The sequence below is a fragment of the Pseudomonas sp. PSE1(2024) genome (assembly GCF_050990555.1).
In the GTDB taxonomy this organism is placed as follows: domain Bacteria; phylum Pseudomonadota; class Gammaproteobacteria; order Pseudomonadales; family Pseudomonadaceae; genus Aquipseudomonas; species Aquipseudomonas aphyarum.
The window spans coordinates 6,400,040-6,456,905 of sequence record NZ_CP158967.1 but is presented as its reverse complement, the minus strand read 5'-3'; the positions used below and the strand labels follow the sequence as shown (position 1 = coordinate 6,456,905).

The following is a 56,866-nucleotide window of genomic DNA, read 5'->3' as shown; positions in this document are numbered from 1 at the left end:
ATGGGTGGCGGTTTGCAGATCGGGTTTTTCCACGAAACGCTGCACTTTGGCCGCGCCTCTGGCATCCAGCGGCGCTCCTGTTTCTATGTAGCCGAAGCCGGTTTCCGGGGTAGTCGGCACTACGCCGAAGGTCACCAGATAACCGTCCTTCGCCAGATTGACCGCGTGTTCGACCGCGCTTTTGAGCGCGTCTTCATTGACGATCAAGTGGTCGGCGGGCATCACCACCATGATTGCCGCATCACCGTGCAGGGCTTGCAGCGACAGTGCTGCCGCCGCGATGGCCGGCGCGGTGTTGCGTCCGGTGGGCTCGAGCAGGAAGTGCCCGCGATGCCGGGACAGGCGCGCGGCCTGATAGTGATCCTTGCTCTGGAAGTAGTACTCGCGATTGGTCACCGTGACGATGTCGCCCCAGCCGTCCAGCAGCGCGGCGGCGCGGCGGTAGGTCTTGCCCAGCAGCGACTGGCCGTCGGGCAGGGTCATGAACGGCTTCGGGTGGCCCTCGCGGGACACCGGCCACAAACGGGTGCCGGCACCGCCGGACAGAATCACGGGGATCAGCATGACCTACTCCTTGGCGACGCGTTTCATGTCCGCATCCATCATCATGCGGATCAGGGTGTCGAGGTCGGTCTTGGGTTTCCAGCCGAGCACGCGCTGGGCCTTGGCCGGGTTGCCGAGCAGCACTTCGACTTCAGCCGGGCGGAAGAACGCCGGATCGATCTTCACGTAGTCGCGGTAGTTGAGACCGACATGATCGAAGGCGATGCGGCACATCTCGCGCACGGTGGTGGTGACGCCGGTGGCGACCACGAAATCGTCAGGCTTGTCCTGTTGCAGCATCAGCCACATGGCCTCGACGTAGTCACCAGCGAAACCCCAGTCGCGCTTGGCGTCGATGTTGCCCAGGGCCAGCTCCTGCTGTTTACCCTGCTTGATCCGGGCCGCCGCATCGGTGACCTTGCGGGTCACGAATTCGATGCCGCGCAGTGGCGATTCATGGTTGAACAGAATGCCGCTGCTGGCGTGCAGGTTGAAACTTTCGCGGTAGTTGACGGTGATCCAGTGGCCATAGAGCTTGGCCACGCCGTAAGGGCTGCGCGGGTAGAACGGGGTGTTCTCGTCCTGCTGCTCGGCCTGGATCAGGCCGAACATTTCGCTGGTGGAAGCCTGATAGAAACGCGTGTGCGGGCTGAACTGACGGATCGCTTCGAGCAGGTGAGTCACGCCCAGGCCATCGACGATGCCGGTGGTCACCGGTTGGTCCCAGGAAGCCGCGACGAAGCTTTGGGCCGCCAGGTTATACACCTCGTCCGGTGCCGACTTGATCACCGCGCGCTGCACCGAGCAGGCGTCGGCCATGTCGCCGTCCAGGTAAACGATGTCGGCTTCAACGCCCATCTCGCGCAGACGCCATCGCGAGTCGCTGCTGCGTCGTGCCACCAGGCCGTGAACCTTGTAACCCTTGTCGAGCAACAGTCTGGCCAGATAGGCGCCGTCCTGGCCGGTAATCCCTGTGATCAATGCACTTTTTGTCATTCTTGTCGTACTCGCGTCTCCCAGTCGGACAGGATCGCCCGCAGGGATTGTTGTGTAGTGATTTTCGGCGTCCATCCTGTGGTTCGGGCCAGCCGTTGATGGCTGCCACAAACGCGACGCTGATCTGCGCGGCGCATGCGCGCCGGGTCCTGAACCAGTTGCAGCTCGACCTCGGCCAGGTCGCCCATCTGTTCGATGAGGCTGCGGATGCTTTGCTCACGACCTGAGCAAATGTTGTAGACCTGTCCTGGCGTGCCTTTTTCCAGCAACGCGAAGTAGGCCGAAACCACGTCGCCGACATCTAGGAAATCGCGGGTGACATCGATGTCACCGACTTCCAGTTGCGGCGCTTGCAGGCCTTGTTTGATGCGGTTGATCTGTCGCGCGGCGCTGGCGATGACGAAGCCTTCTTTCTGCCCGGTGCCGATGTGGTTGAACGGGCGCGCCACCAGCACCGGCCAGCCTTCGCTCAACCCCCATTGCAGGCTGAGAAATTCGGCCGACAGTTTGCTCACTGCATAAGGATTGCGCGGGCAGGGTGGTTGTTGTTCGGTGATCGGCAGTGCGGGTTCTTCAACCTGGCCGTAGACGTCGCCCGAGCTGACATACAGGAACGTACCCTTGAAGCCCCGGGCCTTGAGTGCCTGCAACAGGTTCAAGGTGCCATGCAGATTGATATCGAAGGTGCGTGCCGGATCGCGAAAGGCTTCGGGAACGAAGGTCTGGCCAGCCAGGTGAATGACCGCATCGGGCAGCTGAGGCCACAGGTCGATGAGGCTGGCCGGTTTTGTCAGGTCGTAGGGTGAGGCGGCAGGCAGCAGCTCCCACGACGCGTCTTCCCCTTGCAGACGTGACTGGATGTGTTGTCCCACGAATCCACTGAGACCCGTGATGAACAGACTTTTTTTCAAACAGCGACCCCTTGGTCTTTAACTTTCACCACTTCCCACAGGCTTTAAGGGAATGTCTGTCAGACCGAGAGAAAAATCCGGCAGAACGACGGGTGAAGCCGTTGTTGTAGTTGTTTGGTTGCCAATCTGTGCCAATTGCGCAGCAATTTCAACCGGCCAAACCGTGACTGGTCAGTTCTCGTCAGAGTAGTCGGGTTTTTCTCGCCGGGCGGTTCCCGAATCCTCGGCGGATGTGTTTAGAATGCCCCTCGTCGCGATCCCCGGCGGCATTTCGCAAGGATCGTGCGACAGGGTCAAACCGAACATTAAAACAAGAACAGAGACGTGCCCGATGACGCAGGACGAACACCGCTGATACCGGTTCGATCCGACGCCCGGCCGTCATAGCGTGAAGTTGCCGGGATGGCGGTTTCACCGTGGGATGCCATGAATTTCATTCTCTACTCGGACGTCAACGACCGCTCCATCAGCCAGAGTCTCGGGCGTCCCGAATACAGCTACTACTTCGTGCTCAAGGCCTATCGCCCGGTGCTGGAAAGCCTGGGTCGGGTGCATGTGGTATCCAGCCGCGCCGAAGTCGATCCACTCTATCGAGCCCTGCTCGGTGCTGGTGAAAGCAGCGTTTTCCTGTCATTCACGCCGCCGCAAAATACGCCGACCGACCTTGAATGCCCGACGATCTGCGTGATCGCATGGGAGTTCGATTCGATCCCCGACGAGTCGTGGGACGATGATCCGCGCCACGACTGGACGCAGATGCTCGCACGACAGGGACGGGTCATCACGCTCTCGAGCCACACCGCCCGCGCGATTCACCGCGCCATGGGCGAGGACTTTCCGCTACTCGTGCTGCCGACGCCCTTGTGGGAAAACTTCGCCGCCATTCGTGATCAGCACGTCAGTGCGCCGATCAATCCAGGCGCGACCCTGGCGATCAAGGGCTGCATTTTCGACAGCCGAACGCTGGGACTGTCTGCCGACGATTTGCTGCCCAAACCGCTGACCGCCGAACAACTGGCTGAAATCGAGGCACTGCGCCCGCCACCGCTGACGGTCAAACGACGCCTGGTCATTGCCCGCCATTATCTGCGTCTGTGGTTGCTGGGCGCGGGTGAAGAACGGGTGAAATTCCTGCACCACTGGTACTGGGAAGGTGTGCAGGATCTGCTGTCGGACAGCGCACACGCCTGGCTTGAAAAACGTTTCCCAGCCATCGCCGCTCCGCATGCGGTGGCGGTGGTCGAGCCACCCCCGCTGGATCTGCCGGACACCTCTTCTGTGGTCGAGACCGCGGTGGAAGGCGTGATCTACGTCACCGTGTTCAACCCCAAAGACGGGCGCAAGAACTGGCACCACCTGATCACCGCGTTCTGCTGGGCCTTTCGCGAAACGCCTGACGCGACGCTGGTGCTGAAGATTACCCAGAACGATCTGGCGTCCTACTACAGCGAACTGATGACCCTGCTCGCGCAACTGACACCGTTCGCCTGCCGGGTGCTGGTGATGCACGGTTATCTGGACGATGCGCAATACGCGCGGCTCTACCAGGCTGCGAGTTTCTACGTAAACGCCTCACGCTGCGAAGGCCTGTGCCTGCCATTGATGGAGTTCATGTCCAGCGGCAAACCGGTGATCGCCCCGGACCACACGGCCATGGAAGATTACATCGACGACACGGTGGCTTTCGTCGTGCAATCCAGCGAAGAGCTGACGATCTGGCCCCAGGACACCCGCATCCTCTACCGCACCCTGCGCTATCGGCCGGACTGGGCTTCGCTCAAAAGCGCCTATGAGCACAGCTACCGGATGGCCAAGGCACAGCCGCAGGAATACGCGCGCATGTCTGCCGCCGCTGTCGAACGCATGCACGACTACTGCGCGTTCGCTCCGGTGCAGCGGCGCATGGCGGACTTTTTCGGCCTCGTGCCGCTGGCTGCCGATGCCGCCCCCGTGACGGACAACGCCTCATGCTGATCATCATTCATTCGGAAACCAACCAGCACACCATCGCGCAGAACCTGGGGCGTTCGGAGTACAGCTATTACTTCGTGCTCAAGGAGTACCGGCCGGTGCTCGAACGTCTTGGGCGTGTGGTGGAAGTCGTCGATCCGGCGCGCGAAGTCGATGCGTTGTATCTGGAATGCCTGTCCCGTGGCGAGCCCTGCGTGTTCCTGTCGTTCTCGCCGCCGCACCGCACGCCGATCCACCTGGCATGCCCGACGTTGCCGGTGTTCGCCTGGGAATTCAGCACCATCCCCAACGAACCCTTCGACAACGAGCCGCGCAATGACTGGCGCACAGTGCTCCGGGCCTGCGGCGCGGCGATCACCCATTCCACCTACACGGTCAACGCCGTGCGCGAAGCCATGGGCGCCGATTACCCGATTGTCGCGGTGCCCGCGCCGGTGTGGGATCGCTTCGCGGCCCGGGGCGTGCAGCTTCAGGGGCAGCCCTCGACAGGTCCGGTGCGCCTGACGATCAAGGGGCTGGTCGCTGACAGTCGTCAGCTCGATCTCGACGCGTTCGGTCCGAAACACCTGCGCCGTGGCGAGGGCATCGATTTCCAGGCACCGGTGCGCGAGCAGGAGCTGCTGCTGGACGGTGTCGTCTACACATCGGTGTTCAATCCCGGTGACGGGCGCAAGAACTGGGAAGACATGCTCAGCGCTTTCTGCGTGACATTCCGCGACGTCGAAGACGCGACGCTGGTGCTCAAGCTCACGCACCACGATGCCGAAGAAGCGCTCGGCGACATTCTTCATCACCTGTACAAAAACCAGTCCTACCGCTGCCGCATCGTGTTGATTTACGGCTACCTCGCGGACGCGGACTACGAGCGTCTAGTGCAGGCCACCCGTTACGTGGTGAACACTTCCTACGGTGAGGGTCAGTGCCTGCCGCTAATGGAATTCATGTCCTGCGGCAAACCGGCCGTGGCGCCGCGCACCACGGCGATGATCGATTACCTGAACACCGACAACGCGTTCCTGGTCGAGTCCACCGATGAACTCACCGCCTGGCCTCACGATCCGCGCAAGGCGTTCCGCACATTGCGCTACATGACCAACTGGGCGTCGGTCTGTGTGGCTTATCGCGACAGCTATGAGGTGGCGAAGAACGATCCCCAGCGTTATGCGCAGATGTCGGCGCAAGCCGTTGCCAGTCTCCAGGCGTTCTGCAGTCAGGCGGTGGCCGAGCAGCGTTTGCGTGATTTCCTCGCTCAAGTGCAGGAATCTCGCGCTGTCGCTGCAACGGAAGCCACGGGCACATGATCCGCGCATTGCTGAGGCGTTTGCGTCCGGTGGCGCGATCGTTGCCGGTCTCTTTGCCGGTTGCTGCGCCTGAACCGCTGGCTGCCGGCGTGTCGCCGCGGGACGTCGGCCTGCACGACGCCATGCTCGACGGCTGGTTTCACGGCGACAGTGGCGAGTTGCTCAAGGGCTTTGCCATTGACGCGGACGACACCCTGCTCGACGTGGGGTGCGGTGAGGGCGTGGCGACATTGTTCGCCGTGCGCCAAGGGGCCTCGGTGATCTTCACCGACAGCGAACACGACAAGGTGCGCGATCTTGCCCGGCAAGTCGAAGCGCAGAGCCGCAAGGCCAGCCTCGGTCTGGTCAGCAACAGTCTGCCACTGCCGCTGAGCGACGGCTGTGCGAGCAAGGTCGTGTGCATGGAAGTGCTGGAGCACATCGATCAGCCCGAGCCGTTCATGGCCGAGCTGGTGCGCATGGGCCGTCCCGGTGCGCTGTACCTGCTCAGTGTGCCGGCGCCGGTGGGCGAGCATTTGCAGCAGGGCATTGCCCCGGCGGGTTATTACCAGTCACCCAACCATGTGCAGATCTTCACCCCGGAACGCTTCGCGGCACTGGTGGAGGATGCCGGCCTGGTGATCGAGCATCGCCAGGCCACGGGGTTTTTCTGGGTCATGGGCATGATCTTTTTCTGGGCCAGCGAACGGGCTGCCGGACGTGACCTCGGCGGGGCCGTGCGCGACCGGATCCAGGCGCCGTATCCACCATTGATGGAGAGTTGGGCCAGAACCTGGCAGGACTTGCTGGCGCAGCCCGATGGCTTGGCGATCAAACAGATGCTCGACCGTTTCATGCCCAAGAGTCAGGTGATCATCGCCCGCAAACCGCTCGATGCAGGACGTGTGTCATGAGCGGCAAGCGGATCATGGACATCGAAGTCCTGCGCGCTGTCGCGGTACTCGGCGTGCTGTTTCATCACTTGCAGGGCAGCCTGTTCACCGACCCGGTGCCGCTGCTTGAAAGGGTTCATGCCTGGGCGCAGCCGTGGTGGGGCGTCGACCTGTTTTTTGCGATCTCCGGGTTTGTCATCGCCCGCAGCCTGATCCCGGCGCTGCGCGGCTGCAGCAATCGCCAGGAGTACTGGGAGCAGACGCGCAATTTCTGGCTGCGCCGGGCGTTTCGTCTTCTGCCGTCGGCCTGGCTGTGGCTGGCGCTGATGCTGCTGGCGTGCGTGTTTCTGAATCGATCAGGCGCGTTCGGCACGTGGTCCGCCAACGTCCAGGCCACCCTGGCCGGGGTGCTGCAGTACGCCAATTTCCGCTTTGCCGATGCGTTCTTTCATTACGAATACGGCAGTAGCTTCGTCTACTGGAGCCTGGCGCTGGAGGAGCAGTTCTACCTGTTGTTCCCGCTATTGATCATGCTGTGCCGCAAGCATCTGGTGTGGGCATTGCTGGCGCTGGTGGCGGTGCAATTGTTCACCGTGCGCACGCCGCTGCTGATGGTGATTCGTACCGATGCGCTGGCGCTGGGCGTGCTGTTGGCGATGTGGAGCGTGCAGCCCGGTTATCGCCGCTGGGAGCCGGTATTTCTGCGGCGGCCATGGGCCGGAGTGTTCGCGCTGGTCAGCCTCGGAGCGCTGCTGAGTTTCATGGCCACCGACCGTTTCACTTTTGCCGGTTACCGCATCGGGTCTATCGCCGTGCTCAGCGCCGTACTGGTGTGGATTGCTTCGTACGACCGCAATTACCTGCTGCCGGCCGGGGGCCTGCAACGACTGATGGCATGGATCGGCAGCCGCTCCTACGGCATTTACCTGATCCACATCCCGGCCTATCAACTGGTGCGGGAACTGACCTTCCGTTTGCAGGGCGCCGGTCTGCCGAGCCCGGCCGGGCATCCGATCGTGACGCTGCTGATAGCCGGTGGCCTGATCGTGCTGCTCAGCGAACTCAATTACCGCTTGATCGAAATGCCCATGCGCAATCGAGGCGCCACGCTGGTGAAACGCCTCGCCACCTCGCGAACCGTCGTCTCGTCCTCTGGAGCCACCTCATGCTGAGCCTTCTGAAAAAACTCACGGCGGCTCCGGCCCCCGCACAAGCTGTCGCACCGGTCGCCGACAAGGTGGACCCTTACATGCTCGGCCTGCACGACGCGATGCTCAGCGGCTGGTTCAACCAGGAAACCGGTGAGCTGTTCAAAGGCTTCCCGGTGACCGCTGATGACACCTTGCTCGACGTTGGCTGCGGCGACGGTGGCAACGTGCATTTCTGCGGCATGCGCGGGGCGAAGATCATCATTGCCGACATCGACGGCGCCAAGGTCGAAGCGACTCGCCAGCGCTTGAGCGATACGCCGGCGCGTGGCGTCGAATGCCATGTGACCGACTGCAATCCGCTGCCGATCGCCGATGGCACCGCCACTCGCGTGGTGTCCACTGAAGTCATCGAGCACGTCGACGATCCGGCGCAGTTCCTTGCCGAACTGGTGCGTGTCGGCCAGTCGGGCGCGCTGTATTTGCTAAGTGTGCCGCACCCCAGCTCCGAAGACCTGCAAAAGGACATCGCCGCGCCGGAGTATTTCCAGAAGCCCAACCACATTCGCATCATCAGCGAAGAGCAGTTCAAGGCGATGGTCAGCGAGGCGGGACTCGAGATCATCAGCCATAGCCAGTACGGCTTTTACTGGTCGATGTGGATGATGTTGTTCTGGGAAGCCAAGGTCGAATTCAGCAACCCGGATCATCCGCTGCTCAACCATTGGGCCGATACCTGGCAAGCGGTGCTCGACTCGCCGCGCGGCGCGCAGATCAAGCAGGCGCTGGATGCGGTGGTGGCGAAAAGTCAGGTCATCATTGCCCGCAAGCCCTGAGCGCTTTTGTGTAACCTTGCAGCCTGATGTCTCAGGGATCTGCAAGGTATGCGCTTTATCATCGGGTGGTCAGCCCTGGTGGCTGTGTTGTTGCTGTGTGCTTGTGAACGACAGGACGCAGTGCCGCTCGATCAGCAGCTATATGTCTGGCAACGGCAATGGACGCCAGCCCATGTACAGGCCCTGAACGACAGTCGCAACGACTTTTCGACGTTGCGGGTCTTGGCTTTGCAGGCTTTCCCGAATGCCGGATGGAGTCGGGCACGCGTCGATTCTGCGTTGTTGAAACGCGATGCCCGGCCGCTGATCGCGGTAATTCGCCTCGACGGCCAGCTCAAGGCGCTCGACCCGCAAGCGGTCACGGCGCAAATCCTTCAAGTGCTCGATGACTGGCAAGGGCAGGGACTCACCCTGGCCGGGGTCGAGATCGACCATGACGCCGGCAGTGCCCGACTGTCGGGCTATACCGAATTCCTCGCTCATTTGCGCGGCGCATTGCCGGCCAATCTGCCCCTGAGCATCACCGCGCTGCCTGCCTGGCTCGACAGCCCGCAATTGCCGGCGCTGCTGGCGACCGTCGATAGCAGTGTATTGCAGGTGCACGCCGTCAGTGATCCGCGTCGCGGTCTGTTCGATCCCGAGCAGGCGCAGCGCTGGGCCAAGGCCTGGGGGCGGGTGACCGATAAACCGTTTTATCTGGCGCTGCCGGCCTATGGCGTGGCGTTGTTGGCGGATGCCGATGGCGCTCCGGTGGTGGAAAGCGAAGTGCCACTCGAACGGGGTGGCCAGCGACGCGAATTGCTCGCCGATCCACAACAACTGGGCCGGTTGGCCAATGAGTTACGCGAGGATCGCCCGGCGCACCTGGCCGGTCTGATCTGGTTTCGGCTGCCGTTGGCCAACGACCGCAGAGCCTGGAGCCTGAGCACACTGCGTGCGGTCGCCCGAGGCGATGTATTGAGCAGCCAGCTTGGCCTGACGTTTACCGAACAGAACGGCCTGCAAGACATCGCCCTGCGTAACGTCGGCAACCTCGACAGCGCCTGGCCTGCCCGCATCACCCTCAAAGCCCGGGGCTGCGAAGGCGCCGATGCGCTCGCCGGTTATGCGTTGCAACAGACGGCGGATCTGCTTACCTTCACCCGCCTGCGCGACGGCCGATTGCCGGCAGGCGGGCAGCGTGCGATTGGTTGGGCACGCTGCGCAAATATTGATCAAGGAGGTTCGCATGTTGACCCGTAACTGGCCCCGCCATCTGCTTTGCCTGAGCCTCAGCCTGCCGCTGGGCTCGGCGCTGGCCTGCGGCCCGGATTTCCCGATGCGTCTGCTCGACGATCGCGGGCAATCGCTGGCGGAAATGCCGGAGGGCAACTTCAGGTTCGAGATCAGTCGCCTCGGCAAAACCATTGCCGGGCTGAAGAACGTCACCGCCGCCACCCACAATCCGGATGACATCTACGCCGAGGCGCCAGAACCCGCCGAGGTGCGTGACAAGGCCGAGCAGATCGGCCTGACGCCTGAACAGCAAGCGCTGGTCAAACAACTGCGCAGCCTGACCGACGCGCATCAGGTCGACGCGCAGGGCGCGAGCCTGCCGGCGGAACTGCGTCTGTATGTGGCGGGTGCCGTAGCGTTCGGTGCCGGTGACCATCAACTGGCTGTCGAGTATTTCCGTCAGTTGCTGGCGCTGCCGGCCGATCAACGTGCGTTGCGCAGCACCTGGGCCGCTTATTCGCTGGGCCGGGCGTTCTTTGCCATGAGCAGCCAAGCGGGCGATGCACTCGAAGCCTTGGAAAACGCCATCGAAGCCTTCCACCAGACGCGGCAACTGAGCATCGACGGTTTCAGCGATCCGTTGGAACTGGGCGTGGCCAGCCTTGGCGAAGAAGCGCGCGCGCTGCGCACGGCGGGTAGTTGGGACAAGGCCATCGAACTCTACGCCACGCAAAACCTGCATGGCTCGAACGTCGGCTACACCTCGCTGAAGCTGTTGATGAACGATCTGGCCGAAGAGCCCGAGGATCGACTGGAGAAGTTGCTGCGTGGCAAAGCCGTGCAGCAACTGGTGACCGCCTCGTTGATCAGCCGGATCGGCTGGTCGTTCGGCGATGAGCCGCCGAACGAGAAGAAGCTGGTCAAGGCGCTGCAAGCGAGTACGCGCGGCAGCCTCGATAACGCTGATCGTCTGGCGGCGATGAATTACCAACAGGGCGATTACGCCAGCGCCAAGGCGTTCCTCGAACACGCTGGCGACAGCGGTCTGGCGTGGTGGCTGCGGGCGAAACTGGCGGTGCGCGATGGCGACAGGAACGCGGCGGCTGCGGCTTATGCGAAAGCCGCGCAAGCGTTCCCGCAGGACGAGTCCTGGGGCGAGCGGCGCACCGCCGACTGGAATCTCGAAAGCGTGCAGCCCAAATGCCGGGTCGAGGGTGAAAGCGCGATTCTGGCCCTGCAACGTGGCGAGTATCTGCAGGCGTTCGATCAGTTGTATCGCAGCCAAAGCATTTACTGGTTCGACGCTGCGACCGTGGCCGAGCGAGTGCTGACGGTCGAGGAACTGAAAAACTATGTTGATAACAACGTCCCGGCACCGCCCGCGCTGAGCCAGCAGGATCGTGACAATTACGTGCCGCTGCCGGTAGCCGCCAGCCTGCGCAATCTGCTGGGTCGGCGCTTGTTGCGTGAGGGGCACTACGAAGAAGCGGTTGGCTATTTCGACAGCGCGGATCTGCAGAACAAGGCGCGGCTCTATGGTGAGCAACGCCTCAAAGCCGATTCGGCATGGTGGCCGACCAAACGTGCCAGCGCACTGTTCAATGCTGCGTGGACTGCCCGTGAGTGGGGCATGGACATCCTGGGCTACGAAATGGCCCCGGATTACGCGACCTTCGGCGGCAACTACAGCCTGGAAACCACCGAACTGAAAGTTGGGCCTTTGGTGAGCGAGGCTGAAGTGCAGCGCCAGAAGGCCAGTGAAGCGCAGCCGGACGAGCGTTATCACTACCGTTTTGTCGCCACGGCGCTGGCCAGTCGTGCGGCGGATAATCTGCCGCACACCAGTCAGGCGTTCGCTGCGGTGTTGTGCTCGGCAGCCGGTTTCAATAGCAGCCTGCAAGAGCAAAGCGCGCTGTACCAGCGATATGTGAAAGAAGGTCCGTACATGGGCTGGGGCGGCTATTTCGGCCAGCAATGCCCTTATCCGGATTTCGCCAACGCAGACAAACGCTACGTCACCCAGGTTGTCGATGCTGTACGCGGAGTGTTGCGGCCCTACAAGCGTGCAGTGCAGATCGGCACCATTGTCGGGTTGACCGTCATTGCGCTCGTAATCATTACCCGCCGCCAGCGCAAGGCCCGCAAAACCTAAGCCTGCTGGACGAACGTCAGGCGCACGGCAAAGCCGATCAACAGGCTGCCGAACAGCCACTGTTGCACCCGTTGGGCCGTCGGGCTGTGTTTCAGCCAGCGGCCCAGCGCGGCGCCGGTCAGGGCGTAGGCGCTGTCGAACAGCAGGCCTGCGCCCACCAGCATCGCGCCGAGCAGCGCAAACTGCGTCAGCACCGGTGCGCCATCCGTCACGATGAACTGCGGCAGCAACACCGAACAGAACAGCAGGGCTTTCGGGTTGAGCAGATTGGTCAGCAGGCCGCGACGGATGGCTGCGTACCACTGCGCATGACTGTCCGTCACGGTGCCGGCGTCCAGATCCGGCAGCAGCGTGGTGCGCAGGCATTGAATGCCGATCCACAGCAAGTACGCCGCCCCGGCGATGCGCACGCCATCGAACGTCCACGGCGCCGCCTTGAACAGCGCCGCCAACCCCAAAGCGGCTAATGCGACATGACAACCCCGGGCAATCGCAAGACCCACCGCCGTGGCCAGCGCTGCGCCGCGACCCTGGCGGGCGCCGGTTTGCAACAGCAGGATCATGTCCGGACCGGGCAGCAGATAGACCACCGCCAAAGCCAGGAAAAACAGCCAGAGACTCGCCATGTCGCACCCCTTTCGTTGTCGATTCGGTCGCCTCAGTCTAGGGCCGAAGGGCAGGGCAGGTGGTTGCGTAGTCAGCTTCTAAAGGCCGCTGAATTGGCATAATCTGCGCTCTTTTGCCGCGTAAACCATCAGGATCTGCCAACCATGAAACTGGATGCCTTCGACCGCAAGATTCTCGCCGCGCTGCAACGGGACGGGCGCCTGAGCAATGTGCAGCTGGCTGACGAAATCGGTCTGTCGGCGTCGCCGTGTCTGCGCCGGGTGCGGATGCTCGAAGAGGCCGGGGTGATTCGCGGATACCAGGCCAATCTGGATCGCGATGAAGTAGGGTTGGGGCTGACGGTGTTTGTCGGGGTCAAGGTCGAGCGCCACAACGACGAACAGGCCGAGGCATTCCACCGGGCGGTGACGGCATTGCCGGAGGTGATTTCAGCGTTTCTGGTGTCAGGGGAATCGGACTTTCTGCTGCAAGTGGTGGTGCCGGATCTGCGCGCCTACGACCGCTTTCTCACCGGTTGCCTGTTGAAGCTGCCGGGAGTAAGCGATATCCGCAGCAATTTTGCGATCCACACGGTGAAAACGCCCGGCGCGTTGCCGCTGGGGCATCTGCCGTCCTGATACTTCCCGCATTGCGCGGGAAGTATTCGCACAGTGCTTACATCTGCGTCGCCATCCCCTCGACATTCATCGCCGCCTGACGCAACGCTTCGGAGCGGGTTGGATGCGGGTGGCAGGTCAGCGCGATGTCTTCGGCAGAGGCGCTGAACTCCATGGCCACGCAAAACTCGCCGATCATTTCACTGACGCTCGGGCCGACCAGGTGCACGCCGAGGACTTCGTCGGTGCGCTCATCGGCGATGACTTTGGCAAAGCCTTCGGTCTCGTGATTGATCTTCGCCCGGCTGTTGGCGGTGAACGGGAATTTGCCGACCTTGTACGCCCGGCCTTCGGCCTTCAACTGCTCTTCAGTCTTGCCGACGCTGGCCAGCTCCGGGCGGGTGTAGATCACGTTGGGAATCAGGTCGTAATTGACCTCGCCGGCCTTGCCGACGATCTGCTCGATACAGGCCATGGCTTCGTCTTCGGCCTTGTGCGCGAGCATCGGCCCGGATGTTACGTCACCGATCACCCACACGCCGGGCGCTTCGGTGCGATGCTGTTTGTTGGCAAGCATGCCGCGTTTGTCGGTGCTCAGGCCGACGCTTTCCAGGCCCAGGCCCTGGGTGTACGGACGACGTCCGATCGCCACCAGCACGTAATCGGCTTCAAGGATTTCCGCGCTGCCGCCAGCGGCAGGTTCGACGCTGAGCTGTACGCCAGTGTCGGAGGAGGTGGCGCTGGTCACTTTCGAGCTCAGCTTGAAGCTGATGCCTTGTTTGCTCAGTGAGCGCTGCAAAGTCTTGCCGGCTTCGCCGTCGACACCGGGGCAGATGCGGTCGAGGTACTCCACCACGGTTACTTGCGCGCCGAGCCGGCGCCAGACCGAACCGAGCTCGAGGCCAATTACGCCTGCGCCGATCACCACCAGATGCTTGGGCACTTCGCTCAAGGACAGCGCACCGGTCGAGTCGAGGATGCGCTTATTGTCGATCTCCACGCCGGGCAGGGGAGTGGGCTCGGAGCCGGTGGCGATGACGATGTCCTTCGCGGTTAGCTCGATCCTGCTGCCCTGATCGCCGGTCACGCTGACTTTTCCGGGGCCGTCGATGTGGCCCCAGCCCTTGATCCAGTCGACCTTGTTTTTGCGAAACAGGAATTCGATGCCTTTGGTCAGCCCGCTCACGCTTTCGTCTTTTTGCTTCATCATTTGCGCAAGGTTGAGCGTGGGTTTGACCTCGATGCCGAGGTTGGCGAACTCCGCGCCCAGCGCCGCTTCGTAAAGCTCGGACGCATGCAAAAGCGCCTTGGACGGCATGCAGCCGACGTTCAGGCAGGTGCCACCCAGCGTGGCGCGGCCCTCGACGCACGCGGCCTTGAGGCCCAGCTGGCCGGCGCGGATCGCTGCGTTATAACCGCCGGGGCCACCGCCCAGAATCACCACGTCATAGTTGCTCATGCTCTTACTCCTGGCTGAAGGATGCGGATCGGTAAAAGTAGTTCGCACTGAAAATTACGAACGTAATATGTGCGTTTCCGGACATTTCGGTCAAGGCTTCAGGCAAGCGACAGGTTGCACATCTTTGAATGGCGCAAATGAGTACAAATATTTCACGACTTTCGTTATATCGTAACGATATGTGCAGTGAGCCGAGGGTTTTGGGGGGATATGCAAGTCGATCTGGATGAAGGCACGCCGGTGAACGGATTGCCGCGCTTTCAGCAAGCGGCGACGCAGGGCCGGCGTTTGCGTCGCCTGGCGATCGGTCTGGGCGCGTTGGCCGGGGCAGGGTGGGTACTGGCGTTTTTTGTCGGGCTGTTTGCGCCGCAATCGCTGTGGCCCGCGTTGCTGGTCAATCAGAGCGCGGCGTTGCTGGTGCTGGTGGCCGGTCTGCAATCGGCGTGGTGGGTGACGCAATGGCGGGCGCGGGTGATCAATCCCGTCGTGCCGGTTACGGCTGCTGAGGAAACTGCGCCGGAAGGCTGGTACGAACGGCTGCTGGATCGGATGAGTCAGCGCAGTTTGCACCTGCTCGGGCAGATCGGCGCGGCCACATTGTGGCTGGGCGGGTGGTCGGTGCTGGTGTTGTTAAGCATCGAGCAAATGTGGAATCTGACGCTGCCGGCGGCGGGAGTGGGGTTGTCCGCCACGGTCGGCGCGGCCATCGCGTTGCTGCTGGCGTTCGCTCTGCTGGTGCTCGAGCGACAGCTGGCGCAGGAAAACCCGGCGCAATGGCCCGAGGCCGGAGCGCTGGCGCAGCTGACGCGGGTGGCAATCATCAGTCTGGTGCTGGGTGCGTTGTGCCTGTTGTTCGCCAGTGACAGTGCAATCTGGCCGGTGCGGCTGGCAGTGTTGATCGGCATTCTGCCGGGGCTGGTTGCCCTGGAATTGCTGTTGCGTGCATTGCTGTCGCTGTTCAGCCCGCGCCGCGAACAACTCGAACCGGCGTTGCTGGCGCGTAGTTTCGTTGCCGATCTGCTGCGCTGGCCGCCACAACCTCTGCTCGCGTTGCAGCACGAATTGCACAACCGCTTCGGCATCGATCTGCGCCAGATCTGGGCCTTCAGTTACATGCGCCGCGCGTTCTTGCCGGTGTTGGTGCTGGTGGCAACGGTAGGCTGGTTGCTCACCGGCCTTCACGAAATACCGATGCAAAGCCGTGGCATTTACGAGCGCTTCGGCAAACCGGTGCAGGTGTTCGGGCCGGGTTTACACGCCGGTTTGCCTTGGCCGCTGGGGCGTGTACTGAACGTTGAAAATGGTGTGGTGCATGAACTGGCAACCAGCGTCGGGGAAAATCCGGCACCCGTGCAATTGGATCCGGCAGAAGGCCCGGCGCCATTCACCGCCAACCGTTTGTGGGATGCCAGCCACGTCAATGACAAGTCCCAGGTTATCGCCAGTAGCCGTGGCGATCAGCAGAGCTTTCAGATCGTCAACATGGACGTGCGCTTCGTCTACCGCATCGGCCTGAGCGATCAAGCCGCGCTGGCCGCCACTTACAACAGCGCCGATGTGCCGACGCTGATCCGCAGCACCGCCAGCCGGATTCTGGTGCATGACTTTGCCTCGCGCACCCTCGACGGATTGCTCGGCGAGGACAGGACCGGGCTCGCCGAAGAAATCGGCCGCGCCGTGCAAAGCGATCTGCAGAAACTCGACAGCGGCGTGGAAATTCTCGCCACGGTGGTCGAAGCGATTCACCCGCCGGCAGGGGCGGCCAATGCCTATCACAGCGTGCAAGCGGCGCAGATCGGTGCTCAGGCGTTGATCTCCCGCGAGCGCGGCGCCGCTGCCGAAGCGAGTAACCAGGCGCAGTTGCAGGCCAGCCTCGCTCGGGATCAGGCCAGTGCCAATGCCCATGAAATCAACGCCACGGCCCGGGCGGCGGACCTGAAATTCAGCGCCGAACAAAAGGCTTACGCCAGCGCCGGCCAGGCCTTCGTGCTGGAGCAATACCTCAGCCAGCTCAGCCAGGGTTTGAGCAAAGCCAAACTGTTGGTACTCGACCATCGCCTGGGCGGCAGCAGTAATGCACCGACCATCGACCTGCGTACGTTCACGCTGCCGGCAGATCCGGCGCGCACCACCGCTCAGCCAGGAGCCACCCATTGAGCCAGTCGCACACTCACGATCACCATGACCACAGCGGCCACGATCATGCTCATGGCGGCGGTCATCACCATCACGGGCATCATCACCATCACCACGGTGCGCCGGAAGAGGCGGGGCCTTTTCCGTGGAAACGCATGGGCTGGGCAGCGTTGCTGGTGGCGTTCGCCATCGCGGCAGCGAGCCTGGTGCAGGTGCGCTCCGGTGAAGCCACGGTCATCACCCGTTTCGGCAACCCGGCCCGCGTGTTGCTGGAGCCGGGTCTGAGCTGGCGCTGGCCGGCGCCGTTCGAAGCGGCGATTCCCGTGGACCTGCGTTTGCGCACGACCTCCAGCGGCTTGCAGGATGTCGGCACCCGCGACGGTTTGCGCATCATCGTCCAGGCGTACGTGGCCTGGCAGGTGCAGGGCGATCCCGACAACGTGCAGCGCTTCATGCGCGCCGTGCAGAATCAGCCGGACGAAGCGGCGCGGCAGATTCGGACGTTTGTCGGCTCGGCACTGGAAACCACGGCCAGCAGTTTCGATCTGGCCAATCTGGTGAATACCGATGCCAGTCAGGTTCGCATCGCCGATTTCGAAGCGCAGTTGCGCCAGCAAATCGATCAGCAGCTGCTCGCTACCTACGGCGTGCGGGTGGTGCAGGTGGGCATCGAACGGCTGACCTTGCCATCGGTGACCCTGACCGCAACGGTTGACCGGATGCGTGCCGAGCGTGAAACCATCGCCACCGAACGCACCGCCATCGGCAAGCGTGAAGCGGCACAAATCCGCTCCGCCGCCGAACGCGATGCGCGCATCGTGCAAGCCGATGCCACGGTGAAAGCCGCCGATATAGAAGCCCAATCGCGGGTGGAAGCGGCGCAGATTTACGGGCGCGCTTACGCAGGCTCACCGCAGCTGTACAACTTGCTACGCTCGCTGGACACCCTCGGCACCATCGTTTCGCCGGATACCAAACTGATCCTGCGCACCGACGCCGCGCCATTCCGGGTGTTGGTCGACGGACCGCCGAATCTCGACAGCAAAAGCGGATCGCAGCCATGAATGAAGTTCCACGTGGAACACATTCGCTGAACAGTCCGTGGATTCAGGCGGGACGTCTGGCGTTTTTCGCGCTGTATGCGGTAACCGTGCTTGCGGCATTAGCCTGGGCGTTTTCCAATGTCCGGCAGATCGATCCGCAAAACCGGGCGGTGGTTTTGCACTTTGGAGCACTGGATCGCATTCAGAATGCCGGGTTGTTATTGGCCTGGCCGCAGCCGTTCGAACAGGTGGTTTTGTTGCCGGCGGCGGATCGGGTGATTGAACGCCGGGTGGAAAATCTGCTGCGCGGTGATCAGGCCATGCAAGCGGATCGTGTCGCCACCTTCGCCACGCCGCTGAGTGACGCGTTGGCCGGCTCCGGTTATCTGCTCACCGGTGATGCCGGAGTGGTGCAACTGGATGTGCGGGTGTTCTACAAGGTCACCGATCCTTATGACTTTGTACTGCAAGGCGAGCATGTGTTGCCTGCGCTGGATCGAGTGGTGACGCGAAGCGCCGTCGCACTGACGGCGGCGCGAGATCTGGACACGATTCTGGTGGCTCGGCCGGAACTGATCGGCGCTGATAATCAGGCCGCCGAACGTCGCGAACGGCTACGTGGCGATCTGGTGCAAGGCATCAACCGACGTCTCGCCGAGTTGAAGGCGAGCGGGCAGGGCATCGGCATCGAAGTGGCGCGGGTCGATGTGCAATCGAGTCTGCCGGAGCCTGCGGTGAGTGCTTTCAACGCCGTACTCACCGCCAGCCAGCAAGCTGACAAAGCGGTCGCCAATGCCCGCACCGAGGCCGAGAAGCTCACCCAGTCAGCCAACGAACAGGCCGACCGCACTCTGCAAGTCGCCCACGCCCAGGCCGGTGAGCGCCTGGCCAAAGCCTCCGCCGACACGGCGACGGTGTTGAGCCTGTCCAAGGCGCAACAGCAGGGTACGGACCCGCAAATGCTGTTGCGTCTGTACCGCGAGCGCATGCCGAAAATTCTCGGTCAGGCCGGTTCGGTCACCACGGTCGATCCGAAAGACGATTCACGCCTGATCATTCAGGGAGCCAGCAAATGACTGCCACTACCACCGCACCGAGCCTGTTGTCCTCGGCCGAACAGCGCCGCGCCGCGCGCCAGTTGACCTTGGCGATGCTTGCCCTCGGCTTGCTCGGTCTGGGGCTGATCTGGCGCTGGCTGATGCCGGAGCAAACCGGCGTCAGTCAGTTGCTGCTCGGATTTGCCTCTTTATTAGTCGCGGTGCCAGTGATGCGTTCGGCGTGGTTCAGCCTGCGTTATCCGAGCCTGCATGGCATCACCGATCAGTTGATCGCCCTGGCAATGATCGGGGCCTGGGCCACGGGCGATCTGCTCACGGCGGCGCTTTTGCCGATCATCATGATCTTCGGCCACGTGCTGGAAGAGCGCAGCGTGATCGGCTCCCAGGAAGCGATTCATGCCCTCGGCCAACTGACGCGCAGCCATGCGCGCAAGGTGCAGGCGGACGGCTCGATCATCGAAGTCGACAACGGCACGCTCAAGGCCGGCGACAAAGTCGAAGTGCGCGCCGGCGACCGGGTGCCGGCGGACGGTCGGGTTTTATCCGGCCAGGCCAGCCTCGATACGGCGTCGATCACCGGTGAGTCGGTGCCGGTCGAGGCGGGCGTCGGCATGGCGGTGTTCGGCGGCGCGATCAACCTCGACGGGTTGCTGCGAATTGAAGTGACCCGTACCGGGGATGAATCGACCCTCGGCAAAGTCATCGCGCTGATGCAGAACGCCGAACGCTCCAAACCGCCGATCACTCGTTTGCTCGAACGTTATGCCGGCAGTTACATGGTGCTGGTGTTGTTGCTCGCGGCCGTCACCTGGTTCATCACCAACGATGCGCAGGCGATGCTCGCGGTGCTGGTGGCGGCATGCCCTTGCGCATTGGTGCTGTCGGCGCCGGCCACGGCGATTGCCGGGGTAGCGGTGGCGGCGCGGCACGGGATTCTGATCCGCAGTTCGGCGTTCCTTGAGGAATTGGCCGATCTCACTTCGCTGGTGGTCGACAAGACCGGCACCCTGACTTACGGCACGCTGCGCTTGCAGTCGATCAACAGCCCGCGAGCGGATCACGGGTCGGTGATGGCGCTGGCTGCAAGCCTGGGTGCGGCGAGCAGCCATCCGGTGAGCCGCGCGCTGGCCGGACTGGTCAGCGCGGAGGAGGTGCTGGTGCTGACCGATATTCACGAGCGACAGGGGTTGGGCGTAGTGGCCAAGACCGCGCAAGGCGAGGCCGCGCTCGGGCGTCCGGAGCTGTTTGCGCAGTTGGGCATCTCGACCACGGCGATCCCCGAACACGACGGCCCGATTGCCGGGCTGGCGTTGAACGGCGAATTCCTCGCCTGGCTGTTGCTGGCCGACACCGTCAAACCGGAAGCGCGATTTGCACTGAGTGAACTGCGTGACCTCGGGCTGGGGCGGCAACTGCTGTTGACCGGCGACCGGCAAAGCGTCGCGCAGACACTGGCCAAGGATGTCGGCCTGCACGAAGTCGAGGCCCAGGCGTTGCCCGAAGACAAGCTCAATCGAGTGCTCAAGGAAATCGACAACGGCTTCCGGCCGATGGTGGTCGGCGACGGGATCAACGATTCGCTGGCGCTCAAGGCGGGCGTCGTCGGGGTGGCGATGGGAGCGGGCGGCGCGGATATCGCGCTGGCGTCCGCCGATATCGTGCTGATCGGCAGTGACCTGCGTCGACTCGGCACCTGCGTGCGCCTCAGCCGTCAGTGCCGACGGACCTTGCAAGTGAACGTGATCATCGGTCTGGGCTGGACGCTGGCCATCGTAGTGTTCGCGGCCTTCGGCTGGCTCGGTGCAGCGGGCGCGATGATCGCTGCATTGCTGCACAACCTGAGCACGTTGCTGGTGCTGGGCAATGCCGGTCGCCTGCTGCGTTTTCAGGAACCGCTGCTGAAGCTGAAAGCGTCGGACTGATCATTTTTCGAACTGTGCGCCGCTCTCGCAGTCATTTGAGAAGGCGCACTGAAGCAAGGATGACAGCGCCATTACAGCCTCTGCGGCTGATAGTCGGCGACTATCAAATCGATAGCCTGCTAATTTTCAAGGATGGTCTACCCTCAGATCAGACGTCTGAAACCAGGGGGATATTCCATGCTCGCGCAACTTCCACCGGCCTTACAGAATCTGCAGCTTCCGCTTCGCCTGCGACTCTGGGACGGCCATGAATTCAATCTGGGCCCGACGCCCAGCGTCACCATCGTGGTCAAGGACCCGCAGATGGTCACCCAGTTCACCCATCCAAGTCTGGACGCATTGGGTGCGGCCTTCGTCGAGGGCAAGCTCGAACTGGAGGGCTCGATCAGCGAAGTCATCCGGGTGTGCGATGAGTTGAGCACGGCGCTGCTCAATGAAGACGAAGAAAGTCAGCCGGTGCGCACCGTGCACGACAAGGAAACCGACGCCAAAGCCATCTCCTACCATTACGACCTGTCCAACGCGTTCTACCAGCTGTGGCTGGACAGCGACATGGCGTATTCCTGCGCGTATTTCGAAACCGGCAGCGAATCTCTGGAGCAAGCCCAGCAAGCCAAGTTCCGGCATCTTTGTCGCAAGCTGCGTCTGCAGCCAGGCGATTATCTGTTGGACGTCGGTTGCGGTTGGGGCGGATTGGCGCGTTATGCCGCCCGCGAGTTCGGCGCCAAGGTCTTCGGTATCACCCTGAGCAAAGAGCAACTGGCCCTGGCCCGCGAGCGAGTCAAAGCCGAGGGGCTGGAAGATCAGATCGAACTGCAACTGCTCGACTACCGCGATCTGCCACAGGACGGGCGTTTCGACAAAGTGGTCAGCGTCGGCATGTTCGAACACGTCGGTCATGCCAACCTCGCCGAATACTGCAAAACCCTGTTCGGTGCGGTGAAAGAGGGCGGTCTGGTGATGAACCACGGCATCACCGCCAAGCACACCGATGGCCGTCCGGTCGGACGCGGTGCCGGGGACTTCATCGAGAAGTACGTGTTCCCCAACGGCGAGCTGCCGCACCTTGCGATGATCTCGGCCGAGATCAGCGAAGCGGGTCTGGAGATCGTCGACGTCGAGAGCCTGCGCCTGCACTACGCGCGCACCCTGGATCACTGGAGTGAACGGCTGGAAGACAACCTCGAAGCCGCCGCGAAACTGGTGCCGGATCAGGCGCTGCGCATCTGGCGTCTGTACCTGGCGGGCTGCGCTTACGCATTCGCTCGGGGCTGGATCAATCTGCATCAGATCCTTGCCGTGAAGGCCCATGCCGACGGCAGCCATGAACTGCCGTGGACGAGGGATGACATCTACAACCCTTGAACCTAGAGAATCGGTGAAATAAGCCGGGCGATCCGCATGCCGACCTGTTGCAGGCGGTGGATCTCCCGGCTTTCTTCTTTGGCGACCTCGTAGGCCTGGGCGAAGTCATCGTTGAGCATCTGTTCCACGCTGGCGGCGAATTCGCTGTCGACGGTCAGCAGCATCACTTCGAAATTCAGCCGGAACGAGCGGTTGTCCAGATTGGCGCTGCCGATGGCGCTGATTTCACTGTCGATCAACACCACTTTCTGATGCAGGAAACCCGGCTCGTAGCGGAATACCCGCACGCCAGCGCGTACCGCTTCGAACGCGTACAGGCTGGAGGCGGCGTAGACGATGCGGTGGTCGGGACGCGAAGGCAGCAACAGGCGCACGTCGACTCCGCGCAGAACTGCCAAGCGCAACGCCGCGAACACGGCTTCGTCGGGAATGAAGTAGGGGCTGGTGATCCACACGCGCTCGGTGGCGGCGTGGATGGCTTCGACGAAGAACAGCGAGCAGGTTTCGTAGGCATCCGCCGGGCCGCTGGCGAGCAATTGGCAAAGCACGCCGTCCTCCGGGTACGCGTCCGGCAGGATCAGCGGCGGCAATGATCGCGCGGCCCAGAACCAGTCTTCGGCAAACGACTCCTGCATGCACGCCACCACCGGGCCGCGCACCTGGACGTGGGTATCGCGCCACGGTGCCAGCGGTGGTTTTTCACCCATGTATTCGTCGCCTACGTTGTGCCCGCCAACAAACCCGATCAGCCCGTCGACCACCACGATCTTGCGGTGGTTGCGGAAATTCACCTGGAAACGATTGAGCCAGCCGCTGCGGGTGGCGAACGCCTTGACCTCGACGCCGCCGTCGCGCAGCGCCTGAACGTAGCTGTGGGGCAGGGCGTGGCTGCCGATACGGTCGTAGAGCAAATGAATCACCACGCCTTCGGCCGCTTTCTTCAGCAGCAAGTCACGCAGGCGCTGACCGAGACGATCGTCGTGAATGATGAAAAACTGGATCAGCACCGCTTCCCGTGCTTGGTCGATTGCGTGGAAAATCGCCTCGAAGGTGGCTGCGCCATTGATCAGCAATCGCACTTCATTGTTGGCCAGGCACGGCATGCGTCCCAGCTTCGGCATCGCCCGTAACGAGTCATAAGCATTCGAGGCGCGGGCAGTCAGGGCTTCTTCCACCCACGGCCGCCAGTTGAGTTCGGAAATCGCCTGGCGCATCTGTTCGTTGGCCTGGCGGCGGGCCTTGATGTAGCCATCGAAGGTGCTGCGACCGAACACCAGATAAGGGATGAGGGTGAGGTAGGGAATGAAGATCAGCGACAGCGCCCAGGCGATCGAGCCTTGGGCGGTGCGTACGGTCAATACGGCATGGATCGCGGCGATTGAGCCGAGGGTGTGTATCAGGGCGATCAGATAACCGAAAATGTGCGGTCCGAAATAATCCATGGGGCAACCTTGCTCCTGAAGATTCAATGCTTAACAGACCATGTTCCATGGCGATTGTCGCTATTTGTTTTCAAGCCGCCAGCGCCCGCCATGAACCGAAACAGGCGGCCGGCGTCTAACGGCCACTACTGATCAGGAGTTTTTCAATGAACGTTCGTCTGCTGGGTTTGGCGCTGGGCCTGGGTTTGGCCTTGCCGGTGGTTGCTCAGGCGCAAATGCTGCAGCCGGGGTTGTGGGAAATGACGTCGAGCAATGTGAAGGTCGATGATCAGGTGATGGATGTGCAATCGATCCTCGGCCAGATTCAGGGCCAGATCACCCCTCAGCAACGGGCTGAACTGGAGAAGCAGGGGATCAACATCGGTGGCAAGGGCATCCGCGCCTGCCTGACGCCGCAACAGGTGGCGACCAACGATATTCCACTGGCGGATCCGCAGTCGGGCTGTAAACAGCAGATCACCGAGCGTGTCGGCAACCAGTGGAAATTCCGCTTCAGTTGCCCGAAAGCTCAAGGCACCGGCGTCGCGACGTTCCTCAGTGACCGCGAGTTCACCACCGTCGCCAATGGCACTTTCAATGCCATCGGGATCAACCAGAAGGGCAGTCTGGAAACCCGGGCAGTCTGGCTGGGTCAGGATTGCGGCACGGTCAAACCGCGAGCATAACGTCATTATCGAAACCGCCTCCACATCGAGTGGAGGCGTTTTTTTTTCAGCGCATGAACCGCAGCGGCAATCCCTGGCAGTTGTCATGGATCCGATGGTCATGCCATGCGATTTGCCCAGACACCATCGTCGTGCTGACCCGATGCCGAAAGCTGCGCTGAGCGAAGGGCGTCCAGCCGCATTGCGACAGAACGGGTTGGCGTGACACCGCGACACCTTTGGGCTCCGGTTGAATCAACACCAGATCCGCCCAATACCCTTCACGCAAATAACCGCGATCCGGAATGGCAAACAGATCCGCCACCCGGTGACTGGTCTTGGCCACCAGCGTGGTGATCGGCAACACGCCATCCGCCACCAGTTCCAATAACGCCGGCAGCGCGTGTTGCACCAGTGGCAGTCCGGACGGTGCCTGTTCATACGCTTGCTGTTTTTCCACCCAGGTGTGCGGTGCGTGATCGCTGCCGATCACATCCAGTCGATTGCTCAGCAATGCCTGGCGCAGGGCGTCACGATCGCTCTGGGACTTGATCGCCGGATTGCATTTGATCAGGTTGCCGAGGTTCGGATAGTCACGGTCATCAAACAGCAAGTGATGCAGGCAGACTTCGGCGGTGATGCGTTTTTGCGACAGCGGCTTGTCTTCGAACAGGGCCAGCTCGCGCGACGTGGTCAGGTGCAGGACGTGCAGACGAGTGCCGTGACGTCTGGCCAGATCCACCGCCAGAGACGATGAGCGAAAGCAGGCGTCGGCATTGCGGATCAGCGCATGGGCATCGGGTGGCAAATGGTTGCCGAAGCGTTCGCGCAGATTCGCTGCGTTCGCATCGATGCTCGGGGTGTGTTCACAATGGGCCAGCAGAATGGTCGGCACTTCCGCGAACAGGCGCTCGAGGGTGTTGGGGTCGTCCACCAGCATGTTGCCGGTCGACGCGCCCATGAACACTTTGACCCCGGCCACCTCGCTCGGATTGAGTGCTGCGACCGTGTCCAGATTGTCGTGACTGACCCCAAAATGAAAACCGTAGTTGGCCACCGAGTTGATCGCTGCCCGGCGCTTTTTGTCGGCCAGCGCGTCAAGGGTCAGGGTGGCAGGGTGGGTATTGGGCATGTCCATGAAGCTGGTAATTCCGCCCGCTACCGCCGCACGTGATTCGGTGTGGATGCTGCCCTTGGCCGGCGCACCCGGCTCACGGAAATGCACCTGGTCGTCAATCATTCCCGGCAGCAGCCATTGGCCGTTGGCTTCGATTTCCCGGGTCGCGTTTTCACCTTCGATGCTGCCGGCGATCTTGACGATGCGCCCGTTGCTGACCAACAGATCGGCGTCGAATTCACGCCCCTCGTTCACCAGCCGCGCATTGCGAATCAGCACACTGCTCATGATTCAGAACTCGTTCTGCAGGGCTTTGTAGCCGCGCACCAGGTCGACGTTGGTACGCGCCACGTCTTCGGAAAACTCCGAAGCGCTGACGCTCACCGGCGGGAATTGCGAGAGGTCGGTGCCCGGGCCGATGCGGGTGGTGGAGGGCACGTAGAACGCGTCCGGCAGATCCCGACCGTCGACCACCGAGTTGTGCCGCACCACGCAACCGTTCCCTACAACACAGTTGAATAGCACGCTGTTGAAGCCGATGAAAACCCGGTCGCCGACCGTGCACGGGCCATGCACGATCGAGCGGTGGGCGATGGAGCTGAATTCGCCGATGGTCACCGCCGCGCCGGATTTGGAGTGGATCACCACGCCGTCCTGGATGTTCGAATTGGCGCCGATGGTGATCGGCTCCATCTCGCCCGTGGCGTCCACTTCATCGGCGCGGATCACCGCATACGGGCCGACGAACACGTTTTCCCCGATCACCACTTTGCCGCAGATGATCGCGGTTTTATCGACGTAGGCAGACTCGGCAATCTGCGGCAAATCACCGGAAGGATTTTTACGGATCATGGTTGGCTCAGGGCTTGGTAAAGAGTGTTGAGGTTGTATTTGAACAGCCCGGTGAAGGTACTGGCCGGACCGCTGGCGGCGAGGGCATCGGAGTACAGCGTGCCGCCGATGTGTGCGCCGCTTTCGTCGGCGATCTGTTTCAGCAGGCGCGCGTCCTTGATGTTTTCCATGAACACCGCTTTGACCTTGGCCTGGCGAATCTGGGTGATCAGCGCGGCGACTTCGGCAGCGGAAGGTTCGCGTTCGGTGGACAGACCTTGTGGCGCCATGAAGTCGATGCCGTAGGCCTGACCGAGATAACCGAAGGCGTCGTGGCTGGTAACGATCTTGCGGTTGCCCGGCGGCAGTGAACCGAGCTTGGCTTTCGCTTGGGCGAGGAGGGCGTAGATCTGTTTCAGGTAGGCCTGGCTGTTGCGCTCGTAGTCGGCTTTGTTTGCCGGATCGGCGGCGATCAGCGCCTTGGTGATGTTGGCGACGTACAGCTCGGCGTTCGCCAGGTTGTGCCAGGCGTGAGGGTCGGGAACGGTTTCGCCGTCCTCATCCAGCGAGCGCGGAATCACGCCGCGGCTGGCGCTGATCACCGGAGCTTTGGTGTCGGTGCTGGCGACCAGCCGATCCAGCCAGGGTTCGAAACCCAGCCCGTTCTTTACGATCAGTTTCGCCTTGAGCAGGGCTTTGGCGTCATCCGGCGTCGGTTCGTAAGTGTGGGCATCGGCGTCAGGGCCGACCATGTTGGTGATCTGGATATGCTCGCCGCCGACCTGATGCACCATGTCGGCAAGGATGCTGAAGCTGGTGACCACCGGCAGTTTTTCCGCCGCCGATAACGACATCGACAGCATCAGGCTGAATAGCACGAGTAGAGCGCGCATCGGGAAAGACCTCATTGGGATGTGAGCAAAGGCGGGCGGCGCAACAGACCGTGAACCGGTCCGAACACCACGGACAACAGGTAACCGCCACCGGCGACCAACACGATGGCCGGGCCGCTGGGCAGCGAGTAGTAGAACGACAGCAACAGGCCGAGCCATACCGAGGCGCAACCGATGAGCGCGGCGATGGCAATCAGGATCGGCAGGCGTCGGCTCCAGAAGCGTGAAGCGGCAGCGGGCAACATCATCAGGCCGACCACCATCAAGGCGCCGATCGCCTGGAAGCCGATCACCAGATTGAGCACCACCAGCGTCAGGAACACGCCATGGGCGACGGGGCCGAGTCGGCTGACCGTACGCAGGAAAAACGGATCGAGGGTGTCGAGCATCAACGGTTTGTAGATCAGCGCCATGGCCATCAGGCTGAGTGCCGATACCCACAACATGCCGTTGAGGGTCGGCCCGTCCACCGCCAAGGCAGAGCCGAACAACAGGTGCAGCAGATCCAGTCGCTTGCCGGCGATGCCGAGAATCAGCACGCCGCTGGCCAGCGAGATGGGATAGATCGCTGCGAGGCTGGCGTCTTCACGCAGGCCGGTGCGTCGGGTGATCCACGCGGCGAGTCCGGCCATGCTCAGGCCGGCACCGAGGCCGCCGAGAGTCAGCGCCGGCAGACTCAGCCCGGCGAACCAGAACCCTAGCGCGGCACCGGGAAGGATGCCGTGGGCGACAGCATCACCGATCAGGCTCATCCGGCGCAGGATCAAAAACACACCCAGTGGTGCCGTACTGCACGCCAATACCAGGCCGCCGAGCAGGGCCCGGCGCATGAAGACGAACTCGTGGAACGGTTGCCATAAATGGCTCAGCGTGAGCATCAGGCCACCTGCGTGTGAGGCGTTTGCTGGATGAGATCGTTGCTGCTGCCGAATGCGCAGCCGCTCTGTTTGATCAGCAAGGTCTGTGGAATGTGTTGGCGCACAGCGGCAAGGTCATGGCAAACCACGACCAGGGTTCGCCCTTGTTCGTGCCAGGCGTGCAAGTGTTGCCACAACAGTGTCTGTCCCAGTTCGTCGAGCGCGGCATGGGGTTCGTCGAGCAGCAGCAACGGTGTGTCGGCCAGACTCAATCGGGCGAGCAGGGCGCGTTGCAGTTCTCCGCCGGAGAGGGCCATCAGGGGACGATGTTCCAGTCCGCTCAGGTGCCAGTCTTCCAGTGCGGATTCGAGACGTTGGGCTCTCAGTTGCGATGACAGTCGGCGTCCCCAGAATCCGGCCGCCACTAATTCCTGAAGGCTGATCGGGAACTGTCGATCCAGATGCTGTTGCTGAGGCAGAAAGGACAAGCCGCTTTGGCGTGGAACACCCAACTCGACCTTGCCGGCCAGCGGTCGCTGTAAACCGGCGATGACTTTGAGCAGGCTGCTTTTGCCGCTGCCGTTGACGCCGATGATTGCCGTCAGGCTGCCACTTTCCAATCTCAGGTTGAGCGGTGCAGTGAGTGGTTGGCCGGGTATCCCCCAGCTCAGGTTGTGGCAGCGAATCATGGCTGCTCCCGGCGCCAATGACTCTCGGCGACGGCGTCGTGAGCATGAAGGCTTTCGGCGTGGATGACTCGTACGTGGAATTCGCTGACACCGGGTGAGCGACGCAGTGCCAGGTTCAGGCGTCGGGCAGCGTCTTCGCAGAACATCAGGTTCTGGCCATTGGCGAGGGCGAAGGCTTGTTCGTCGGCGCGTTTCACAGCGGTTTGCACGGCGGTGCCGAGGGCAGCTTCGGCGTCGTTGATGATGGACGTCAGGGGTAGTTCGTCGACGAATTCATCCAGGTGCAAATGTAACTGGGCGGTACTGCGCTGGCTGTGAGGTGTGGCCACGATGCCTTGTGTCGAGCCCAACCACGCCAACACATCGGCGTGTTGCAGCGGTTTGTTGGCAAAGTCGTCGATGAATTGTTGCTGGATCAACTGCCTCGCTAATGCTGCAGAACATGGGCAAGTCGAGGAATACGCGACGTCGATTTTCAGTTCCACGTGGAACACTTTGTTTTTTAGCTGGGCTGAAACAGTGACGGGATAGGTTTTCCATCCTGCCAAAGGACTGACCAACGCGGGCCTTCTCAGCAATAAATCAGTGTGGATATTCAGGTAGGCGGCTTCGGATAGGTCTTCGTGGCTGTCGAGAAAACGCTGCAGAACTTGACGCAAAAGGGCGGGAGAAAGGTTCTGCTGTTCCAGCGCTTCCAACCCCAGATAGAGCCGCGACATGTGAATGCCGCGTGCGTCTCCGTCATCCAGACTGACGCCTGCATCCGCTTTGGCAGCCAGTCGTTGGCCTTCGATAAACACAGGTAATGCGATGCCGCACATCCCCACCCATTCGAGAGGCAGGGCCTGGCGGGCGGCTTGAGCCGCGACATCCGGCAAAGTCAGCGCGTTCATGAGCAGTTCCATCATGGTGATTGAATTTGATGTTACATTATAACAATTCAAACCACGATGCCTTTTTCATGAACAGGCTTTCATATGCACAGACGCCACTTGCTCAACCTGATGCTGGCCAGCGCGGCCTTTGTTTTGCCTTTTTCGTTGTCCGCCACGCAGATACGCAATGCGCGGCTTTGGCGTTCGGATGACAAGCTTCGGCTGGTGTTCGATCTGAGTGGTCCCGTGAGCTACAAGACCTTCACCTTGAGCACGCCGGAGCGGTTGATCATCGACTTGAGCGGTGCCAGCCTGAGTGGTGATTTCAGCCAGTTGGCGTTATCCGGCACCCCTATTCATTCGATCCGCTCAGGGTACTTTGGCCAAGGGAACACCCGGATCGTGCTGGATCTAAGCAGACCGGTTCAGCTCAATTCATTCTTGTTGGCGCCTCAGGATGGGCAAGGGCATCGCCTGGTTTTGGACTTGATGACTGCTTCAGCAGGGCTCCCGGCGAGCGTTCCACGTGAAACACCCCAGGAAAAATCTCACCCCAAGCGCGACATCATGGTGGTGGTCGACCCCGGGCATGGCGGGAAAGATCCGGGTGCAATCGGCGCCAAGGGCGAGCGGGAAAAGGATGTGGTGCTGTCCATTGCGCAACTGCTCGCACGTCGGCTTAAGCGAGAGAAAGGCTTTGATGTGAAGCTGGTTCGTAACGACGATTTCTTCGTCCCGTTACGCAAGCGTGTGGAGATCGCGCGTCAGCACAAGGCCGACATGTTTATCTCGGTGCACGCCGATGCTGCGCCGCGTCTGACCGCCTCTGGCGCGTCGGTGTATTGCCTGTCCGAAGGCGGCGCAACATCCGCGACCGCGCGGTTCATGGCGCAGCGTGAGAACGGTGTGGATCTGCTTGGCGCCACCAGCCTGCTCAATCTCAAGGACAAGGATCCGATGCTCGCTGGCGTGATCCTCGACATGTCGATGAACGCAACCATCGCCGCCAGTTTGCAACTCGGAAGCACCGTGCTGGGCAGCCTGGCCGGAATCACCACGCTGCACCAAAAGCGCGTGGAACAGGCTGGATTTGCCGTTCTGAAATCGCCGGATGTGCCGTCAATCCTGGTGGAAACCGGGTTCATTTCCAACGCACGAGACAGTCAGCGCCTGGTGACGGCGCGTCATCAGCAGGCCGTGGCAGACGGTTTGTTTGAGGGCTTGCAGCGCTATTTCCAGAAGAATCCACCTGTCGACAGCTATATGGCATGGCAACAAGAGCAGAAAGGATCGCGGGTTTAGCAGCCAGTGATCCGGCTGCAGGTGAACTTCGCACTGCTGCCGCCTGAGCTGGAGAACCGATTGATCGTCGTCCATCCCACGCGGCGATTGTAGCCAACCCAGGCTTCCCCATCGGAAGCGATGCCGGTGAAGAATGTCAGTTGGCCGTAGCGGCTGTTGGTTTGTGCCCAGTAGCGGTTGCCTGCTTTCTCGAATCCGCGCAGGTAAATCGTGCTGCCGACCGTGTTGACGCTATAGGCGTTGCCGTTGCCATCGATGCACGCCAACAGGTTCGCGCTGCGCGTGCAATTGGCGAGCCCCGGCACCTGTGCTTCGGCCTTCAGCGTCAGCAATGCAAGGCAGATAAGCGAGTATTTCAGCGCAGTTTTCATGACGTAACTCGGCGACGAACTGATTGCAGCTTCCGGCCCTTTGTCACTTTGGGCAAGAAGAGAGTGGATTGATTTTGTTGTTATACTATAACATTAATCGGACAAGGCTTTCCGTGGCTTCCTTTTCAAGCGTCCGTTTCCCTGGTGATCCCATCGAAACCCAAGAACGCTCGCCCCGAGAGCCTCCAGCGCTGTTTAGCGACCGTCTGATGAGGTTTATCCAATGTCTTCCCGACTTCCCGTGACCGTTTTGTCCGGCTTTCTCGGCGCCGGAAAAAGTACACTTTTGAATTACGTACTACGTAACAGAGATGATCTACGCGTCGCCGTTATCGTTAACGATATGAGCGAAATCAACATCGATGGCAGCGAAGTCCAGCGTGATGTCAGCCTGAACCGTGCAGAAGAGAAGCTCGTGGAAATGAGCAACGGCTGTATCTGCTGTACGTTACGCGAAGACCTGCTTGAAGAGGTCAGCCAGCTGGCACGTGAAGGCCGCTTCGATTACCTGCTGATCGAATCCACGGGAATCTCCGAGCCGTTACCCGTGGCCGAGACATTCACTTTCCGTGATGAGCAGGGGCAAAGCCTCGCCGACATCGCTCGGCTCGACACCATGGTCACTGTAGTCGACGGCATGAACTTCCTGCCGGACTACCAGGCCGCTGAAAACCTCGCGTCCCGTGGCGAATTCCTCGGTGAAGAAGATGAGCGCTCGATCACCGATCTGCTGATCGAGCAAATCGAGTTCGCCGACGTCCTGTTGATCAGCAAGATCGACCTGATCAGCAGCCGCGAGCGGGAAGAGCTGATGGCCATTCTCAGACGCCTCAACGCTCAGGCCGAGATCATCCCGATGGTCATGGGTGAAGTGCCGCTGGAGAAAATTCTCAATACCGGTCGTTTCGACTTCGAAAAGGCCGCCCAGGCCCCGGGCTGGCTGCAGGAACTGCGTGGGGAACATGTGCCGGAAACCGAAGAGTACGGCATCGCTTCCACGGCCTATCGGGCGCGCCGGCCTTTTCATCCACAGCGCTTCTTCGACTTCATCGATCGTCCTTGGGTTAACGGCAAATTGCTGCGCTCCAAGGGCTTCTTCTGGCTGGCCAGCAAACCCACCGACGCCGGTAGCTGGTCTCAGGCAGGTGGCCTGATGCGCCACGGTTTCGCCGGGCGCTGGTGGCGCTTCGTGCCGAAAGAACAGTGGCCGCAGGATCAGGAAAGTACCGCCGCGATCATGGAAAACTGGATCGCCAGCGTAGGTGATTGTCGCCAGGAGCTGGTGTTTATCGGGCAGAACATCGATTTCGCACAGCTGTCGTCGGAACTCGATGATTGCCTGCTGACCGATGCCGAAATGGCGCTCGGTACTCAAGGCTGGTTACAGCTGCGCGATCCTTTTGGTTCCTGGCACGACGAGGTGGCCTGATGCTCGCCCTGAAACCGCTGTCAGGCAGCACGCGCCATCAGTCTTTCGGCCAGACCCCGCAGGCACTGGCGGACATTCTTGACGACGAGACCAACCTTGCGGTCTGGCAACGACAGCTTCCGCTGCACATTGCCGAATTCGCGGACTTATTGTTGTCTCTGAACGAGCCTTACGCCGAGGCGCTGTGCCTGGAATTGCCGGACGAAGACGCAGAACCGGATCTCACGGGACTGGCCAGCGGCTTTCGCGATCTGGAAGGCTACGAAGGATTTATCGCCGACCTGAAATGGCTGGTCAGTGCCTTCGCCTGCCTGCTGGGGGCGCGACGGATCGGCTTGCGCCTGCGGGTGCTGGACAAGGCCATGTGTCCGCGTTTTCACGTCGATCATGTGCCGGTGCGGTTGATCACGACATACGCAGGTGTCGGCAGTGAATGGTTAAGGGAAGGGCAGATGGATCGTCGGCAACTGGGAAAGCCGCAAGCCGAGCCGCAGGAAGCGTCACGGATTCAGCAATTGAATCGGGGCGAAGTGGCATTGCTCAAGGGCGAAAAATGGCACGGCAACGAAGGTTTCGGGCTGATCCATCGCTCGCCGCAACCGGCGCCGGGAGAGCGGCGGCTGATGCTGACCCTCGACTGGCTCGGATAGCGCCTCAGGGCTTGAGCCATTTCCCCTGGCTCTGGGCCTCGCAATAGGGCTGCAAATACGCCGCATCGGTGGCCACGCCGTAATAGTGGATATCCTGACGATAAGGCATATTGGCGACTTGCGCGTTGCTGCACACGCCGAATGCGCCGGCGGGGCACTGGTCGACGTATTGAACCTCGACTTTCTGCCCGGCCAGGGTCGGCTGGCAGAAGCCGTCGTTGAACAGTTTTTCCGGGATGTTGCGGTTCTGCTGGCAGACTTTCACGTCGAGCCGCTCTGCCTGACTGTGCACCACGCAGGCCTGTGCCAATGCCTCGCCCGACACCAGCGTCAGCAGCAACGACCATCCCATCCACCGCATCTTCGACCTCCAGAAAACCTTGATCATGTTGCAGAACATTCCCACCCACGTCATCGCAGGCCCCTTGGGCGCGGGCAAGACCAGCCTGATCCGCCAGCTCTTGGCCCAGCGACCGGCGGGCGAGCGCTGGGCGGTGTTGATCAACGAGTTCGGCCAGATCGGGCTCGACGCTGCGCTGTTGACCCGCGACGCCGATGGTATCGCACTGGGCGAAGTGGCCGGGGGCTGTTTGTGTTGCGTGAACGGTGCGCCGTTCCAGATTGGTCTGGGGCGTTTGTTGCGCAAGGCGCGGCCGGATCGCCTGTTCATCGAGCCCTCGGGGCTTGGGCATCCGGCGCAGCTGCTGAAGCAACTGAAAGAGGCGCCGTGGCAAGGCGTACTCGCCGTACAACCTTGCGTGCTGGTGCTGGACGCCCACGCTCTCGCCGCAGGCAAAGCGCTGCCGGACGCGCAGCAGGAAACCTTGTCCGGCGCGGGCCTGCTGCTATTGAACAAGGCAGAAAGCCTCGACGAGCCCACGCGTGAGCGAATCACCCGACAATTGCCGCCTGTCCGACTGATCTGGACGCAGCAGGCGATGTTGCCGCTCAGCGAGTTGCCGGGTCTGGCGGTGCAGGCGCAAGCAGGTGCGGATAAGTTGGTTGTGCCTCAGGGGCTGGCGCAGATGCCGGCCATCTGGAGCGATCCGGCATTGCCGATCTGCCTGAGTCAGGCTCAGGAGGGTGGCTGGAGCATCGGTTGGCGCTGGCATCCGAGCCAAGTGTTCGACGTATCGGGGATAACCCAATGGCTGAAAAGCCTGAACTGGCGCCGGGCCAAACTGGTGATTCACAGCCCGGACGGCTGGCAGTCAGCCAATGCGCTGGACAATGCCGAGCTCAGCTGGCTGCCCAGTGAATGGCGCAAGGATTCCCGGATCGAGCTGATTTTCGACGAACCGCAGGCAGTCAGTGAATTACAGGCCGGACTGGCCCGGTGTCGGCTTCAGACGAGCTGACTCAAGGCTTCCACTTGGTATGTTCCTGACGCCACTGGCTCAGCTCGATCACTTCACCACGCGGCTTGGTCACTTCCACCACGGGCGGCGTGTCATCAAATGGCGCCGGGTAGGGCGCCAGCTCAATCTGCGCGCTGTGCGCACCGAACTGGGTGATGGTGCCGTTGTGCCGGGTTTCGCCGGTCACGGTGAATTCGAAATTGTAGACCCGGGCCAGACGTCGCCGACCGCTGGCGTCCTTGATCAAGCCGATCTTCTTCAGCGCCACGTTACCGTCGAGCAACTCGACGCCGACATTCACGCAATGCTGTTTGACCCGCTCCAGCGCCCGCTCGCGCAAGCCGTGGTTGTGCCAGAGCCACGCACCGGCGACGGCGAACAGCATCAGCACGAAAATGTTTTCCAGGGTGAGCATCAACACGAAACTCCAAATGATGGCGTCAGCTTAACTGCGTCGCCGGTCTGTCGTACAGGCTGCGTTTCGTCGCATACTGCGCGGCTTGAATTTCAATCGTTTTACGGAAAAACCCGAATGAAACGTACGCCTCATCTGCTCGCCATCCAGTCCCATGTGGTGTTCGGCCACGCCGGCAACAGCGCTGCGGTTTTTCCGATGCAGCGGGTCGGGGTGAATGTCTGGCCGCTCAATACGGTGCAGTTCTCCAACCACACGCAGTACGGCCAGTGGGCCGGCGAAGTGCTGGCGCCGCACCGGATCCCGGAACTGGTCGAAGGCATCGCCGCCATCGGTGAGCTGGGCAATTGCGATGCGGTGCTGTCCGGTTATCTCGGCAGTGCGGCGCAGGGCCGGGCGATTCTCAGTGGCATCGAGCGGATCAAGGCGGTCAACCCGAAAGCCCTTTATCTGTGCGACCCGGTAATGGGGCATCCGGAAAAGGGTTGCAGCGTTCCCGCCGAGGTCAGTGATTTCCTGCTGGAAGAGGCCGCCGCTGTTGCGGACTTCATGTGCCCGAACCAGTTGGAGCTGGACAGCTTCTCCGGGCGCAAGCCGCAGTCGCTGTTCGATTGCCTGGCGATGGCGCGGGCGCTTCTGGCACGTGGCCCGAAAGCGGTGCTGGTCAAACATCTGGATTATCCAAGCAAACCGGCGGATGGCTTTGAAATGTTGCTGGTGACGGCCGAGGGCAGCTGGCATCTGCGTCGTCCGCTGCTGGCGTTTCCGCGTCAGCCGGTGGGAGTGGGCGATCTGACGTCCGGCCTGTTCCTGGCGAGAGTGTTGCTCGGTGACAGCCTGGTGGCGGCTTTTGAATTCACCGCAGCAGCGGTGCATGAAGTGCTGCTGGAAACCCAGGCTTGCGCCAGTTACGAGCTGCAACTGGTGCGGGCGCAGGACCGGATTGCGCATCCGCGGGTGAAGTTCGAGGCCACGCCGATCAGCCTCTGATACCGCGTCGGCTTCAATCGCGAGCAGGCTCGCTCCCACGGATAAAACATCACCTGTGGGAGCGAGCCTGCTCGCGATAGCGGTCGTCAGATCGCTAAAAATCTCAGGCGTCGCCCTTGATTTCCTGATAGCGCTTTTCCAGCTCCTGACGGATCTGCCGGCGTTGCTGCGCCTGCATGTAGCGGCGCTTGTCTTCGCTGTTCTGCGGTTGCAGCGGCGGTACGGCGGCGGGTTTGCGCTGATCGTCCACCGCGACCATGGTGAAGAAGCAGCTGTTGGTGTGGCGCACCGAGCGCTCGCGGATGTTCTCGGTCACCACTTTGATACCGACTTCCATCGAGGTGTTGCCGGTGTAGTTCACCGACGCCAGGAAAGTCACCAGTTCGCCGACGTGGATCGGCTCGCGGAAAATTACCTGATCCACCGACAGGGTCACCACGTAGCGGCCGGCATAACGGCTGGCGCAGGCGTAGGCCACTTCGTCGAGGTATTTGAGCAGGGTGCCGCCGTGGACATTGCCAGAGAAGTTGGCCATGTCGGGGGTCATCAGTACCGTCATCGACAGCTGGGCGTTTCCGGGTTCCATAACGTTCTCACGGGTCAAGGCAGGGTTGCTGAAAGAAACACCTCTGCGGGTGCCTGGTCGCTTTTCAAAAGCACCGTTATCGGGACGCCAGGCAACTGGCCGCCGTCACGCCCGAATCGATCTGTTTCCATATATTGCACCGCCTTTCAGCCGGAAGTCGCGGTGTTACCCTGCAAAAGCCCACCCCAAGGGCGATTCCTACACCCAAAGCGGATTTTTACTCAGCTCGCCCAGACATTTCCCATGCCTGCGTGAGCCTCGTCATTCAAGGAGCCCACACCATGCATGCCATCAGCTTTATTCAGGATCTGGCGGTGATCATGTTGGTCGCAGGTGTGGTGACCGTGCTGTTTCACCGCTTCAAGCAGCCGGTAGTGCTCGGCTACATCGTCGCCGGCTTCATCATCGGCCCGCACACACCGCCCTTCGGCCTGATCCACGACGAAGAAACCATCAAGACCCTCGCCGAGCTGGGAGTGATTTTCCTGATGTTCTGCCTGGGCCTGGAGTTCAGCCTGCGCAAGTTGTTCAAGGTCGGCGCCACGGCCTTCATCGCAGCGTTCCTCGAAATTGTCCTGATGATCTGGATCGGCTACGAAATCGGCCGCTGGTTCGAATGGAACACCATGGATTCGCTGTTCCTCGGCGCGATCCTGGCGATTTCCTCGACCACCATCATCGTCAAGGCGCTCAACGACCTGAAGATGAAAAACGAGCGCTTCGCCCAGTTGATCTTCGGCGTGCTGATCGTCGAGGACATTCTCGGCATCGGCATCATCGCCTTGCTGTCGAGCATCGCTGTCAGCGGCACGGTGAGTTCCGGCGAAGTGTTTTCTACCGTCGGCAAGCTCTCACTGTTCATGATCGTCGCGCTGGTCGTAGGCATTCTGTTGGTGCCGCGACTGTTGGCTTACGTGGCGAAATTCGAAAGCAACGAGATGCTGCTGATCACCGTGCTGGGCCTGTGTTTCGGCTTCTGCCTGCTGGTGGTCAAGCTCGAGTACAGCATGGTGCTCGGGGCGTTCCTGATCGGCGCGATCATGGCCGAGTCGCGGCAACTGCTGAAAATCGAGCGCCTGATCGAGCCGGTTCGCGACCTGTTCAGCGCGATCTTCTTCGTCGCCATCGGCCTGATGCTCGACCCGATGATCCTTCTGCAATACGCGTGGCCGATTGCGGTGATCACGGTCGCCGTGGTGCTGGGCAAGATGCTGTCCTGTGGCCTCGGGGCGTTTATCGCAGGGAATGACGGACGAACCTCACTGCGGGTCGGGATGGGGCTTTCGCAGATTGGCGAATTCTCTTTCATCATCGCGGCGCTGGGGATGACGCTCCAGGTCACCAGCAACTTCCTGTATCCGGTGGCTGTGGCGGTTTCGGTGATTACCACGTTGCTGACGCCGTACCTGATCCGGGCTGCCGATCCGCTGTCGATCAAACTGTCTGCCGCCATGCCGCAGCGAGTCGGTCGAGTGTTCGGAATGTACGGCGAATGGCTGCGCAGCATTCAGCCGCAGGGTGAGGGCGCGATGCTGGCCTCGATGATCCGGCGAATCCTGCTGCAGGTCGGGGTCAATCTGGCGCTGGTGATTGCGATCTTCTTTGCCGGCGCTTTCTTTGCCGGGCGCCTCTCGATCTGGATGCAGGACTGGATCGCCGATCCGAGCTGGCAGAAGGCGTTGATCTGGGGCGGGGCGTTACTGGTGTCGTTGCCGTTCCTGATCGCGGCCTATCGCAAGCTCAAGGCGCTGTCGATGCTGCTGGCGGAGATGGGCGTGAAGCCGGAAATGGCCGGGCGTCACACACAGCGAGTGCGCCGGGTGATCTCCGAAGTGATCCCGATTATCTCGCTGCTGGTGATTTTCCTGCTGTTGGCAGCCTTGTCGGCCAGTATCTTGCCGACCAACAAGTTGCTGGTGCTGATCGCCGTAGTCGCGGCCGCCGTGGCGGCGCTGCTCTGGCGCTGGTTCATCCGGGTGCACACGCGGATGCAGGTGGCCCTGCTGGAAACCCTCGACAACCACAAGGAGCCGTCGGGGCACTGACCACCCATGGTGCGGGGCGTTTCAGCTTTCCAGCCAGACGTCCCGCGCCCAGTGCCAGACCGATTCCCAGGACTCTTCGGTGATCAGTTCTTCTTCGCCCGACCACAGCACCACGGTGCCGTCTTCTTCGACGCAGTAGTAGTCGTCACCGTCCTGGCAGATCGGGATCAGGTCGCGCGGCACGCCGGCATCCCAGGCATTGGCAGCGACGTCCGGCAGGTAGGTGTGGGATTGCGGGTCGGTGACGGTCACCGGCTCCAGACTGCCGTAAACCACGTCGCTGACGGTCAGCAGAAACTCTTTGAAGACGAACGGGATGTTGATGAAGAGCTCTTCTTCGATTTCCACCAACTGGTCTTCGTCGGGCAACTCCAGGGGAACCGGTACGGGTTCGTTGGCTTCGCGCAGTTGTTCGATGATTTCTTCCACGTCCGGGATCCTCTTGCTTGAATGGCGCGGTTTATATGGGGCGGTTTATACAGTAGCTCGCTATAGATGCAACCGCGAAATAGAAAACCCCGGCCGAGGCCGGGGTTTTCATTACTGCGGGTAAAACGTCGGAGGTGATCAGCCGTTCTGGCGGATACCGGCGACCAGCCAAGGCTGGTTGTCGCCCTGTGGACGTTCCATGTTCCAGCTTTCGCTGAACACTTCGCCCTGCTGGTCGAAACGCGAGGTCTTCGACACGCCGTTGAAGGTCAGGGTGGCGATGGTCTTGTCCGCACGATCATCCACGCCATCCAGTTGTACCTGGAGGTTGTCGATGTAGGTGGACTGGAACGCATCACCCAGTTCCGCGCGCTCGCGCTTGAGGAACTCGAACATTTGCGGGGTCACGAACTCGGCGATCTTGTCCATTTCGTTGGCGTCCCAGTGCTGCTGCAGCGCCTGGAAGTGGCTGCGGGCGGCTTCAAGGAAGCGCTGTTCGTTGAACCAGGCCGGTGCATTGATCACCGGACGGGCGGCAGCAGGTGCGGCCGAACCACCGAAGATCGAACCCATGGCTGCTGGCTTCTGTTCGAACACTTCACGCTGCATCGGCGCGCCGGCCGGAGCGAACTGCTCCTGCTGCTTGCGACGACGGGCGGCGATGAAGCGGAAGATCACGAACGCGATCACGGCCATGATCAGGATGTCGAAGAACTGCATGCCTTCGAAGCCGCCGCCCATGAACATGGAAGCGAGCAGGCCACCGGCCGCGATGCCGGCCAGAGGGCCGAGCCATTTCGAAGCACCGCCGGCCTTGGCCGCAGCGCCCGCGGCACCAGCGGTCGCCGCAGCGCCGCCCATGCCTGGGGAAGAAGGAGCCATCTGGCTGGTCTGGTGTGTCGGCGCAGCGCCGGCACTTTTGCCACCACCAAAGCGCTTGGCGTTGGCGTCGAGGCTCATCGTCAGGCCGATGCACAACGCCATGGCGATGCTAAGAAAACGTTTCATAAAGGGAATTCCCGTTTGTGGAGACACGCGCGCCATGTTGCACAGCTGAAGTGTTACTGGCTAGCGAGAGAGTGTTTCGGGCTTTTGCCTGACAGGTTACGTTCAGCTCGGTCGGGGCAATAAGGCCATGTACTTTTGTCTGTAGGAAAAGGAGATAGGTTCAGCAGGAAATGGATCAGCGCCGAAAAGCCAGCATCACCACGCCGGCAGTGATAAGGCCGATACCGCCCCACTGGCGCAGGTCGAGTTTCTCGCCCAGCAGGATCACACCGAGCACCGCCACGAAGACCACGCTGAGCTTGTCCACCGGGGCGACCAGCGATGCCGGGCCGACTTTCAACGCCCGGAAGTAGCACAGCCACGAAGCACCGGTACCCAGGCCCGACAACAGCAGAAACAGGTAGCTCTTGGCGGAGATCGATCCCAAGGACTGATATTGGCCCGTTGCGTACAAAATCAAGGCTAGACTGACCAATACGACGATTGTGCGCAGCAGGGTAGCGAAGTCGGAGTTGACGTTTTCGATGCCGATCTTGGCGAAGATGGCCGTCAGCGCGGCGAAGGTGGCCGAGAGCAGGGCCCAGAACGTCCAGGAAGAAAAGAAGCCCGAGCCCATGGATGTTGCCTCCAGTGTTCGTGTCCGATCGTTCCCACGCTCTGCGTGGTAACGCCGCCATGGACGCTCCGCGTCCACAGTGACGCAGAGCGTCACGGGATGCATTCCCACGCAGAGCGTGGGAACGATGAGCAACGACGGGCTGCGTTTAGATGGCTTCCAGCTTCGCGTACCCGAGCATCAGCCACTTGCTGCCTTCGGCGAAGTTCACCTGCACCCGGGCCTGGGCGCCGGCGCCTTCGAAGTTGAGGATCACACCGTCGCCGAAGATCGAGTGACGGACAGCCTGGCCAAGGCTCAGGCCGGTTTCCGGAATCTCGCTGCCGCTGAACAGGTTGCTGCCCCCCATCGACTGGTTGCCGCCGAACGGCCGGCTGACGCTGTTGGACAGGCGTACTTCCTGAATCAGGCCTTTCGGTACTTCCCGTACGAAACGCGACACCTTGTTGTAGGTTTCGCTGCCGTACAGGCGTCGGGTTTCAGCATAGGTCATCACCAGATTCTGCATCGCCCGGGTAATGCCGACATAGGCCAGTCGCCGCTCCTCCTCAAGGCGCCCCGGTTCTTCCAGGCTCATCTTGTGCGGGAACAGGCCTTCTTCCATGCCCACCAGGAACACGTAAGGGAATTCCAGGCCTTTGGCGCTGTGCAGGGTCATCAACTGAATGCTGTCTTCGTGCTCGTCGGCCTGGGTGTCGCCGGCCTCCAGCGAAGCGTGGCCGAGGAACGCCGCCAGTGGCGTCAGCTCTTCGTCTTCTTCGGTGTTCTCGAAGTTGCGCGCGGCGCTGACCAGTTCCTCAAGGTTTTCCACCCGGGCCTGGCCTTTCTCGCCTTTTTCCGCTTCGTGGTAGGCGATCAGCCCGGACTGCTCGATGACGGTCTGGGTCATCAGGTGCAACGGCATCTCGGCGCACTTGGCGGCGAGGTTTTCGATCAGCTCGATAAACGCGCCCAGCGCACCGGCGGCGCGACCGGTCAGGCCTTTGTTGGCCACCAGCTGGCGCATGGCTTCCCACATCGACACATCGCTGTGACGGGCATGGTCGCGAATCGCTTCGACGGTTTTCTCGCCGATGCCGCGAGCCGGGACGTTGATCACCCGCTCCAGCGCCGCATCGTTGCCACGACCTTCCAGCAAACGCAGGTAAGCCATGGCGTTCTTGATTTCCGCCCGCTCGAAGAATCGCTGGCCGCCATAGATGCGGTACGGAATGCGTTCACGCAGCAACGCTTCTTCCAGAACGCGCGATTGGGCATTGGAGCGGTAGAGAATCGCGATATCGCTGCGAGCCAGGCCGGTTTTCAGCGCGCTTTCGATGGTTTCGACAACGTAGCGTGCTTCATCGTGTTCGTTGAAGGCGGCGTAAAGGTTGATCGCTTCGCCGTCGCCGCCATCGGTCCACAGTTCTTTTCCCAGGCGCCCGGTGTTATTGGCGATCAAGGCGTTGGCGGCTTTCAGGATGCCGGCCGTGGAGCGGTAGTTCTGCTCCAGACGGATGGTCACCGAATCCGGGAAGTCGGAAGAGTATTGGTGGATGTTCTCGATTTTCGCGCCGCGCCAGCCGTAGATCGACTGGTCGTCGTCGCCGACCACCATCAGGCTGTCGCCGCCCTTGCCCAGCAGACGCAACCAGGCGTACTGCACGGCGTTGGTGTCCTGGAATTCGTCCACCAGAATGTGCCGGAAACGCTTCTGGTAGTGCGCCAGCAGGCCCGGGTGGTCGCGCCACAGGTCGAGGGCGCGCAGCAGCAGTTCGGAGAAGTCGATGACGCCGGCACGCTGGCACGCCGCCTCGTACGCTTCATAAATGCCGCGCATGGTGGCCAGGAACAGATCGCCGCTGGCTTGAATGTGTTGCGGACGCAGACCTTCGTCTTTCTGCCCGTTGATGAACCACTGGGCCTGACGGGCCGGCCAGCGTTGCTCGTCCAGCCCCAGCTCGCGGATCACCCGCTTGACCAGCCGTTGCTGGTCATCGCTGTCGAGAATCTGGAAGGTCTGGCTCAGCCCGGCTTCCTGCCAGTGCGCCCGGAGCAAGCGGTGCGCCAGGCCGTGGAAGGTACCGACCCACATGCCGGCCGGGTTGATACCCAGCAATTGCTCGATGCGGTGACGCATCTCGGCAGCGGCTTTATTGGTGAAGGTCACCGACAGGATCGAGTGGGGCGAGGCGTTCTCGACCTGGATCAACCAGGCGATACGGTGCACCAGCACTCGGGTTTTGCCGGAGCCGGCACCGGCCAGGACCAATTGACGACCAACGGGAGCCGCTACGGCCTGGCGTTGGGCATCGTTGAGGGAGTTCAGCAGAAGGGAGAGATCATCGCGCATCGGGGCATTCTAGGGTGCGCCGCAGGCCCGGGCAAACCGAGCTTTGCATTAGCCGATGAAAGTGCTGCCGATGACGACCGGTCGGTCACCGGCTACAGGCGTTGGCCCGCCTCGCTTCGGGGCTTTTGCGGGTGTCGGGAGGCTGAAAAGTTTCGGTGAAATTATGATCTGGGGCAGTTTGGCAAGTGGTTCGGCTTGTGTATGCTCCGTCCACGTTTCCGGGCGCATGCTCACACTTATAAGAACAAGAACGTTGCCTATGACCCTCAGCTTCGACCTGTCGGGCCCCTCTGTGGAACCCCGGGTAATCCGCAAGCATTACGCCACCCAGATGGCGGTCGAGCGCACGCGCCTTCTTTATCAGGGTTCGCTGTTGCCCACCCTGTTCATGTTGATCAATGGTCTGGTCTGCGCCGGTCTGCTCTGGAGCCCGCAGCGTTATTTCGTGGTCAGCGTCTGGCTGGTGTGGCTGCTGTCGCTGGTGGCGTTGCGGGTGATTCAGGTCGCGGCCTTCGATTCGGCGATTCCCGATCGCCAGGCCCAGCCGATCTGGGGGCGGATGTTCCTGCTCGGCTCGACCATGACCGGCCTGACCCTGGCCGGCGCCGGCATCGCTCTGGTCCCCGCCGACAACTTCATGCAGCAAGCCTGGGTGTTCGGCCTGATCGGCGCCGCGACCCTGTCGGCCAGCGTGGCTTACGCCGTGAGTATTCCGGCATTCCTTTCCTTTACCTTGCCATGCCTGCTGCCGGCCATCGGCTACCTGTTCTGGGGCGGTGACGAACTGGCGCGCGGCTGGGGCTGGCTCGGGCTGATCCTGCTCGGCTCCCTGAGTGTGGTGGCGTGGCAGGTCAATCGGCTGATCGATCGCGGTTTGCTGCGACGCTTCCAGAACCAGCACCTGATCGAGCACCTGCAACAAACGCAAACCCGCAGCGAACAGCTCAATCAGGAGCTGGCGAAGGAAATCGAGCACCGGCGTTGCGCCGAGGGCAAGTTGCGTGAAGCCCAGGTCGAGCTGGAAGACCGGGTCGCCCAGCGCAGCCGGGAACTGGACGTCGCCAACCAGGCCCTGAGCAAAAGCGAGGCGCGCCTGGCCCTGGCGTTGAAAGCCAGTGAGCTGGGGCTGTGGGACTGGAACCTGCAGACCGACGAAGTTCACCACACGCAGATTCAGGAACTGTTTGGCATTGACCCGGAATACGTCACCGGGCTGCTCAGGCACCTGCGGCCACGCCTGCACCCGGAAGATGTGCCGCCGCTCAAACGGGCGTTGATCGAGCACTTGAAGGGGCGCACCGAGGATTATCAGATCGAATACCGCGTGCGCCACGGCGACGGCCACTGGGTCTGGATCGAAGACCGTGGGCGAGCGGTGGAGCGCGACGAGAACGGGCGGGTCATCCGCATGGTCGGCACCCGCCGCGACATTAGCGTCAGCAAAAGCCTGGAAGCCCAGCAACAATTGGCGGCGACGGTGTTCGAGGCCGCCAGCGAAGGCATCGTGATCCTCGACCCGAATTATTCGCTGATCGCCATCAATCAGGCCTTCAGCCGGGTCACCGGGTATGACATCGACGACATGCTCGGGCGCAACGTCGTCGAATTGCCGTGCAGCCGCGACGCCCGCCGGCACTACGTCGCGATCCGCCACGCGCTGGAACAGCACGGCAGCTGGCAGGGCGAACTGGTGGAAACCCGCAAGAACGGCGAGCTGTATCCTCAGTGGCTGCAATTGAATGCCGTACGCGACAGTCGGGGAAATGTGAGCCATATCGTCGGCTTCTTCGCCGATCTGTCGGCGCGCCGCGAATCCGAAGAGCGCATGCGTTACCTGACCCACTATGACGAGCTCACCGGTCTGGCCAATCGCTCATTGTTCCGCGAACGCCTGCACGAAGCCCATCAGCGCGTGCGGCAGGGCGGGCGCCGGAGTCTGGCGCTGCTGCACATCAATCTGGATCGCTTCAAGCTGCTCAACGACAGCCTCGGCCACGAGATCGCCGACCAGTTGCTGCAAAAGATGTCTCGGCGTCTGGTCAATGCTCTGCCGGAGGCCGACACCATTGCCCGGCTGTCCGGCGACGAGTTCGCAGTGCTGTTCGACGCCTACGGCAACCTCTCGAGCCTGGCGCGGGTCGCCACGCGGCTGTCGACCAAGCTGCGACTGCCGTTGACCGTGGAAGGGCACGAATTGGTAGTAAGTGCTTCGATGGGCATCAGCATGCTGCCGGACAACGCCCGGGAGATTTCCGCGCTGGTCAGCCAGTCGAACATGGCCATGCAACATGCCAAGCACCTGGGCGGCAACAACTTCCAGTTTTATACCGACAGTCTGCAGGCCAGCACGCTGGAGCGCCTGCAACTGGAAAACCAGCTGCGCAAAGCCATCGAGGAAAAGCAGCTCAACGTCTTCTATCAACCGAAACTGTGTCTGGCGACCGGTCGTCTCAACGCGGCGGAAGCGCTGGTGCGCTGGGATCACCCGACCATGGGCCGGGTACCGCCGGGGGATTTCATCGGTCTGGCGGAGGAGACGGGGCTGATTGGGCCGATCGGCGAATTCGTCCTGCGCCAGGCCTGCTGGCAGGCGTGCGAATGGCAGCGTCAGGGGCTGGCGCCGATCCGGGTTTCGGTGAACCTGTCGGTTCATCAACTGCGCCAGGGCAAACTGGTCAGTCTGGTGCGCCAGGTGCTGGAGGAAACCGGCCTGGCGCCGCACTACCTCGAACTGGAACTGACCGAAAGCCAGCTGCTCGACAGCGTCGAACACATCATCGCCACGTTCCAGCAGTTGCGGGATCTGGGGGTGAAACTGGCGATCGACGATTTCGGCACCGGCTATTCATCGCTGAGCTATTTGAAACGGATTCCGGTGGACTACGTGAAGATCGATCAGGCCTTTATTCGCGGGTTGGGCGAGGGCAGCGAAGATGCGGCGATCACCCGGGCGATCATTGCGATGGCTCACGGGCTGTCACTGAAAGTTGTCGCCGAAGGTGTCGAGCGATCCGAGCAGCTGGCGTTTCTGAAAACTGAAGGTTGCGACGAGGTGCAGGGCTATCTGATCAGCCGTCCGGTGGAGGCGGTCGGCCTTGCCGCGTTGTTGCGTGAACAGGAAAAGCCGCTGTAAAGGGCTACATGCAGCGCATGTCGCCTGATCCGGGGGGATCGAGTTACGCATTGAGCAGGCAAAAAGCCGATTCATGTAGTATAACTACAAGCTTGCTACATCCCCGGCATCTGGCCAAAGCACATCTTTCCATAACAAGAGTCCAGCCCCTTGAATCTGCTGCAACACATCGCCCAGTCACGTCACCTGTTACGCAAGTCGGAGCTCAAGGTCGCCGACCACGTGCTGCTTGACCCTGCGGCAGTGATGCACAGTTCCATGGCCGACCTGGCCCACAGCGTCGGCATCAGCGAGCCGACCATCGTGCGCTTCTGCCGGGCCATCGGTTGTTCCGGTTTCCAGGATCTGAAACTCAAGCTCGCGCAAAGCCTCGCGGCCGGCGCCAGTTTCGGTCAGTTCGCGATCCATGAAGACGATTCCGTTGCCGACTACAGCCTGAAGATTTTCGACACCACGTTGCACACGCTGATGGAGGTTCGCGAGAAGCTCGATCCTCTGGAGCTGCAACGGGCGGTGACGCTGATGTCCCAGGCCCAGCGCGTCGAGTTCTACGGTTTTGGTGCGTCGGGCGCGGTGGCGGCGGATGCGCAGCACAAGTTCTTTCGTCTGCTGCTGACGGCCGCGGCGTATTCCGACCCGCACATGCAGGCGATGTCGGCGGTGACGCTGAAGCCGACTGACGTGGCGATCTGCATTTCCCAGTCCGGCCGCTCCAAAGACCTGCTGATCACCGCCAACCTCGTTCGCGAGAGCGGTGCGTCGCTGATCACCTTGTGCCCGAGCCAGACACCGCTGGCCGAGCTGTCGACCGTCAACCTGGCGATCGACGTTCACGAAGACACCGAAATCTACACGCCGCTGACTTCGCGTATCGCTCACCTGGTGGTGATCGACGTACTGGCGATGGGCGTGGCAATGGCGCGTGGGCCGAGCCTGGTCAACCACCTCAAGAGCGTCAAGCGCAGCCTGCGCAGCTTGCGGCTCTCGCCAAAATCGGTGAAAGCGCTGGATGACTGATCGTGATGGGGTGAAGGCAATCTTCATCTGCCTGTAACCCCGACGCAGCCAAATCGTCATCCACCATGCCTATCGTGAAACTCCCGTAAACGCCTTGGGAGACTCGAAATGGCTCAGCCTTACGAAGAACGCAACAGCGCTGCGAAAACCCGTCGTCAGCAGGAAGACCAGCGCCGCATGGAATTTCGCCGCGCTATCGAAGATCGCTTCGAACTCCGCCAGCTTCAGGCAGAAATCGGCGATTTTCCCGAGGACATCAATCACTGGCAGGCAGCACCGGCAGCTTCCCGTCGAAGCGCTCAACCAGCGCGCTGATCTGCACCCGTTCGCTGCGGATAAACGCCAGGAAGGCGTGCGCCACCGGTGACAGCCGCTTGGCTTTGGCTTGCACCAGGCACCAGCTGCGAAACAGCGGCAACTCTTCGACCGGCAGCTCGACCAGGCCACCGGTCGCCAGCTCCAGGTTCAGGGCGTGGCGCGTCAACAGCGCCAGGCCCAGACCCGCCACCACGCATTCACGCTGGGCTTCGGCCGACGCCACTTCCTGGGTCTGGGTGAAGTGCACGCGCTTCTCCTTGAAATACTCCTCGCACGCCAGCCGCGTGCCCGAACCGGGTTCGCGGATCAGCAGGGTGTAAGGTTCCAGGTCCTGCAGGCGCAGCGGGCCCATGTGCGCCAGTGGATGATCCGGCCGCGCCACGGCGACGATCGGGTTGTTGAGGAACGGCAGGAATTCCAGGCCCATGTCCTGCGGCACCATCGACATGATCACCAGATCGTCGCGGTTGTCGGAGAGCCGGCGAATCACCTGGCCACGGTTGACCACCGTCAGTTGCAGATTCACTTCCGGATGCTGGCGCTTGAACGCCGCGAACAGGTGCGGCACGAAGTATTTGGCGCTGGATTCCACCGCCAGCTTCAATTGGCCCTGCAGCGAGCCCTGCATGTCCGAGAGCTGCATGTCGAGGTTTTCCAGCCGGCCAAAAATGTCCCGGCTGGCGCGCTGAAGTGCTTCGGCGGCCTCGGTCATGTAGAGTTTTTTGCCCACGTAATCGAATAATGGCTGGCCGATCAGCTCTTCGAGCTGACGAATCTGTAGGCTGACGGCCGGTTGTGTGAGGGACATTTCTTCGGCAGCGCGGCTGTAGGAGCGCAAATCGCACACTTCGTTGAAGATCTGCAATTGACGTAATGTCATACGCATCAAGGACTTACGCATTTTCTACCGACTCTGGCCGCGGGCTGATGCGTTGACTATAAGTCTTTACTTATGCCTGACCCAATTTTTATTCATTTTTGTTAATCCCTTGTCAGCGCTAGTGTGGAGCCGAGACCAGATTGAAACATTTGGTCACGTGCCGACCTGGGTCTAGCAGGTCGTGGTGCCACCGGCTCAAGGGAACCTCCAAGTGATAACAAAGATCCTGATCGCCAACCGTGGTGAGATTGCCGTACGAATCGTGCGTGCCTGCGCCGAGATGGGCATCCGCTCGGTCGCGATCTATTCCGACGCCGACCGGCATGCCTTGCATGTGAAGCGTGCGGACGAGGCCCACAGCATTGGTGCCGAGCCGCTGGCCGGTTACCTGAACCCGCGCAAGCTGGTGAACCTGGCCGTGGAAACCGGCTGCGATGCGCTGCACCCCGGCTACGGTTTCCTATCGGAAAACGCCGAGCTGGCAGACATCTGCGCCGAACGCGGCATCAAATTCATAGGCCCGTCGGCGGAAGTCATCCGCCGCATGGGCGACAAGACCGAAGCGCGCCGCAGCATGATCAAGGCCGGCGTGCCGGTCACGCCTGGCACCGAAGGCAACGTCTCGGGCATCGAGGAAGCGTTGAGCGAGGGCGACCGCATCGGTTACCCGGTGATGCTCAAGGCCACTTCCGGTGGTGGCGGTCGCGGTATCCGTCGCTGCAACAGCCGCGAAGAACTCGAACAGAATTTCCCCCGGGTCATTTCCGAAGCCACCAAGGCCTTCGGTTCGGCGGAAGTGTTCCTGGAAAAATGCATCGTCAATCCGAAACACATCGAAGCGCAGATCCTCGGCGACAGCTTCGGCAACGTCGTGCATCTGTTCGAACGTGACTGCTCGATCCAGCGCCGTAACCAGAAGCTGATCGAAATCGCCCCGAGCCCGCAACTGACCCCGGAACAGCGCGCCTACATCGGCGACCTGTCGGTGCGCGCAGCCAAGGCCGTGGGCTACGAGAACGCCGGCACCGTGGAGTTCCTGCTCGCCGAGGGCGAGGTGTACTTCATGGAGATGAACACCCGGGTGCAGGTGGAACACACCATCACCGAAGAAATCACCGGGATCGACATCGTCCGCGAACAGATCCGCATCGCCTCCGGCCTGCCGCTGTCGGTGAAGCAGGAAGACATCCAGCATCGCGGTTTTGCCCTGCAATTCCGGATCAACGCCGAAGACCCGAAAAACAACTTCCTGCCGAGCTTCGGCAAGATCACGCGCTACTACGCCCCCGGCGGCCCCGGCGTGCGCACCGACACGGCGATCTACACCGGCTACACCATCCCGCCGTTCTACGACTCGATGTGCCTGAAACTGGTGGTCTGGGCGCTGACCTGGGAAGAGGCCATGGACCGCGGCCTGCGCGCGCTCGACGACATGCGTCTGCAAGGCGTGAAGACCACCGCCGCGTACTACCAGGAAATCCTGCGCAACCCGGAGTTCCGTAGCGGCCAGTTCAATACCAGCTTCGTTGAAAGCCACCCTGAACTGACCAACTACTCGATCAAGCGCAAACCCGAAGAGCTGGCCCTGGCCATCGCCGCCGCCATCGCCGCCCACGCAGGCCTGTGAGGAATAGAACAATGACTAAAAAGATTTTCGTAACCGACACTATCCTGCGCGACGCTCACCAATCGCTGCTCGCCACCCGCATGCGCACCGAAGACATGCTGCCGATCTGCGACAAGCTCGACAAAGTCGGCTACTGGTCGCTGGAGTGCTGGGGTGGCGCGACCTTCGACGCCTGCGTGCGTTTCCTGAAAGAAGACCCGTGGGAGCGTCTGCGCCAACTGCGCGCCGCGCTGCCCAACACCCGTCTGCAAATGCTCCTGCGCGGCCAGAACCTGCTGGGCTACCGCCACTACAGCGATGACGTGGTCAAGGCGTTCGTCGCCAAGGCTGCGGTCAACGGCATCGACGTGTTCCGCATCTTCGATGCAATGAACGACGTGCGTAACCTGCGCGTGGCGATCGAAGCGGTGAAGGCTGCCGGCAAACACGCCCAGGGCACCATCGCCTACACCACCAGCCCGGTGCACACCATCGATGCGTTCGTCGCCCAGGCCAAGCAAATGGAAGCCATGGGTTGCGACTCGGTGGCGATCAAGGACATGGCCGGTCTGCTGACCCCATACGCGACCGGTGAACTGGTACGTGCACTGAAAGCCGAGCAGTCGCTGCCAGTGTTTATCCACTCCCACGACACCGCCGGCCTGGCAACCATGTGCCAGCTCAAGGCCATTGAAAACGGTGCCGACCACATCGACACCGCGATCTCCAGCTTCGCTTCGGGCACCAGTCACCCTGGCACCGAATCGATGGTTGCTGCGCTCAAAGGCACCGAGTTCGATACCGGTCTGAACCTGGAGCTGCTGCAGGAAATCGGCCTGTACTTCTACGCCGTGCGCAAGAAGTACCACCAGTTCGAAAGCGAATTCACCGCCGTCGATACCCGTGTTCAAGTCAACCAGGTGCCTGGCGGGATGATTTCCAACCTGGCCAACCAGTTGAAAGAGCAGGGCGCTCTGAACCGCATGGGCGAAGTGCTGGCGGAGATCCCGCGCGTACGTGAAGACCTCGGCTTCCCGCCGCTGGTGACTCCGACTTCGCAGATCGTCGGCACCCAGGCGTTCTTCAACGTGCTGGCCGGCGAGCGCTACAAGACCATCACCAACGAGGTGAAGCTCTACCTGCAAGGCGGCTACGGCAAGGCGCCGGGCACCGTGAACGAGAAGCTGCGTCGTCAGGCCATCGGCAGCGAAGAGGTGATCGATGTACGTCCGGCCGATCTGCTCAAGCCGGAAATGACCAAGCTGCGTGCCGATATCGGCGCATTGGCCAAGTCCGAAGAAGACGTGCTGACCTTCGCCATGTTCCCGGACATCGGCCGCAAGTTCCTCGAAGAGCGTGCCGCCGGCACCCTCACCCCGGAAGTGCTGCTGCCGATCCCGGAAGCGGGCAAGGTGGCTTCGGCCGGCGGCGAAGGCGTACCGACCGAGTTCGTCATCGACGTCCACGGCGAAACCTACCGCGTGGACATCACCGGTGTCGGCGTCAAGGCTGAAGGCAAGCGTCACTTCTACCTGTCCATCGACGGCATGCCGGAAGAAGTGGTGTTCGAACCGCTCAACGAATTCGTCGGCGGCGGCAGCAGCAAGCGCAAGCAGGCTTCGGCGCCGGGCCACGTCAGCACCACCATGCCGGGCAACATCGTCGATGTGCTGGTCAAGGAAGGCGACACCGTCAAGGCGGGCCAGGCTGTGCTGATCACCGAAGCGATGAAGATGGAGACCGAAGTTCAGGCTGCGATTGCCGGCAAGGTCACCGCCATCCACGTTGCCAAGGGCGACCGGGTGAACCCGGGCGAAATCCTGATCGAGATCGAAGGCTGAGATAACGGCCTCGATACAACGCTTTAAACCTCGGGGGAGCATGTGCTCCCCTTTTTTTTGCTTTCAAAGTGCTGCCGCACCGTGCGGCAGCAACCCGTCTGGACTTAGAACGCCATTCGCCACTGCCCCGATACGCCGTGGTTTCGGCTGTCGGTACCGATCTCTCCGGACAGTCCGACACCCAATGTGTGACTGTTCGAGACCGCAAGATCCAGCCCTGTGTCGAGTTTCAAGCTGTCGCGATCCAGTTCGGCGCCGTAAACGGTGAAGTCTTCGGTTTCGGTGACCAAGCGTTGGCGGGTGCTGGTATAGGTCTCGCCGTAAACGTGTTTCCACCCCGCGCTGAATCGTGGCGTGAGACGCATGCCGTTATCCAGCGTGCTGACTTTCGCCATGCGCAGGCCGACGGTGGTGTTGAAGTTGCCTTGGGATTGAGCGTGAACCTTGAGCGCCGCCGCTCCGCCTTTCTCGGTGTAGCCGTCGCGCTGGTAGCGTTGGTAGCCGAGGCCGACAAACGGCTCGATGCTGACGTTGGCCCGACCCAGGTTGTATCCCGATTCGATGAACGCTTGCTGGGTGCTGGCCTGGTAGTTGCCCTTGAGTCGGTCATGGAAGCGATCGAACGCGACTTCGCGACGGGTGCTGCCTTCGTGACGGCTCCAGGTTGCGCCTGACCGAACTGACAGCGGGCCGGTCTGGCGCAAGGCGTAGGCGCCGAGGTGCCAACTGTCGAGGTCGCCGTCCAGTTCTTTGCTGTCGATGCGCGTGTCGGAGGTGCCGCCCATCAAGCCCAGGTGCCATGTTTCATCGAGGCGCCAGTCCGCGCCGAGCAGCAGTCCTTTGGTGGAGTGTTGCATCGGTTCAAATTCGCGATCGAGTTTCCCGCTGTGGCCAAGGGCTTGCAGCCAGACCCTGCCGGTGTCTGCGTTGCCGGCCGCATGGCGTGGTGAGTTGCCCGGTGAGTCGTGGGCATTGTCGAGTTGATGCATGGCTGACAGCAGGCTGGCGCTGACCGGCGTGACACTGCTCAGGGTTGCATTGGCGAGGTTGGCATTGCTGCCGCCCGCCAGTTGATAGTAGGCGAGGGCGGCCGTGGTTTCGTCGGCAGCGAGCAGGGCTGCAATGGCTGCATTGCCTGGAGGTGGAGGGGAGTCCGTTGACTGTGGCTGGTCAACCACTTGGGTTTGTTGAGCTGCGGACGTTTCAGCCAGAACCGGTTCCGTTAAGGGCGCTGGTTTTTCCAGGCTTTCTTCGAGAGCGCTGCCGCTCTCTGTCGTGGCGACTTTCCTGGATGGAATGTCGCCGGATGTGTGAGCGGATACCGCTGGGATCTCAGTGCTGACGGGGATTGTTTCCAGTGGCGGAGCGATCCTTTCCTCACTCACTGTTTCTGCCATGAGAAGCGGAGCAGGTTTCACCTTAGGAGGTGTGCGCGGGCTCCTGGGTTTCACCTCTTTCACGACGGGCGCGTCGGGCTCCGACTGCTCTGCCAGAGAAAACTCCACGCAACCGACTCCCAGAGCAACCGCCAGGACAAGATGTTGGAGCTTGTATTTGCATTGAATGGGCATTCAGTTCGTCTCATGTGAAAAGAGAACAAACTGTAAAAGTCGATGCCGGTGCGCCGATGCCGGGCAATTCCGAACTGTGTGCAGGCGATGACGTCTGCTTTTGTAGCCCGGGTGCTGGCAGGTAATGAACCCGCCATGATTACCCAATCGACCAGACGCCTTTACCTACAACACCCGCTGAAATCCGGATTGGCGAAATCTCAGAAACTCATCTGCCACTGCCCGATCAACCCGTGATTTCGGCTGTTGCTGCCAATCTCGCCGCTGTATCCCACCCCCAGCGTATGCCGCGCGGAAATGCCCAGATCCAGCCCTGCTTCCAGCACCAGACTGTCACGATCCAGTGAACTGCCATCGACGTTGAACGCCGTGCCACCCACGACGAAGGCCTGACGGGTCGAGCTGCTGACATCGCCGTAGGTGTGCTTCCAGCCTGCCGCCATCCGTGGGGTCAGGCTCATGCCATTGTCCAGCGAGCTGAGGTGCGCCAGGCGTACGCCGAAGGTGCTGCTGAAGTTGTCCTGGGTCTGGCTGTCGACCTGCAATGCCGCCGCGCCGCCCTTTTCCTGATAGCGGTCGCGGTGATAGCGCTGGTAGCCGAGGCTGGCGAACGGTTCGGCGCTCAGCCGGCCAGTGCCCATGGCGTAGCCGAGTTCGGCGAAGGCTTGCTGGCTGTCGGCGTCGTAATCGCCTTTGGGGCGATCGCTGAAACCATTGAACGCGATGGTGCGCTTGCTTTCGCCCTGATGGCCGCTGTATGCCGCGCCCAGGCGCAGGGCCAGCGGGCCGTTTTGATGCAGCGCGTAAACACCGGCATGCCAGCTCTCGACATTGCCGTCGACGCCGGTGGCGTCCAGGTCGGTCTTCGAATAGCCGCCGAGCACGCCCAGACGCCATTGCGGATTGAGTGCCCAGTCGGCACCAAGCACGCTGCCTTTGGTGCGTTGTTCCAGACCGCTACTGCCGTGTTCGCCATCGAGTTTGCCGTAGCCGCCGATGGCTTGCAGCCAGAGCCGGCCCCGGGCGTTCGGATCATTGAGGTTTCGCGCTTCGGACGGTACGCCGTTGGCAGCGAGGATCGGTGTGTCGCGCTGATCGAGGCCGACCATCAAGCCTGGACTGCCGCCCATCTGCTGCATCGCCGAGAGCATGCTGCTGCCGACCTGGCTGCTGGCGCCGAGGGTGGCGCTGGTCAGGTTGGCGTTGCTGGCGCCGGCCAGTTGCTCGATGGCCGCGCCTGCACTGCTTTGAGTGGTGTTGAGCAAGGCGTTGTACAGCGCATTGTTTTTGCCGATCGAGGCCAGGCTGTTGGCGGCGTTGCTGCCGTTGCCGGTGGCGGCGAATTCATTGAACGCCACGTCATTGCGGGTGTAAGTCAGGTCGACCTGAGTCGGCGTGTAAGCGAGGGTCGGCGTGAGGAACGCGTAGTCGCTGGTGACTGCGCCGAACGTGCCGTTGACCCGCGCAGCCTGCAGCACCGTGTAATGGCTCTGCCACGGATAATTGCCGCTGCCGGGATTGACCGCCAACGTTGCGCCGTTGAGGTTGGCCGTGCCGCCGACCTGGACCGGCGCGCTGCTGCCATCGGCGTTGACGCCGTAGGCGAGGGTGGATGCGCTGCTCATGTTCAAGTCGTGCACGATGGTTGCGGTGCCGAGACGGGTGTCGGTGCGCAACGTGCCATTGACGTTGAGGTTGCCTACCGACCCGCCACCCGCATACACACCACCGACGTCCACGGTCAGGTTGCCGGCGATACCGCCCTGGTTGATCAGCGTGGCGCCGTTGCGCACGGCGCCGCCGTCGCTGAAGTCGCCGCTGCCGGTGAGCGTCCAGGCGCCTTGTTTGACTTCCAGCCATTCAAAGTTGCGGCTGGCACCGAAGCTGCCGCCGGCTGCGTCATCCATCACCACGCGGTCATAACCGCTGCCGCCATCGACCACGCCGACAAAGCGGCTGCCGTTGCGCAGGGTCAGGCTGTCATTGCCGCCGCCCAGATCCAGCGCCAGCCCGTTGCTGCCGCTGATGGTGCCGCCGTTGATCACGTTGTCGGCGAACTCACCGACGAACTTCACGCCGAAACCGTCGAGACCCTGGATGGTGCCGTAGTTCTCCAGCGTGGTGGCCGCCAGTCCTGAACCGCTGCTGCCGTCGTCCACCAGAATCGCGCTGTTGGCGCCGCTGATCAGCGCGTCCTTGGCGTTAAGAATGTACCCGCCGCCGAGCGCAATGCCTTCGCTGCCATTGGCGAAACCACCCTTGTCCACACCACCGGCGCCGACGCCCTGGATGGTGCCGTAGTTTTCGATGTGGGCGATCTTGTCGATGTCCACGCCGTCGCCGTCGCCATTCGGTTGCAAACCGGAATAGGCGCCAGTGATGGTGCCGTGGTTGATCACCGTGCCGTCGCCATCGGAACCGAAACCGGAGCCGTTGCGCCCGGTGATCTGCCCGTAGTTGACCAGCGTCGCCCCCAGGTCGGTGGTGATGCCATGGCGCCCGCCCGAAATCACGCCGTAGTTGGTCACGCTGACGCCGGTCGCGGTGTCGATATCGATGCCGTCGAATTTCTGGTCGGCGTTGTGCGAGTCACCGGTGGAGATCTCGCCGTAGTTGCTGATGGTCGCGTTGGCGCCGGTTTTCATGCCGTCGCTGGCGTCGCCACGAATCAGCCCGCCCGCGCGGTTGATGATCTTGGTTTTGACCCCGTCGCTGCGCAATGCATCGAGGTCCAGCCCCTGGCCTGTGGTCGAGCGAATGGTGCCGCTGTTGTCGATCAACAAGCTGCCGCTGACGAAGTTGCTGTCGATGCGAATCGCGTCGTTGGAGCCAAGAATCTGCCCGCCGCTGCGGTTATAGATGGTGTAGTTTCGCGCCTGGGTCAGGTCGCCGCTGCTGTCGATGGCCCGGCCGCCCGTGGAGATGATCTTGCCGGCGTTGTCGATGATTACGCCGGCACTGCTGGTGCCGTCCTTGAGGCTCACAGCCTTGCCACTGTTGGTGATGCTGCCCGGCGCCGAAATTGTCAGCGTGTCGCTGCCGCCCAATGTCTGCGACGCGGTGGTGGCGGTGTCGATCTGTACGGTCTTGCCGTGGGCGGCACTGGTGGCGAACAGCAGGGCAATGGCAAATGACAGACGCTGGGGCGGGAAGGGCATGGGGAGAACGTCCTTTTTGTTATAAGCGGGGCGTCCTGTATAGCGGAGGGTTTTTACAGAATGATGTCCGTGGCAGACTCAACGGCATCTGCATTATTTTGCGTCTATTTCGAGGGTTTATTCCTTGATCTGCACTTTATTGCAGATTAACGAGTCTCTCGATCTTCTGAAATGCACTATATTGCACTTATAGTTCGCCAAACGACCGCAGCAATGCATTTAATTGCAGATGAGAGCCGCATGCACAACCTGACATTGCAGATATTCGACGCCGGCAAATGGCATGACGCGATGGTGTTGAGTTTCGACTCG

General features: G+C 61.6%; 49 protein-coding genes (2 of these 49 cut by a window edge). 26 read left to right on the top strand and 23 right to left on the bottom strand.

Annotated elements, in window-relative coordinates:
- The 3 genes in view from ABTV87_RS29510 to ABTV87_RS29500 are tightly spaced (at most 3 nt apart) and all read right to left on the bottom strand, a layout consistent with a single transcriptional unit that may run on beyond the window.
- Window positions 1-564, bottom strand: the start of a protein-coding gene (locus tag ABTV87_RS29510) for a mannose-1-phosphate guanylyltransferase/mannose-6-phosphate isomerase (protein WP_258712667.1). It extends 879 nt beyond the left edge of the window; the window shows 564 of its 1,443 coding nt (coding positions 1-564); it begins with the start codon at window positions 562-564; its stop codon lies beyond the left edge, outside the window.
- A gap of 3 nt (window positions 565-567) precedes the next feature.
- Window positions 568-1,539 carry a GDP-mannose 4,6-dehydratase gene (gene gmd / locus ABTV87_RS29505; RefSeq protein WP_007954189.1) on the bottom strand — a complete coding sequence of 324 codons (972 nt, stop codon included), beginning with the start codon at window positions 1,537-1,539 and terminating at the stop codon, window positions 568-570.
- The gene (locus tag ABTV87_RS29500; RefSeq protein WP_433898781.1) at window positions 1,536-2,450 is read right to left on the bottom strand and encodes a GDP-mannose 4,6-dehydratase; all 915 of its coding nucleotides are present in this window, start codon (window positions 2,448-2,450) and stop codon (window positions 1,536-1,538) included. The genes gmd and ABTV87_RS29500 overlap by 4 nt, the downstream gene beginning before the upstream one ends.
- A 426-nt stretch (window positions 2,451-2,876) precedes the next feature.
- On the opposite strand from ABTV87_RS29500, the gene ABTV87_RS29495 reads away from it, so the two are divergent.
- The 7 genes from ABTV87_RS29495 to ABTV87_RS29465 are packed head-to-tail and all read left to right on the top strand — an operon-like array spanning window position 2,877 to window position 11,945.
- Window positions 2,877-4,424 (top strand): glycosyltransferase family 4 protein, encoded by a 1,548-nt coding sequence (locus tag ABTV87_RS29495; protein ID WP_433898780.1) that lies wholly within the window; start codon window positions 2,877-2,879, stop codon window positions 4,422-4,424.
- Window positions 4,418-5,722, top strand: coding sequence for a glycosyltransferase (locus tag ABTV87_RS29490; RefSeq protein WP_433898779.1), 1,305 nt, complete (start codon window positions 4,418-4,420; stop codon window positions 5,720-5,722). Before ABTV87_RS29495 ends, ABTV87_RS29490 begins: the two co-directional genes overlap by 7 nt.
- Complete coding sequence (locus tag ABTV87_RS29485; protein ID WP_085606287.1) at window positions 5,719-6,615, top strand: class I SAM-dependent methyltransferase; 897 nt, start codon at window positions 5,719-5,721, stop codon at window positions 6,613-6,615. The genes ABTV87_RS29490 and ABTV87_RS29485 overlap by 4 nt, the downstream gene beginning before the upstream one ends.
- On the top strand, window positions 6,612-7,766 hold the full coding sequence (locus tag ABTV87_RS29480) for an acyltransferase family protein (RefSeq protein WP_085606285.1): 1,155 nt from the start codon (window positions 6,612-6,614) through the stop codon (window positions 7,764-7,766). The genes ABTV87_RS29485 and ABTV87_RS29480 overlap by 4 nt, the downstream gene beginning before the upstream one ends.
- A complete protein-coding gene (locus tag ABTV87_RS29475) occupies window positions 7,760-8,578 on the top strand; it encodes a class I SAM-dependent methyltransferase (RefSeq protein ID WP_007954201.1) in 819 nt (272 codons plus the stop codon). Before ABTV87_RS29480 ends, ABTV87_RS29475 begins: the two co-directional genes overlap by 7 nt.
- A gap of 48 nt (window positions 8,579-8,626) precedes the next feature.
- On the top strand, window positions 8,627-9,820 hold the full coding sequence (locus ABTV87_RS29470) for a DUF3142 domain-containing protein (protein ID WP_221535497.1): 1,194 nt from the start codon (window positions 8,627-8,629) through the stop codon (window positions 9,818-9,820).
- Window positions 9,807-11,945 carry a hypothetical protein gene (locus tag ABTV87_RS29465; protein ID WP_433898778.1) on the top strand — a complete coding sequence of 713 codons (2,139 nt, stop codon included), beginning with the start codon at window positions 9,807-9,809 and terminating at the stop codon, window positions 11,943-11,945. Before ABTV87_RS29470 ends, ABTV87_RS29465 begins: the two co-directional genes overlap by 14 nt.
- Here ABTV87_RS29465 and ABTV87_RS29460 read toward each other — a convergent pair.
- Complete coding sequence (locus ABTV87_RS29460; RefSeq protein WP_433898777.1) at window positions 11,942-12,571, bottom strand: LysE family translocator; 630 nt, start codon at window positions 12,569-12,571, stop codon at window positions 11,942-11,944. The genes ABTV87_RS29465 and ABTV87_RS29460 overlap by 4 nt on opposite strands.
- Window positions 12,572-12,715: 144 nt before the next feature.
- Here ABTV87_RS29460 and ABTV87_RS29455 point away from each other — a divergent pair, with 144 nt between their 5' ends.
- Window positions 12,716-13,189, top strand: a complete 474-nt coding sequence (locus ABTV87_RS29455; protein WP_007954205.1) for an Lrp/AsnC family transcriptional regulator — start codon at window positions 12,716-12,718, stop codon at window positions 13,187-13,189.
- Between the two features lie 37 nt (window positions 13,190-13,226).
- Here ABTV87_RS29455 and lpdA read toward each other — a convergent pair whose 3' ends face one another.
- Complete coding sequence (gene lpdA / locus ABTV87_RS29450) at window positions 13,227-14,627, bottom strand: dihydrolipoyl dehydrogenase (protein ID WP_433898776.1); 1,401 nt, start codon at window positions 14,625-14,627, stop codon at window positions 13,227-13,229.
- Between the two features lie 210 nt (window positions 14,628-14,837).
- On the opposite strand from lpdA, the gene hflK (ABTV87_RS29445) reads away from it, so the two are divergent.
- From hflK (ABTV87_RS29445) to cfaB, 5 genes are all read left to right on the top strand, one after another.
- On the top strand, window positions 14,838-16,784 hold the full coding sequence (gene hflK / locus ABTV87_RS29445) for a protease modulator HflK (RefSeq protein ID WP_258712657.1): 1,947 nt from the start codon (window positions 14,838-14,840) through the stop codon (window positions 16,782-16,784).
- Window positions 16,781-17,827 (top strand): protease modulator HflC, encoded by a 1,047-nt coding sequence (gene hflC, locus ABTV87_RS29440; protein ID WP_433898775.1) that lies wholly within the window; start codon window positions 16,781-16,783, stop codon window positions 17,825-17,827. Before hflK (ABTV87_RS29445) ends, hflC begins: the two co-directional genes overlap by 4 nt.
- On the top strand, window positions 17,824-18,882 hold the full coding sequence (gene hflK / locus ABTV87_RS29435; protein ID WP_433898774.1) for a protease modulator HflK: 1,059 nt from the start codon (window positions 17,824-17,826) through the stop codon (window positions 18,880-18,882). Before hflC ends, hflK (ABTV87_RS29435) begins: the two co-directional genes overlap by 4 nt.
- The gene (locus ABTV87_RS29430) at window positions 18,879-20,786 is read left to right on the top strand and encodes a heavy metal translocating P-type ATPase (RefSeq protein ID WP_433898773.1); all 1,908 of its coding nucleotides are present in this window, start codon (window positions 18,879-18,881) and stop codon (window positions 20,784-20,786) included. Before hflK (ABTV87_RS29435) ends, ABTV87_RS29430 begins: the two co-directional genes overlap by 4 nt.
- Before the next feature lie 177 nt (window positions 20,787-20,963).
- A complete protein-coding gene (gene cfaB, locus ABTV87_RS29425; RefSeq protein WP_085606267.1) occupies window positions 20,964-22,151 on the top strand; it encodes a C17 cyclopropane fatty acid synthase CfaB in 1,188 nt (395 codons plus the stop codon).
- 2 nt (window positions 22,152-22,153) lie between these two features.
- Here cfaB and cls read toward each other — a convergent pair whose 3' ends face one another.
- Entirely contained in the window at window positions 22,154-23,593 is a 1,440-nt protein-coding gene (gene cls, locus ABTV87_RS29420; RefSeq protein ID WP_011336657.1) for a cardiolipin synthase, read from the bottom strand.
- Between the two features lie 146 nt (window positions 23,594-23,739).
- On the opposite strand from cls, the gene ABTV87_RS29415 reads away from it, so the two are divergent.
- A complete protein-coding gene (locus ABTV87_RS29415; RefSeq protein WP_007954220.1) occupies window positions 23,740-24,258 on the top strand; it encodes a DUF3617 domain-containing protein in 519 nt (172 codons plus the stop codon).
- 46 nt (window positions 24,259-24,304) lie between these two features.
- Here the strand turns inward: ABTV87_RS29415 and ABTV87_RS29410 are convergent, their stop codons facing one another.
- Genes ABTV87_RS29410 through folE2 form a run of 6 tightly spaced genes read right to left on the bottom strand, consistent with a single transcriptional unit; the run spans window position 24,305 to window position 29,517 of the window.
- A complete protein-coding gene (locus ABTV87_RS29410; protein WP_433898772.1) occupies window positions 24,305-25,642 on the bottom strand; it encodes a dihydroorotase in 1,338 nt (445 codons plus the stop codon).
- Between the two features lie 3 nt (window positions 25,643-25,645).
- On the bottom strand, window positions 25,646-26,206 hold the full coding sequence (locus ABTV87_RS29405) for a carbonate dehydratase (RefSeq protein ID WP_011336655.1): 561 nt from the start codon (window positions 26,204-26,206) through the stop codon (window positions 25,646-25,648).
- Window positions 26,203-27,078: a metal ABC transporter substrate-binding protein gene (locus ABTV87_RS29400; RefSeq protein ID WP_433898771.1), complete on the bottom strand. Its 876-nt coding sequence runs from the start codon at window positions 27,076-27,078 to the stop codon at window positions 26,203-26,205. The genes ABTV87_RS29405 and ABTV87_RS29400 overlap by 4 nt, the downstream gene beginning before the upstream one ends.
- Before the next feature lie 11 nt (window positions 27,079-27,089).
- Window positions 27,090-27,956, bottom strand: a complete 867-nt coding sequence (locus ABTV87_RS29395; protein ID WP_433898770.1) for a metal ABC transporter permease — start codon at window positions 27,954-27,956, stop codon at window positions 27,090-27,092.
- Window positions 27,956-28,624 (bottom strand): metal ABC transporter ATP-binding protein, encoded by a 669-nt coding sequence (locus tag ABTV87_RS29390; RefSeq protein ID WP_127800739.1) that lies wholly within the window; start codon window positions 28,622-28,624, stop codon window positions 27,956-27,958. The genes ABTV87_RS29395 and ABTV87_RS29390 overlap by 1 nt, the downstream gene beginning before the upstream one ends.
- On the bottom strand, window positions 28,621-29,517 hold the full coding sequence (gene folE2, locus ABTV87_RS29385) for a GTP cyclohydrolase FolE2 (RefSeq protein WP_433898769.1): 897 nt from the start codon (window positions 29,515-29,517) through the stop codon (window positions 28,621-28,623). Before folE2 ends, ABTV87_RS29390 begins: the two co-directional genes overlap by 4 nt.
- 84 nt (window positions 29,518-29,601) lie before the next feature.
- Between folE2 and ABTV87_RS29380 the strand changes: the two genes are divergently transcribed.
- Window positions 29,602-30,801 carry an N-acetylmuramoyl-L-alanine amidase gene (locus ABTV87_RS29380; RefSeq protein WP_433898768.1) on the top strand — a complete coding sequence of 400 codons (1,200 nt, stop codon included), beginning with the start codon at window positions 29,602-29,604 and terminating at the stop codon, window positions 30,799-30,801.
- On the opposite strand, the gene ABTV87_RS29375 is transcribed toward ABTV87_RS29380, so the two are convergent.
- Window positions 30,798-31,172 carry a glutamine synthetase gene (locus ABTV87_RS29375; RefSeq protein WP_085606250.1) on the bottom strand — a complete coding sequence of 125 codons (375 nt, stop codon included), beginning with the start codon at window positions 31,170-31,172 and terminating at the stop codon, window positions 30,798-30,800. The two genes, ABTV87_RS29380 and ABTV87_RS29375, sit on opposite strands and share 4 nt — an antisense overlap.
- Before the next feature lie 223 nt (window positions 31,173-31,395).
- On the opposite strand from ABTV87_RS29375, the gene zigA reads away from it, so the two are divergent.
- Both zigA and ABTV87_RS29365 read left to right on the top strand, forming a co-directional pair.
- Window positions 31,396-32,601 (top strand): zinc metallochaperone GTPase ZigA, encoded by a 1,206-nt coding sequence (gene zigA, locus ABTV87_RS29370; protein ID WP_085606248.1) that lies wholly within the window; start codon window positions 31,396-31,398, stop codon window positions 32,599-32,601.
- Window positions 32,601-33,251 (top strand): DUF1826 domain-containing protein, encoded by a 651-nt coding sequence (locus ABTV87_RS29365; protein ID WP_221535505.1) that lies wholly within the window; start codon window positions 32,601-32,603, stop codon window positions 33,249-33,251. The genes zigA and ABTV87_RS29365 overlap by 1 nt, the downstream gene beginning before the upstream one ends.
- Window positions 33,252-33,255: 4 nt before the next feature.
- On the opposite strand, the gene ABTV87_RS29360 is transcribed toward ABTV87_RS29365, so the two are convergent.
- Window positions 33,256-33,612 carry a hypothetical protein gene (locus tag ABTV87_RS29360; RefSeq protein WP_007954239.1) on the bottom strand — a complete coding sequence of 119 codons (357 nt, stop codon included), beginning with the start codon at window positions 33,610-33,612 and terminating at the stop codon, window positions 33,256-33,258.
- Window positions 33,613-33,637: 25 nt separating this feature from the next.
- Here ABTV87_RS29360 and ABTV87_RS29355 point away from each other — a divergent pair, with 25 nt between their 5' ends.
- Entirely contained in the window at window positions 33,638-34,609 is a 972-nt protein-coding gene (locus tag ABTV87_RS29355) for a CobW family GTP-binding protein (protein WP_433898767.1), read from the top strand.
- Between the two features lies 1 nt (window position 34,610).
- On the opposite strand, the gene ABTV87_RS29350 is transcribed toward ABTV87_RS29355, so the two are convergent.
- On the bottom strand, window positions 34,611-35,024 hold the full coding sequence (locus tag ABTV87_RS29350; protein ID WP_007954242.1) for a DUF3301 domain-containing protein: 414 nt from the start codon (window positions 35,022-35,024) through the stop codon (window positions 34,611-34,613).
- A 117-nt stretch (window positions 35,025-35,141) separates the two neighbouring features.
- On the opposite strand from ABTV87_RS29350, the gene pdxY reads away from it, so the two are divergent.
- The gene (pdxY, locus tag ABTV87_RS29345; protein WP_433898766.1) at window positions 35,142-36,014 is read left to right on the top strand and encodes a pyridoxal kinase PdxY; all 873 of its coding nucleotides are present in this window, start codon (window positions 35,142-35,144) and stop codon (window positions 36,012-36,014) included.
- A gap of 103 nt (window positions 36,015-36,117) precedes the next feature.
- Here pdxY and ABTV87_RS29340 read toward each other — a convergent pair whose 3' ends face one another.
- Window positions 36,118-36,600: an acyl-CoA thioesterase gene (locus tag ABTV87_RS29340; protein ID WP_003229693.1), complete on the bottom strand. Its 483-nt coding sequence runs from the start codon at window positions 36,598-36,600 to the stop codon at window positions 36,118-36,120.
- 281 nt (window positions 36,601-36,881) lie between these two features.
- Between ABTV87_RS29340 and ABTV87_RS29335 the strand changes: the two genes are divergently transcribed.
- The gene (locus tag ABTV87_RS29335; protein ID WP_433898765.1) at window positions 36,882-38,645 is read left to right on the top strand and encodes a cation:proton antiporter; all 1,764 of its coding nucleotides are present in this window, start codon (window positions 36,882-36,884) and stop codon (window positions 38,643-38,645) included.
- A gap of 21 nt (window positions 38,646-38,666) precedes the next feature.
- On the opposite strand, the gene ABTV87_RS29330 is transcribed toward ABTV87_RS29335, so the two are convergent.
- The 4 genes from ABTV87_RS29330 to uvrD all read right to left on the bottom strand — a co-directional run bounded on the left by ABTV87_RS29330 (window position 38,667) and on the right by uvrD (window position 43,030).
- Window positions 38,667-39,074 (bottom strand): SMI1/KNR4 family protein, encoded by a 408-nt coding sequence (locus ABTV87_RS29330; RefSeq protein ID WP_007954245.1) that lies wholly within the window; start codon window positions 39,072-39,074, stop codon window positions 38,667-38,669.
- 138 nt (window positions 39,075-39,212) lie between these two features.
- Complete coding sequence (locus ABTV87_RS29325; protein ID WP_085606237.1) at window positions 39,213-40,082, bottom strand: Tim44 domain-containing protein; 870 nt, start codon at window positions 40,080-40,082, stop codon at window positions 39,213-39,215.
- Between the two features lie 175 nt (window positions 40,083-40,257).
- A complete protein-coding gene (locus tag ABTV87_RS29320; protein ID WP_085606235.1) occupies window positions 40,258-40,698 on the bottom strand; it encodes an EamA family transporter in 441 nt (146 codons plus the stop codon).
- Window positions 40,699-40,846: 148 nt separating this feature from the next.
- A complete protein-coding gene (gene uvrD / locus ABTV87_RS29315) occupies window positions 40,847-43,030 on the bottom strand; it encodes a DNA helicase II (protein WP_007954248.1) in 2,184 nt (727 codons plus the stop codon).
- A 259-nt stretch (window positions 43,031-43,289) separates the two neighbouring features.
- Between uvrD and ABTV87_RS29310 the strand changes: the two genes are divergently transcribed.
- The 3 genes from ABTV87_RS29310 (at window position 43,290) to ABTV87_RS29300 (ending at window position 47,495) form a co-directional block, all read left to right on the top strand.
- Window positions 43,290-46,163, top strand: a complete 2,874-nt coding sequence (locus ABTV87_RS29310; protein ID WP_085606233.1) for a putative bifunctional diguanylate cyclase/phosphodiesterase — start codon at window positions 43,290-43,292, stop codon at window positions 46,161-46,163.
- Window positions 46,164-46,313: 150 nt separating this feature from the next.
- Window positions 46,314-47,180, top strand: a complete 867-nt coding sequence (hexR, locus tag ABTV87_RS29305) for a transcriptional regulator HexR (RefSeq protein ID WP_007954250.1) — start codon at window positions 46,314-46,316, stop codon at window positions 47,178-47,180.
- 108 nt (window positions 47,181-47,288) lie between these two features.
- The gene (locus ABTV87_RS29300; RefSeq protein WP_007954251.1) at window positions 47,289-47,495 is read left to right on the top strand and encodes a PA3496 family putative envelope integrity protein; all 207 of its coding nucleotides are present in this window, start codon (window positions 47,289-47,291) and stop codon (window positions 47,493-47,495) included.
- Here the strand turns inward: ABTV87_RS29300 and ABTV87_RS29295 are convergent.
- On the bottom strand, window positions 47,437-48,399 hold the full coding sequence (locus tag ABTV87_RS29295; protein ID WP_007954252.1) for a LysR family transcriptional regulator: 963 nt from the start codon (window positions 48,397-48,399) through the stop codon (window positions 47,437-47,439). The two genes, ABTV87_RS29300 and ABTV87_RS29295, sit on opposite strands and share 59 nt — an antisense overlap.
- Before the next feature lie 190 nt (window positions 48,400-48,589).
- Here ABTV87_RS29295 and ABTV87_RS29290 point away from each other — a divergent pair, with 190 nt between their 5' ends.
- Together ABTV87_RS29290 and oadA are read left to right on the top strand one after the other, a co-directional pair.
- The gene (locus ABTV87_RS29290; protein ID WP_007954255.1) at window positions 48,590-50,005 is read left to right on the top strand and encodes an acetyl-CoA carboxylase biotin carboxylase subunit; all 1,416 of its coding nucleotides are present in this window, start codon (window positions 48,590-48,592) and stop codon (window positions 50,003-50,005) included.
- A gap of 11 nt (window positions 50,006-50,016) precedes the next feature.
- Window positions 50,017-51,825, top strand: coding sequence for a sodium-extruding oxaloacetate decarboxylase subunit alpha (oadA, locus tag ABTV87_RS29285; protein ID WP_007954260.1), 1,809 nt, complete (start codon window positions 50,017-50,019; stop codon window positions 51,823-51,825).
- A gap of 104 nt (window positions 51,826-51,929) precedes the next feature.
- Here oadA and ABTV87_RS29280 read toward each other — a convergent pair whose 3' ends face one another.
- Window positions 51,930-53,003, bottom strand: coding sequence for an autotransporter outer membrane beta-barrel domain-containing protein (locus ABTV87_RS29280; protein ID WP_433898764.1), 1,074 nt, complete (start codon window positions 53,001-53,003; stop codon window positions 51,930-51,932).
- A gap of 593 nt (window positions 53,004-53,596) precedes the next feature.
- Window positions 53,597-56,554, bottom strand: coding sequence for an autotransporter outer membrane beta-barrel domain-containing protein (locus ABTV87_RS29275; RefSeq protein WP_433898763.1), 2,958 nt, complete (start codon window positions 56,552-56,554; stop codon window positions 53,597-53,599).
- 240 nt (window positions 56,555-56,794) lie between these two features.
- Here ABTV87_RS29275 and ABTV87_RS29270 point away from each other — a divergent pair, with 240 nt between their 5' ends.
- A protein-coding gene (locus ABTV87_RS29270) for a HipA domain-containing protein (RefSeq protein ID WP_433898762.1) crosses the window boundary here: on the top strand, window positions 56,795-56,866 show its start. Its footprint extends 1,281 nt past the window's final position; only the first 72 of its 1,353 coding nucleotides appear in the window; the start codon lies at window positions 56,795-56,797; its stop codon lies off the right edge, out of view.

Excerpts from the sequence above, each read along its gene's own strand:
- gmd (WP_007954189.1), bottom strand. The coding sequence starts at position 1,539 with ATGACAAAAAGTGCATTGATCACAGGGATTACCGGCCAGGACGGCGCC.
- ABTV87_RS29495 (WP_433898780.1), top strand. The coding sequence starts at position 2,877 with ATGAATTTCATTCTCTACTCGGACGTCAACGACCGCTCCATCAGCCAG.
- ABTV87_RS29490 (WP_433898779.1), top strand. The coding sequence starts at position 4,418 with ATGCTGATCATCATTCATTCGGAAACCAACCAGCACACCATCGCGCAG.
- ABTV87_RS29485 (WP_085606287.1), top strand. The coding sequence starts at position 5,719 with ATGATCCGCGCATTGCTGAGGCGTTTGCGTCCGGTGGCGCGATCGTTG.
- ABTV87_RS29480 (WP_085606285.1), top strand. The coding sequence starts at position 6,612 with ATGAGCGGCAAGCGGATCATGGACATCGAAGTCCTGCGCGCTGTCGCG.
- ABTV87_RS29475 (WP_007954201.1), top strand. The coding sequence starts at position 7,760 with ATGCTGAGCCTTCTGAAAAAACTCACGGCGGCTCCGGCCCCCGCACAA.
- ABTV87_RS29470 (WP_221535497.1), top strand. The coding sequence starts at position 8,627 with ATGCGCTTTATCATCGGGTGGTCAGCCCTGGTGGCTGTGTTGTTGCTG.
- ABTV87_RS29465 (WP_433898778.1), top strand. The coding sequence starts at position 9,807 with ATGTTGACCCGTAACTGGCCCCGCCATCTGCTTTGCCTGAGCCTCAGC.
- ABTV87_RS29460 (WP_433898777.1), bottom strand. The coding sequence starts at position 12,571 with ATGGCGAGTCTCTGGCTGTTTTTCCTGGCTTTGGCGGTGGTCTATCTG.
- ABTV87_RS29455 (WP_007954205.1), top strand. The coding sequence starts at position 12,716 with ATGAAACTGGATGCCTTCGACCGCAAGATTCTCGCCGCGCTGCAACGG.
- lpdA (WP_433898776.1), bottom strand. The coding sequence starts at position 14,627 with ATGAGCAACTATGACGTGGTGATTCTGGGCGGTGGCCCCGGCGGTTAT.
- hflK (WP_258712657.1), top strand. The coding sequence starts at position 14,838 with ATGCAAGTCGATCTGGATGAAGGCACGCCGGTGAACGGATTGCCGCGC.
- hflK (WP_433898774.1), top strand. The coding sequence starts at position 17,824 with ATGAATGAAGTTCCACGTGGAACACATTCGCTGAACAGTCCGTGGATT.
- ABTV87_RS29430 (WP_433898773.1), top strand. The coding sequence starts at position 18,879 with ATGACTGCCACTACCACCGCACCGAGCCTGTTGTCCTCGGCCGAACAG.
- cfaB (WP_085606267.1), top strand. The coding sequence starts at position 20,964 with ATGCTCGCGCAACTTCCACCGGCCTTACAGAATCTGCAGCTTCCGCTT.
- cls (WP_011336657.1), bottom strand. The coding sequence starts at position 23,593 with ATGGATTATTTCGGACCGCACATTTTCGGTTATCTGATCGCCCTGATA.
- ABTV87_RS29415 (WP_007954220.1), top strand. The coding sequence starts at position 23,740 with ATGAACGTTCGTCTGCTGGGTTTGGCGCTGGGCCTGGGTTTGGCCTTG.
- ABTV87_RS29410 (WP_433898772.1), bottom strand. The coding sequence starts at position 25,642 with ATGAGCAGTGTGCTGATTCGCAATGCGCGGCTGGTGAACGAGGGGCGT.
- ABTV87_RS29405 (WP_011336655.1), bottom strand. The coding sequence starts at position 26,206 with ATGATCCGTAAAAATCCTTCCGGTGATTTGCCGCAGATTGCCGAGTCT.
- ABTV87_RS29400 (WP_433898771.1), bottom strand. The coding sequence starts at position 27,078 with ATGCGCGCTCTACTCGTGCTATTCAGCCTGATGCTGTCGATGTCGTTA.
- ABTV87_RS29395 (WP_433898770.1), bottom strand. The coding sequence starts at position 27,956 with ATGCTCACGCTGAGCCATTTATGGCAACCGTTCCACGAGTTCGTCTTC.
- ABTV87_RS29390 (WP_127800739.1), bottom strand. The coding sequence starts at position 28,624 with ATGATTCGCTGCCACAACCTGAGCTGGGGGATACCCGGCCAACCACTC.
- folE2 (WP_433898769.1), bottom strand. The coding sequence starts at position 29,517 with ATGAACGCGCTGACTTTGCCGGATGTCGCGGCTCAAGCCGCCCGCCAG.
- ABTV87_RS29380 (WP_433898768.1), top strand. The coding sequence starts at position 29,602 with ATGCACAGACGCCACTTGCTCAACCTGATGCTGGCCAGCGCGGCCTTT.
- ABTV87_RS29375 (WP_085606250.1), bottom strand. The coding sequence starts at position 31,172 with ATGAAAACTGCGCTGAAATACTCGCTTATCTGCCTTGCATTGCTGACG.
- zigA (WP_085606248.1), top strand. The coding sequence starts at position 31,396 with ATGTCTTCCCGACTTCCCGTGACCGTTTTGTCCGGCTTTCTCGGCGCC.
- ABTV87_RS29365 (WP_221535505.1), top strand. The coding sequence starts at position 32,601 with ATGCTCGCCCTGAAACCGCTGTCAGGCAGCACGCGCCATCAGTCTTTC.
- ABTV87_RS29360 (WP_007954239.1), bottom strand. The coding sequence starts at position 33,612 with ATGCGGTGGATGGGATGGTCGTTGCTGCTGACGCTGGTGTCGGGCGAG.
- ABTV87_RS29355 (WP_433898767.1), top strand. The coding sequence starts at position 33,638 with ATGTTGCAGAACATTCCCACCCACGTCATCGCAGGCCCCTTGGGCGCG.
- ABTV87_RS29350 (WP_007954242.1), bottom strand. The coding sequence starts at position 35,024 with ATGCTCACCCTGGAAAACATTTTCGTGCTGATGCTGTTCGCCGTCGCC.
- pdxY (WP_433898766.1), top strand. The coding sequence starts at position 35,142 with ATGAAACGTACGCCTCATCTGCTCGCCATCCAGTCCCATGTGGTGTTC.
- ABTV87_RS29340 (WP_003229693.1), bottom strand. The coding sequence starts at position 36,600 with ATGGAACCCGGAAACGCCCAGCTGTCGATGACGGTACTGATGACCCCC.
- ABTV87_RS29335 (WP_433898765.1), top strand. The coding sequence starts at position 36,882 with ATGCATGCCATCAGCTTTATTCAGGATCTGGCGGTGATCATGTTGGTC.
- ABTV87_RS29325 (WP_085606237.1), bottom strand. The coding sequence starts at position 40,082 with ATGAAACGTTTTCTTAGCATCGCCATGGCGTTGTGCATCGGCCTGACG.
- ABTV87_RS29320 (WP_085606235.1), bottom strand. The coding sequence starts at position 40,698 with ATGGGCTCGGGCTTCTTTTCTTCCTGGACGTTCTGGGCCCTGCTCTCG.
- uvrD (WP_007954248.1), bottom strand. The coding sequence starts at position 43,030 with ATGCGCGATGATCTCTCCCTTCTGCTGAACTCCCTCAACGATGCCCAA.
- ABTV87_RS29310 (WP_085606233.1), top strand. The coding sequence starts at position 43,290 with ATGACCCTCAGCTTCGACCTGTCGGGCCCCTCTGTGGAACCCCGGGTA.
- ABTV87_RS29300 (WP_007954251.1), top strand. The coding sequence starts at position 47,289 with ATGGCTCAGCCTTACGAAGAACGCAACAGCGCTGCGAAAACCCGTCGT.
- ABTV87_RS29295 (WP_007954252.1), bottom strand. The coding sequence starts at position 48,399 with ATGCGTAAGTCCTTGATGCGTATGACATTACGTCAATTGCAGATCTTC.
- oadA (WP_007954260.1), top strand. The coding sequence starts at position 50,017 with ATGACTAAAAAGATTTTCGTAACCGACACTATCCTGCGCGACGCTCAC.
- ABTV87_RS29275 (WP_433898763.1), bottom strand. The coding sequence starts at position 56,554 with ATGCCCTTCCCGCCCCAGCGTCTGTCATTTGCCATTGCCCTGCTGTTC.